At 59.1% G+C, this 57,671-nt stretch carries 49 protein-coding genes, 2 tRNA genes, 4 rRNA genes and 1 pseudogene (2 of these 56 only partly in view); 34 read left to right on the top strand and 22 right to left on the bottom strand.

Features of this window, described 5'->3' with window-relative positions; translation table 11 throughout:
* Together lapD and lapG are read right to left on the bottom strand one after the other, a co-directional pair.
* Positions 1-619, bottom strand: the 5' end (the start) of a protein-coding gene (lapD, locus tag OC605_RS24585; RefSeq protein ID WP_262140049.1) for a cyclic di-GMP receptor LapD. Its footprint begins 1,328 nt before the window's first position; 619 of the gene's 1,947 nt are visible here — the first part of the coding sequence; its start codon is at positions 617-619; its stop codon lies off the left edge, out of view.
* Positions 620-633: 14 nt separating this feature from the next.
* Entirely contained in the window at positions 634-1,326 is a 693-nt protein-coding gene (gene lapG, locus OC605_RS24580; protein ID WP_041479715.1) for a cysteine protease LapG, read from the bottom strand.
* 196 nt (positions 1,327-1,522) lie between these two features.
* On the opposite strand from lapG, the gene OC605_RS24575 reads away from it, so the two are divergent.
* The 5 genes from OC605_RS24575 to OC605_RS24555 all read left to right on the top strand — a co-directional run bounded on the left by OC605_RS24575 (position 1,523) and on the right by OC605_RS24555 (position 8,527).
* Entirely contained in the window at positions 1,523-2,233 is a 711-nt protein-coding gene (locus tag OC605_RS24575; RefSeq protein ID WP_262140046.1) for a GntR family transcriptional regulator, read from the top strand.
* 698 nt (positions 2,234-2,931) lie between these two features.
* Positions 2,932-3,708, top strand: coding sequence for a DUF3050 domain-containing protein (locus OC605_RS24570; protein ID WP_262140044.1), 777 nt, complete (start codon positions 2,932-2,934; stop codon positions 3,706-3,708).
* Positions 3,705-4,634: a diiron oxygenase gene (locus tag OC605_RS24565; RefSeq protein ID WP_262140043.1), complete on the top strand. Its 930-nt coding sequence runs from the start codon at positions 3,705-3,707 to the stop codon at positions 4,632-4,634. Before OC605_RS24570 ends, OC605_RS24565 begins: the two co-directional genes overlap by 4 nt.
* Before the next feature lie 10 nt (positions 4,635-4,644).
* Positions 4,645-8,037, top strand: coding sequence for a non-ribosomal peptide synthetase (locus OC605_RS24560; RefSeq protein ID WP_262140042.1), 3,393 nt, complete (start codon positions 4,645-4,647; stop codon positions 8,035-8,037).
* Between the two features lie 22 nt (positions 8,038-8,059).
* Positions 8,060-8,527, top strand: coding sequence for an SRPBCC family protein (locus OC605_RS24555; protein WP_125918747.1), 468 nt, complete (start codon positions 8,060-8,062; stop codon positions 8,525-8,527).
* A gap of 127 nt (positions 8,528-8,654) precedes the next feature.
* Here OC605_RS24555 and OC605_RS28285 read toward each other — a convergent pair whose 3' ends face one another.
* Both OC605_RS28285 and OC605_RS28280 read right to left on the bottom strand, forming a co-directional pair.
* On the bottom strand, positions 8,655-9,440 hold the full coding sequence (locus tag OC605_RS28285; protein ID WP_370593577.1) for a methyl-accepting chemotaxis protein: 786 nt from the start codon (positions 9,438-9,440) through the stop codon (positions 8,655-8,657).
* A gap of 69 nt (positions 9,441-9,509) precedes the next feature.
* Positions 9,510-10,535 (bottom strand): annotated as a pseudogene (locus tag OC605_RS28280) (cache domain-containing protein); the annotation flags it as partial.
* A gap of 312 nt (positions 10,536-10,847) precedes the next feature.
* Here OC605_RS28280 and OC605_RS24545 point away from each other — a divergent pair.
* The 4 genes from OC605_RS24545 to OC605_RS24530 all read left to right on the top strand — a co-directional run bounded on the left by OC605_RS24545 (position 10,848) and on the right by OC605_RS24530 (position 16,191).
* Positions 10,848-11,348 carry a sigma-70 family RNA polymerase sigma factor gene (locus OC605_RS24545; protein WP_038860824.1) on the top strand — a complete coding sequence of 167 codons (501 nt, stop codon included), beginning with the start codon at positions 10,848-10,850 and terminating at the stop codon, positions 11,346-11,348.
* Positions 11,348-12,349, top strand: coding sequence for a FecR domain-containing protein (locus tag OC605_RS24540; protein WP_262140037.1), 1,002 nt, complete (start codon positions 11,348-11,350; stop codon positions 12,347-12,349). Before OC605_RS24545 ends, OC605_RS24540 begins: the two co-directional genes overlap by 1 nt.
* An 86-nt stretch (positions 12,350-12,435) precedes the next feature.
* A complete protein-coding gene (locus OC605_RS24535) occupies positions 12,436-14,937 on the top strand; it encodes a TonB-dependent siderophore receptor (protein ID WP_262140035.1) in 2,502 nt (833 codons plus the stop codon).
* Between the two features lie 75 nt (positions 14,938-15,012).
* Positions 15,013-16,191, top strand: a complete 1,179-nt coding sequence (locus OC605_RS24530) for a PepSY-associated TM helix domain-containing protein (protein WP_262140033.1) — start codon at positions 15,013-15,015, stop codon at positions 16,189-16,191.
* A 66-nt stretch (positions 16,192-16,257) separates the two neighbouring features.
* Here OC605_RS24530 and rrf (OC605_RS24525) read toward each other — a convergent pair.
* The 8 genes from rrf (OC605_RS24525) to OC605_RS24490 form a co-directional block, all read right to left on the bottom strand.
* A 5S ribosomal RNA gene (gene rrf, locus OC605_RS24525) occupies positions 16,258-16,373 on the bottom strand.
* A 105-nt stretch (positions 16,374-16,478) separates the two neighbouring features.
* Positions 16,479-16,594 (bottom strand): 5S ribosomal RNA (gene rrf / locus OC605_RS24520).
* 153 nt (positions 16,595-16,747) lie between these two features.
* A 23S ribosomal RNA gene (locus tag OC605_RS24515) occupies positions 16,748-19,641 on the bottom strand.
* A 238-nt stretch (positions 19,642-19,879) separates the two neighbouring features.
* A tRNA-Ala gene (locus OC605_RS24510) sits at positions 19,880-19,955 on the bottom strand.
* A gap of 10 nt (positions 19,956-19,965) precedes the next feature.
* Positions 19,966-20,042 (bottom strand) — tRNA-Ile (locus tag OC605_RS24505).
* Between the two features lie 123 nt (positions 20,043-20,165).
* Positions 20,166-21,702 (bottom strand): 16S ribosomal RNA (locus OC605_RS24500).
* Together the 16S, 23S and 5S rRNA genes with 2 tRNA genes alongside form the textbook arrangement of a ribosomal RNA operon.
* A gap of 630 nt (positions 21,703-22,332) precedes the next feature.
* Positions 22,333-23,553 carry a CaiB/BaiF CoA transferase family protein gene (locus tag OC605_RS24495; protein ID WP_133335354.1) on the bottom strand — a complete coding sequence of 407 codons (1,221 nt, stop codon included), beginning with the start codon at positions 23,551-23,553 and terminating at the stop codon, positions 22,333-22,335.
* Positions 23,554-23,567: 14 nt separating this feature from the next.
* Entirely contained in the window at positions 23,568-24,749 is a 1,182-nt protein-coding gene (locus OC605_RS24490) for an acyl-CoA dehydrogenase (protein WP_024015035.1), read from the bottom strand.
* A gap of 157 nt (positions 24,750-24,906) precedes the next feature.
* Here OC605_RS24490 and OC605_RS24485 point away from each other — a divergent pair, with 157 nt between their 5' ends.
* The 10 genes from OC605_RS24485 (at position 24,907) to OC605_RS24440 (ending at position 34,762) form a co-directional block, all read left to right on the top strand.
* Positions 24,907-25,806, top strand: a complete 900-nt coding sequence (locus tag OC605_RS24485) for a LysR family transcriptional regulator (RefSeq protein ID WP_133335356.1) — start codon at positions 24,907-24,909, stop codon at positions 25,804-25,806.
* 434 nt (positions 25,807-26,240) lie between these two features.
* A complete protein-coding gene (locus OC605_RS24480; RefSeq protein WP_071173988.1) occupies positions 26,241-27,362 on the top strand; it encodes a Re/Si-specific NAD(P)(+) transhydrogenase subunit alpha in 1,122 nt (373 codons plus the stop codon).
* Positions 27,363-27,377: 15 nt separating this feature from the next.
* Positions 27,378-27,698, top strand: a complete 321-nt coding sequence (locus OC605_RS24475) for an NAD(P) transhydrogenase subunit alpha (RefSeq protein ID WP_003220416.1) — start codon at positions 27,378-27,380, stop codon at positions 27,696-27,698.
* Positions 27,698-29,131 carry an NAD(P)(+) transhydrogenase (Re/Si-specific) subunit beta gene (locus OC605_RS24470; protein WP_262140030.1) on the top strand — a complete coding sequence of 478 codons (1,434 nt, stop codon included), beginning with the start codon at positions 27,698-27,700 and terminating at the stop codon, positions 29,129-29,131. Before OC605_RS24475 ends, OC605_RS24470 begins: the two co-directional genes overlap by 1 nt.
* A 214-nt stretch (positions 29,132-29,345) precedes the next feature.
* The gene (locus OC605_RS24465) at positions 29,346-30,839 is read left to right on the top strand and encodes an acetyl-CoA hydrolase/transferase family protein (protein WP_262140029.1); all 1,494 of its coding nucleotides are present in this window, start codon (positions 29,346-29,348) and stop codon (positions 30,837-30,839) included.
* A gap of 323 nt (positions 30,840-31,162) precedes the next feature.
* The gene (locus OC605_RS24460; RefSeq protein ID WP_007911656.1) at positions 31,163-31,378 is read left to right on the top strand and encodes a DUF1127 domain-containing protein; all 216 of its coding nucleotides are present in this window, start codon (positions 31,163-31,165) and stop codon (positions 31,376-31,378) included.
* Between the two features lie 334 nt (positions 31,379-31,712).
* Positions 31,713-32,030, top strand: coding sequence for a DUF2388 domain-containing protein (locus OC605_RS24455; RefSeq protein WP_133335362.1), 318 nt, complete (start codon positions 31,713-31,715; stop codon positions 32,028-32,030).
* 108 nt (positions 32,031-32,138) lie between these two features.
* Positions 32,139-32,456, top strand: coding sequence for a DUF2388 domain-containing protein (locus tag OC605_RS24450; RefSeq protein ID WP_133335364.1), 318 nt, complete (start codon positions 32,139-32,141; stop codon positions 32,454-32,456).
* Between the two features lie 27 nt (positions 32,457-32,483).
* A complete protein-coding gene (locus OC605_RS24445) occupies positions 32,484-32,804 on the top strand; it encodes a DUF2388 domain-containing protein (protein WP_133335366.1) in 321 nt (106 codons plus the stop codon).
* Entirely contained in the window at positions 32,801-34,762 is a 1,962-nt protein-coding gene (locus OC605_RS24440) for a DUF4105 domain-containing protein (RefSeq protein ID WP_262140025.1), read from the top strand. The genes OC605_RS24445 and OC605_RS24440 overlap by 4 nt, the downstream gene beginning before the upstream one ends.
* Positions 34,763-34,819: 57 nt before the next feature.
* Here OC605_RS24440 and trpA read toward each other — a convergent pair whose 3' ends face one another.
* Together trpA and trpB are read right to left on the bottom strand one after the other, a co-directional pair.
* The gene (trpA, locus tag OC605_RS24435; protein ID WP_262140024.1) at positions 34,820-35,629 is read right to left on the bottom strand and encodes a tryptophan synthase subunit alpha; all 810 of its coding nucleotides are present in this window, start codon (positions 35,627-35,629) and stop codon (positions 34,820-34,822) included.
* Positions 35,629-36,861, bottom strand: coding sequence for a tryptophan synthase subunit beta (gene trpB / locus OC605_RS24430; protein WP_016772302.1), 1,233 nt, complete (start codon positions 36,859-36,861; stop codon positions 35,629-35,631). The genes trpA and trpB overlap by 1 nt, the downstream gene beginning before the upstream one ends.
* A gap of 113 nt (positions 36,862-36,974) precedes the next feature.
* Between trpB and OC605_RS24425 the strand changes: the two genes are divergently transcribed.
* Positions 36,975-37,892 (top strand): LysR family transcriptional regulator, encoded by a 918-nt coding sequence (locus OC605_RS24425; protein WP_122700371.1) that lies wholly within the window; start codon positions 36,975-36,977, stop codon positions 37,890-37,892.
* On the opposite strand, the gene OC605_RS24420 is transcribed toward OC605_RS24425, so the two are convergent.
* Positions 37,865-38,191: a YqjD family protein gene (locus tag OC605_RS24420; protein WP_039757078.1), complete on the bottom strand. Its 327-nt coding sequence runs from the start codon at positions 38,189-38,191 to the stop codon at positions 37,865-37,867. The genes OC605_RS24425 and OC605_RS24420 overlap by 28 nt on opposite strands.
* Before the next feature lie 166 nt (positions 38,192-38,357).
* Between OC605_RS24420 and OC605_RS24415 the strand changes: the two genes are divergently transcribed.
* Together OC605_RS24415 and OC605_RS24410 are read left to right on the top strand one after the other, a co-directional pair.
* On the top strand, positions 38,358-38,573 hold the full coding sequence (locus tag OC605_RS24415; protein ID WP_016772305.1) for a dodecin: 216 nt from the start codon (positions 38,358-38,360) through the stop codon (positions 38,571-38,573).
* A 129-nt stretch (positions 38,574-38,702) separates the two neighbouring features.
* A complete protein-coding gene (locus OC605_RS24410) occupies positions 38,703-38,927 on the top strand; it encodes a DUF1161 domain-containing protein (RefSeq protein WP_262140019.1) in 225 nt (74 codons plus the stop codon).
* A gap of 164 nt (positions 38,928-39,091) precedes the next feature.
* Here the strand turns inward: OC605_RS24410 and OC605_RS24405 are convergent, their stop codons facing one another.
* Positions 39,092-40,093 (bottom strand): LLM class flavin-dependent oxidoreductase, encoded by a 1,002-nt coding sequence (locus tag OC605_RS24405; protein ID WP_186569791.1) that lies wholly within the window; start codon positions 40,091-40,093, stop codon positions 39,092-39,094.
* 240 nt (positions 40,094-40,333) lie between these two features.
* Between OC605_RS24405 and OC605_RS24400 the strand changes: the two genes are divergently transcribed.
* Both OC605_RS24400 and OC605_RS24395 read left to right on the top strand, forming a co-directional pair.
* Positions 40,334-40,765: an OsmC family protein gene (locus OC605_RS24400; RefSeq protein WP_016772308.1), complete on the top strand. Its 432-nt coding sequence runs from the start codon at positions 40,334-40,336 to the stop codon at positions 40,763-40,765.
* 239 nt (positions 40,766-41,004) lie between these two features.
* Positions 41,005-41,244: a DUF1161 domain-containing protein gene (locus OC605_RS24395; protein ID WP_016772309.1), complete on the top strand. Its 240-nt coding sequence runs from the start codon at positions 41,005-41,007 to the stop codon at positions 41,242-41,244.
* A 7-nt stretch (positions 41,245-41,251) separates the two neighbouring features.
* On the opposite strand, the gene OC605_RS24390 is transcribed toward OC605_RS24395, so the two are convergent.
* Positions 41,252-41,671: a hypothetical protein gene (locus OC605_RS24390; protein ID WP_186569790.1), complete on the bottom strand. Its 420-nt coding sequence runs from the start codon at positions 41,669-41,671 to the stop codon at positions 41,252-41,254.
* A 39-nt stretch (positions 41,672-41,710) separates the two neighbouring features.
* Positions 41,711-42,133, bottom strand: a complete 423-nt coding sequence (locus OC605_RS24385) for a hypothetical protein (protein ID WP_262140016.1) — start codon at positions 42,131-42,133, stop codon at positions 41,711-41,713.
* Positions 42,134-42,191: 58 nt separating this feature from the next.
* Between OC605_RS24385 and OC605_RS24380 the strand changes: the two genes are divergently transcribed.
* Positions 42,192-43,268 (top strand): aminopeptidase, encoded by a 1,077-nt coding sequence (locus OC605_RS24380; protein ID WP_262140014.1) that lies wholly within the window; start codon positions 42,192-42,194, stop codon positions 43,266-43,268.
* 99 nt (positions 43,269-43,367) lie between these two features.
* Here the strand turns inward: OC605_RS24380 and OC605_RS24375 are convergent, their stop codons facing one another.
* Both OC605_RS24375 and OC605_RS24370 read right to left on the bottom strand, forming a co-directional pair.
* Positions 43,368-44,018: an HAD family hydrolase gene (locus OC605_RS24375; protein WP_024015022.1), complete on the bottom strand. Its 651-nt coding sequence runs from the start codon at positions 44,016-44,018 to the stop codon at positions 43,368-43,370.
* A 28-nt stretch (positions 44,019-44,046) separates the two neighbouring features.
* A complete protein-coding gene (locus OC605_RS24370; protein WP_076564866.1) occupies positions 44,047-44,592 on the bottom strand; it encodes a gamma carbonic anhydrase family protein in 546 nt (181 codons plus the stop codon).
* A gap of 89 nt (positions 44,593-44,681) precedes the next feature.
* Between OC605_RS24370 and prlC the strand changes: the two genes are divergently transcribed.
* From prlC to OC605_RS24355, 3 genes are all read left to right on the top strand, one after another.
* Positions 44,682-46,733 carry an oligopeptidase A gene (gene prlC, locus OC605_RS24365; RefSeq protein WP_262140010.1) on the top strand — a complete coding sequence of 684 codons (2,052 nt, stop codon included), beginning with the start codon at positions 44,682-44,684 and terminating at the stop codon, positions 46,731-46,733.
* A complete protein-coding gene (locus OC605_RS24360) occupies positions 46,730-47,020 on the top strand; it encodes a YheV family putative zinc ribbon protein (protein WP_262140008.1) in 291 nt (96 codons plus the stop codon). The genes prlC and OC605_RS24360 overlap by 4 nt, the downstream gene beginning before the upstream one ends.
* Positions 47,021-47,132: 112 nt before the next feature.
* Positions 47,133-49,157, top strand: coding sequence for a M3 family metallopeptidase (locus OC605_RS24355; protein ID WP_262140006.1), 2,025 nt, complete (start codon positions 47,133-47,135; stop codon positions 49,155-49,157).
* 5 nt (positions 49,158-49,162) lie between these two features.
* Here OC605_RS24355 and OC605_RS24350 read toward each other — a convergent pair whose 3' ends face one another.
* Complete coding sequence (locus OC605_RS24350; protein WP_262140004.1) at positions 49,163-49,810, bottom strand: tyrosine-protein phosphatase; 648 nt, start codon at positions 49,808-49,810, stop codon at positions 49,163-49,165.
* A gap of 280 nt (positions 49,811-50,090) precedes the next feature.
* Between OC605_RS24350 and OC605_RS24345 the strand changes: the two genes are divergently transcribed.
* The 3 genes from OC605_RS24345 to OC605_RS24335 are packed head-to-tail and all read left to right on the top strand — an operon-like array spanning position 50,091 to position 53,938.
* Positions 50,091-50,837, top strand: a complete 747-nt coding sequence (locus OC605_RS24345) for a gluconate 2-dehydrogenase subunit 3 family protein (protein WP_130899515.1) — start codon at positions 50,091-50,093, stop codon at positions 50,835-50,837.
* 2 nt (positions 50,838-50,839) lie between these two features.
* Positions 50,840-52,624 (top strand): GMC family oxidoreductase, encoded by a 1,785-nt coding sequence (locus OC605_RS24340; RefSeq protein WP_262140003.1) that lies wholly within the window; start codon positions 50,840-50,842, stop codon positions 52,622-52,624.
* Between the two features lie 12 nt (positions 52,625-52,636).
* Positions 52,637-53,938: a c-type cytochrome gene (locus OC605_RS24335; protein ID WP_186569783.1), complete on the top strand. Its 1,302-nt coding sequence runs from the start codon at positions 52,637-52,639 to the stop codon at positions 53,936-53,938.
* Positions 53,939-54,006: 68 nt separating this feature from the next.
* On the opposite strand, the gene OC605_RS24330 is transcribed toward OC605_RS24335, so the two are convergent.
* Entirely contained in the window at positions 54,007-54,309 is a 303-nt protein-coding gene (locus OC605_RS24330; RefSeq protein ID WP_133335394.1) for a hypothetical protein, read from the bottom strand.
* A 236-nt stretch (positions 54,310-54,545) separates the two neighbouring features.
* Between OC605_RS24330 and OC605_RS24325 the strand changes: the two genes are divergently transcribed.
* From OC605_RS24325 to OC605_RS24315, 3 genes are all read left to right on the top strand, one after another.
* Positions 54,546-55,604 carry a PA0069 family radical SAM protein gene (locus OC605_RS24325; RefSeq protein ID WP_186569782.1) on the top strand — a complete coding sequence of 353 codons (1,059 nt, stop codon included), beginning with the start codon at positions 54,546-54,548 and terminating at the stop codon, positions 55,602-55,604.
* 237 nt (positions 55,605-55,841) lie between these two features.
* Positions 55,842-56,570, top strand: a complete 729-nt coding sequence (locus tag OC605_RS24320; RefSeq protein ID WP_016772323.1) for a carbonic anhydrase — start codon at positions 55,842-55,844, stop codon at positions 56,568-56,570.
* A gap of 90 nt (positions 56,571-56,660) precedes the next feature.
* Positions 56,661-57,671: the 5' portion of a SulP family inorganic anion transporter gene (locus OC605_RS24315; RefSeq protein WP_071173969.1), read on the top strand. It continues 516 nt past the right edge of the window; the window shows 1,011 of its 1,527 coding nt (coding positions 1-1,011); it begins with the start codon at positions 56,661-56,663; its stop codon lies off the right edge, out of view.

Raw genomic sequence — 57,671 nt, 5'->3', positions numbered from 1 at the left:
CGCGACGCAATTCAGGCGTGCGCGGCAGATCCGGCAGGCTGAGAAACTCGCGGCGGGCAATCGCATGGGACTGCTGGACCATGTAATCGAGGGGCTTCAACTGCCGACGCAGCAACAGCGCGCCGAGCACCGCACTCAATGCGCCGCAGATCAGCAACCAGCCAAGGCTGCCCAGTGCGCTCTGCCATAACTTGGCCACGGCGAACATCGGGTGGCTGACCACCTCGACCCGCGCCGCCTGCTCCCAGCCACGGCTGACCAGCGCATCGCCACCGGCCGGTTCGAGGCCGATCAGTCTGACGAACCAGTCCGGCACGTTGCTCACCACCGGGGCACCGCTGCGCTCGACAATGGTCTGGTCGGTCTTCACGTCGACCACGCGGATGCTTGCGTAATAACCGCTGTCGAAAATCGAACTGACCAGCAGCTCGACCATCGCCGGGTCGTCGATATTCGGCGTCAGCGACAACGCCAGCGCCGTCGCCGCGTCCTGTGCGTGAGAGCGCAACTGATTGACGTACTGGGTGCGCGAGCTCTCCAGGCTGACCATGAAGCTGCCGGTGAAGGCCACGACCAGGAACAGACAGATAGCGATCAACAGCTGTTTGAACAAAGACATCTGAGCGCGTGCTCCTAGTTAGTCGTCTCGACCGGAAAACCTTCGGCCTGCATTTTTTTCAGCACATCCTGCCAGCGCGACAGGCGTTTGGTGTCGCCGACCTTTTTATTGCCCTTGGCGCCTGGCAGATACAGGCCTTCGGCATTGAAAGAGTAGACCGGCAGCAAATCGGTTCGCTGCGACGCCGGCTGGATCGGATCGATCAGGCTGTCGAGCACCAGCGGCATGGCATCGGGGGTCGCATAGTACGTCAACACCATGTGCGCGCGGTTCTGGCGCAACGCCTTGACGTAGGTAATGCGCAGCTTGTCACTGGAAACGCCGAGATGGCGCAGGCTGAAATACTTGGCAATGGCGTAGTCTTCACAGTCGCCGGCGCCCTTCCACAGCGCTTCGATAGGGGTTTCCCAATAATCCACTTCGCGCCACAGATCGATGTCTTCGACGTAACGCACCTGCTTGTTGAAAAACAGGTTCACCACTTTGAGCTTGTCCATCTCACTGGCCTGCTTTTGCGTCGCCAGCAGATTCTGCCAGGCATCGATGCGCTGCTGCCCGGCGCCCAGTGGCCCATAAAGAGCCGTGGCCTTGCGGCTGATCGCGGAAAAATCCCAATCGGCGTGCAGACCGCCCAGCATGACGCCGGCCAGCAGCAATGCGCAGCCAAGCCAGCGCAAGGTCCGAGGGATCGCGAAACGTACCGCCACTGCAGGTTTCCAGAAGGACAGAAAGGAAGCGTTTGATGGTGAAGCTTAGCCCGGCAAAAAACAATGGCACCGTGAGATCATCGAAGACACGCTAGACTTGAGATTGCCGCGCAACGTTTTACAAGGTTTGACAACCTGTAGAGCAATCACTAGTGTCATTTGGATCCAAATATTGCGACCTACAGGGTGTGTTGTCGTGACTCAGAAGCCCAAACCGCTGCACAGCATCAAAGTCCAAGGACCGATTCCTGCGCATCTGGCCCGGTCGGTGATCGAAGAAACTCTGCGCTCGGCCATTCTCGATGGACGCCTGCCCTGTGGCACTGCGCTGCGCCAGCAGGATCTGGCCGATCTGTTCGGGGTCAGCCGCATGCCGGTGCGTGAAGCCTTGCGCCAGCTCGAAGCGCAGGAGTTGCTCAGCGTCACCACGCACAAAGGCGCCGTGGTCGCCCCGCTGATCCAGGGCGATGCCGCTGAAACCTACGAGTTGCGCATTCTGCTCGAATCCGAGGCATTGCGGCAGTCCATTCCGCTGCTGACTGAGGCCGAGCATCAACTCGCCGCTGGCTACATCGACGAACTGGAAGCGCAGCACGACTACAACGAAATCGGCCGCCTCAACCGTCTCTTTCACATGGCCCTGTATAGCAGGGCGCCCAACCAGCGACTGCTGCGCCTGGTGGAGGACGGGCTGAACGAAGAAGAGCGTTTTCTGCGGTTCAATCTGGAAGCGATGGGCTTGGGCAAGCTGTCCCAGGATGACCACCGCGCCATGCTTCAGGCCGTGATAGAGCGGGACATACCGCGCTCGCTCGCAATGCTGGAGCAGCACCTCAACCGTGGCGTTGAGGTCATCACCCGCTACCTGGCGACTCCCGCCGCACAGAAGCGTCACACCGCACGCTGATATCTCGTACGTCGAATAATCCCCTTACAAATCTTCGCGACCGCTCTGCTGCCGGCTCTGGCAGCGGATCGGCGTGCCCGCTGGTGCCCGCCCCGGCCCTGCCGACGCATTTCTGCTGCCCGCCGATGACCAATCGGTAATAGCCGTGACGGCAATTTACCCGCACTCTTCCAGCGCCACCCCTACAGAACGGGGACGCGCCGCCCTGACGGCACAGTCCCCGCAACAGGAACCTACGGAAGGAGCCTTGTCACGGGAAACAGGAAGTCATGGCGCCGGTCCCGGCCAACTTTCGCCCCCTTTGAATTCATAAATTTCCCTTGTTTAAAAGTTGCTTCGAGTGAGGCATTCACTCTTGTTATCGATTTTGGCCGTTATTAGCCGAAAGGAGTAACTACGCCCTAATAAAACTTGATCTGAAAGTTTTATCGGTAACTCTTATATTCAAAAAACAGCCAACTTAAAATAATTGAAAATAAACTTGTTAAATGCATTTGCCCTGTATTAGTTTTTCTCTCGCCAGGTTTGAACGTCGCCGTTCAGCGCGGCATACCTCACGCACCAACCGCAGCACCCGTGGCGCCGCAACGGCGCCACAGCGCAATCAATATTTGCCCGACCAACTTGCTATCCAACTTGCTCGACCGCTTACAGCAACTGAAAAGAACCGTGCACTTCAATCAATGATAAAGGACATCATGATGCCCACTAAGCAGCAACTCGCCCTGAAGAAAGCCGAACTGAGTATTCACCCGATCTTTTCCGAGATTACTTCGTTATCGGTATTACGCCGTTTCATGGAAACCCATGTATTTGCCGTATGGGACTTCATGTCGCTGACCAAGCGCCTGCAACAGGAACTGACCTGCACGCGTTTACCCTGGTTGCCGCCGCGCGATCCCCACGCGGCTCGGTTGATCAACGAGATCGTGCTGGGCGAGGAATCGGACGATCGCCTCGATGCCGGCCACTACAGCCACTTCGAGTTGTACCTGGATGCGATGCGCGAAGTCGGCGCGAGCACCACGGCGGTGGAGCGTTTCGTCACGTTGCAGCAGGAAGGCGTGAGCTACGAAGTCGCGTTGCAGAGCATCGATGTCGATCCAGCGGCCGCGCAGTTCGTTCGCGATACCTTGCGCATTGCCCTGGAGGCGCCGGGACACAGCGTTGCCGCCGCGTTCCTGCATGGTCGCGAGAGCGTCATTCCGACGATGTTCCAGCGCATCCTCGATGACTGGGGCATCGGCATCGAACAGGCACCGACTTTCCGTTACTACCTGCAACGGCATATCGAAGTCGATTCCGAAGATCACGGCCCCGCCGCCGAGCAGTTGCTGGAGCGTCTGGTCGATGGCGATCCGCAGCGCGCAGCCGAGGTTTACGCCAGCGCCATCGCCGCCGTGGAAAGCCGCATCGCCTTGTGGGACGGGCTGCGCCTGAGCATTGGCGTGCAAGTTGCCGAGGTGGCCCAATGAACGCTGCCGACTATCAATCCTTCGCCGACGCCTGGGAAAGTCGCGCGCCCATCCGCACCCGTCCCCGGCGGTTGCTGGAAGACGATCAGCGCCTGATCTACCCGCTCAGCCGCCAGCCTCTGGTGCTCAGCGAAACCTTCCTGCGTGAATGCCCACAGCAACGTGATTTCGCCCTGGTGCAGACGTTGTACAAATTCATTAACGACGTAGTGATTTTCGAGACGGAAATCGTCGACAAGACCGCCCGCAGCATTGCCAAGAATCGCTTTGCCGTGGCGTTCCCGTTCGCCTGTCGCTACGACGCGATGACCGTGGTGGTCGATGAGGATTACCACGCGCTGGTGGCCATGGACTTCATGCAGCAAACGGTCGCGCTGACCGGTATCGAACCGATTCCGTTGCCCGACGAAATCGAGCTGAGCCGGGCAATTCCCGCCGCTGTTGCGCTGGCGCCGGACCACCTGCGCAGCGCGGTGGAATTGATCTGCGTAGCAATCGCCGAAAACACCGTGACCGGTGATGTCGCGGCGTTCGCCCGCGACGATTCGGTCAAGCCGTCGATCAAGGGCCTGATGGCTGACCACTTGCTCGACGAAGGTCGCCACTCGAGTTTCTGGGCGCGGATGGTGCGCATCTATTGGCACACCGCCAGCGACGCGGACCGCCAGACCATCGCGCAGATTCTGCCGGTGTTCATCGGCCATTACCTGACCAACGACATCCAGAAGTCCTTCGATTTGCGCCTGATCGATGCGCTGCCGGTCAGCGAAACCACCCGCCATTCACTGCGTGAAGAAATCGCCGGACTGGCCTTCCCGATCAATCGCCACCACCCGCTGGTAGGCAACATCGTCAGGTTTTTCCACAACAGCTCGCTGCTCGACACACCGTGCGTGCAGCACGCCCTGCGCGACCATCTGGTTTGAGGAGGCCGACATGAAACGTCTCGACATTTTGCTCACCGGCGCCAGCCAGGCCATGACCGATCTGGCCCGGGAGCTCGAACAGCATGGCCATGCTGTGACCCGCAGCGGCGTGGCTCAAACGGCGGTGGATCTGATCATCGACGATGGTTTTATCGCTGCCGGCGACTTCTGCGCCATCCCGCATCTGCACCTGCGCCTGGGTGTCGCCGCGCAAGAGCATGGCGGCCTGCCGACCCTCGACTTGCTGTGCTTTCTCGGCTCGTCGCTGATCAGCCGTGTGCCGATCGGCGATGAGCCGTCCGGCAACGGTCAGTCGCTACGCCAACGAGCGCTCGCCCATGTGGTCGACGAAGTGGCGTTGCTGGTCAGCCGCTTTTCCCGCGATGCCGATTATTTGAGGCATGCCCCGGCCCTCAAAGCGCCGGATTTCGAACGGCTGGAAGATCTGCTGTTTCTCGACAAACTGGCGTATGTCCACCGTCTCAACGACACGGCAAATCCGGCGCTGCTGCAACAAGCGCAGATCCCGCTGATCGAGCGCCTGCGACAAAGCCTGATCGAACATGCCGAACGACCGGCGCTGCACCTCGGCGGACAGTCCATCAGCTACCGCCAATTGCACGCCCACAGCCGGGCGATCCAGCAGCGGTTGCTACCCTTGCTCGAGCAACATCCGCAGCCGTGGGTGGTCGCTGTCTGCCAAGGCAAAAGCCCGGCACTGTTCGCCTCGATTCTGGCGATTCTCGGCAGCGGCGCGGTGTACTTGCCGCTGGAGCCGAGCCATCCTTTGCAGCGCCAGCAATACATCCTGGAAAACGCCGGCGCGGTGCTGTTGCTTCACGATGGACAGCAGGCGCTCAGCGAGTCGATAGCGGGGCTGGATGTCAGTGGCATCGAAGCGCCGAACGCCGATCTCGACCGGCCGCTGATGCAGCACCGCCCGGAACTTGATGCACCGTGCATGGCGCTCTACACCTCGGGCACCACCGGGCATCCGAAAGGCGTGCTGCTCAGCCAGGCCAATCTCGCCCACTTCACCGCGTGGTACGCCGACTACGTGCAGTTGCACGCCGGAAGCCGGGTGTTGCAGTTCTCTTCGCTAAGCTTCGATTCGTCACTGATCGACATCTTCCCCAGCCTGCTCGCAGGGGCGGAACTGATCGTGCCCGACGACACCCAGCGCCGCGATCCTTTGCAGCTGATTGCGCTGATTCGCCGGCGGCAACTGACCCACGCCTTCTTGCCGCCGGCGCTGTTGAGCATCCTGCCGCTGGAGCAACTGGAGGGCGTGCAGGTGATGACCGGCGGTGATGTCTGCGAGCCGTACGTCATCGAGCAACTGACCCGCCAAGGCACCCTGCACAACCTGTATGGCCCGACCGAAGCCACCGTGCTGATCACCGCGCGCCAGCTCAAACCGGGCGACAGCAACCGCACGCTGGGAGGGCCGATCGCCAACAGTCGGGTGCTGATTCTCGACGACGATCTGCAACCGGTGCCCGATCAATCCGTCGGTGAACTGTTCATCGTCGGCCCCGGTGTCTGCCTCGGTTACCTGAACAATCCGCAGCAGACCGCCGAGCGTTATCTGAGCCTGTCACTGCCCGGCGGCGAAACCCTGCGCGCCTACCGTAGCGGCGACATGGCCAAGTGGGGCGAGCACGGTATCGAGCTGTGCGGACGGCGCGACAATCAGGTGAAAATCCGTGGCTTTCGCGTCGAGCCGGAAGAGATCGAGCGCTGCCTGCGCGAGAGCGGCTTGTATCGGCAGATCGCCGTGGTCATCGACAGTCAGCGACGCATACTGGCGTTCCTCGCCCAGCCACAGACCGAGACTGCCCGGGACCAACTGAAAGCCCACGCCCGGCAGTTTCTGCCGGACTACATGCAACCGGGAGCGTGGACCGAACTGGCGCAGATGCCGTTTGCCAGTAACGGCAAAGTCGATCGCAAGGCGCTGCTGACATTGCCGGTGACGCTGCAGGACAGCGCTGCGAAATGCCTGCCGGCCAATGCTGACGAAGCGCTGCTGTTGGAGATCTGGGCCGAATTGCTGGAACTGCCGACCAGCGACATTTCCACTGACGAAAGCTTCTTCAATCTCGGCGGACATTCGATTCTGCTGTCGCGGATGTTGCTGCGCTTGCGTGAGGAATTCGGCCGAAGCATTTCGATCAATCGCTTCATCGAACTGCCCACGATCAGCAAACTGTCGACGCTGGTGCGCGGCACCGATGACAGCGCCGTGCTCAGCGCTCAGGCCATGGCCGACGCCGAGCGCGCGCTGGACATCGAACCGCTGCCGATCAGCCGCATGGGCGATGTGCACAAGGTCATCGTCACCGGTGCCAACAGTTTTGTCGGCGTGCACATCGTCGAAGCGCTGCTCGGTTGGGGCGCCAGCGAAGTGGCCTGTCTGGTGCGCGACGGCGCCGGGCAAACGGCGGCGCAACGCTTCGCTCAGGCACTGCGCGAAAACCGGCTGGAGCACCTTGACCTGAGCCGTGTGCGGGTTTACGCAGCTGATATCAGCCGTCCGCAACTGGGCCTGGGCGATGAGGACTATCAGCGCCTGGATCGCGAGTTCGGCGCGCTGGTGCACAACGCCGCCAACGTCAACCACGTGCTCGATTACGAGTCCCTGGCGGCGGACAACGTCGAACCGATATTTGCCCTGCTGAAGCTGTGCGAAGGGCAGCGCAAAAAGGTCTTCAACTTCGTCTCGACCCTGTCGGCATCCAGCACCGTGGACGACACCGGTCGAGTGCTGGAACTGCCCGCCGCCGCGACGCCGCCGATCTATATTCGCAACGGCTACAACCTGTCGAAGTGGGTCGGCGAACGCATCCTCGAACGGGCGCGCGAGCGCGGTGTACGGGTCAACCTTTATCGCCCTGGCAACATCAGTTTCAACAGCCTCAGCGGCGTTTGCCAGCCGCATAAAAACCGTTTGATGCTGATGCTCAAAGGCTCGATCCAGCTCGGACAGGTGCCGGCCTTCGCGCTGAATTTCGACCTGATGCCGGTGGACTTTCTCGCCCGCTTCATCGCCTTCCATGCCAGCCGTTATTCAGCGCAACGCTCAGTGTTCAATCTGCACAATCCCGAGCCGCTGAGCTGGGATGCCTACGTCGCTTCGTTCCGCGAAACCGGCAGCGAGTTTTCGCTGGTCAGCGTCGCCGACTGGCAGCAGCAACTGAGCCGAGTCGACGCCGACAACGCGCTGTTCGGCGTGCTCGGCTTCTACCTCAACGGCTTCGAAGAAGACATCGGCGACATCTCCCTTATCGGTCACGCCAACGCCGAGGCCGGCGTGCGGCAGATGGGCGCGCACTACCCACAGAAATCCCCGGCGCTGCTGCGTCGCGGCTGCGACTACCTGAAAGAAATCAACTTCATCTGACTCATCAACAAGGAGCAACACCATGAGCAATCTGCAACCCGACACCCTGATCAAAAACCCGCAAGGCTGCCACGTTGTGTCGTCGGTGGAAGTGCCGGCGGACGCGGCAAAAGTCTGGGCAGTGGTCGGCAATTTCGCCGGCTTCGATCGATTCATTCCAGCGCTGTCACACACCGAAATGACCGGCGAAGGCGTGTCCTCGCTGCGCAAAAAAATTTTCAAGGACGGCAACGTCGTGGTCGAACAACTCAACTCGCGCGATGAACAGGCGCGGCGCATGACCTGGACGACGATTTACAACACGTTGGGGGTGGCGAATCTGTGGGCGGCGATGCAAGTGGAATCGCTGAGCGCAGGGAAGTCGCGAGCGACCTGGACGATCATTGCCGAACCGGCTGCGGGTGGGGATGAAGCATTGCCGGGGTTCAGGGATTTCGTGCAGGGGTTTGCCGATGATGCGATGGGCAATGTGCTGAAGCTGTTCGTTTAAGGCATCGGTTTGGCGGTGATTGAACCGCCGCTTTCGCGAGCAGGCTCGCTCCCACATTTGGAATGCATTTCCCTGTGGGAGCGAGCCTGCTCGCGAAGAACGATAACGCGGTCTGCGATCTGAAAAATCAGATTTTGAAGCTGTCGACCAATTGCTTCAGGCGATTGGCCTGCTGCGACAACGCATCACAATCCTTCAACGTTTCATTGAGGTTGGCCACGCTCTGCTGGTTCAACAGGTTGATCTGGTTGACGTCGACGTTGAGGGTTTCCACCACCGCAGTCTGCTCTTCAGTCGCAGCGGCCACCGACTGGTTCATACCATCGATTTCGCCGATGCGCTGGGTCACGCTGACCAGACGCAGACCGGCCTGATTCGCCACTTCCACGCTTTGCTCGCTGGACGCCTGACTGGCGTTCATCGTGCTCACCGCTTCGCGCGAGCCGACCTGCAGCGAGGTGATCATCTTGTGGATCTCTTCCGCCGATTCCTGGGTGCGATGCGCAAGGTTGCGCACCTCATCGGCGACCACGGCAAAACCGCGCCCGGCTTCACCGGCACGCGCGGCCTCGATGGCAGCGTTGAGCGCCAGCAGGTTGGTCTGCTGCGAGATGCCTTTGATCACATCGAGAATGTGGCCAATGTTGTCGGTGCTCGCGTTCAGGGTTTCGATCTGCGTGCACGACAGGCTGATCTTCTGCGACAACTCGGTCATCGCCTGAATGGTCTGCTCGACCACCTGACGACCATCATCGGCCTGCTCGGAAGCGCCACTGGCGTGCTGCGAAGCATCCGCCGCGTTGCGCGCGATCTCCTGAGTGGCGGCGCCCAGCTGATTGATCGCCGCCGCGACGCTGTTGGTGCGCGCACTTTGCTCGTCGGAACCGACGATCGAAGCGTTGGACGAAGCCATCACCCGTTGCGACAGGTCATGTACGTGACGGGTCGCCGACGACACTTCGGAAATCGATGCGTGAATCCGTTCAACGAACTGGTTGAACGCGCTGCCCAGTTCACCGAACTCGTCTTTGCTCTCGACCACCAGACGCCGGGTCAGATCGCCCTCGCCCTGGGCGATATCTTTCATCGCGCGGCCCATCGTGGTCAGTGGACGCATCAGGACGTTGATCAACAGGCTCAGCAGCAGCGCAATCGCCGCGACCGCGACAAACATGGCGATCAGCGCCGAGGTGCGGAATTGGCTGAGTGCGGCGTAGGCCTTGTCGCGATCGATCGACAGACCGATGTACCACTGCGCATTCGGCAGATCGCTGACCGGGGTGAACGAGAGAATGCGTTCCTGGCCGTTGAGCACCACGTTCTGGTTGCCCTTCTCGATGCGCACGCTGGTGTTCGGGTAGATGTCCTTGAGGTTTTTCATTACCTGATCTTTGTCCGGGCTGACGATCACCTGACCGTCGGCACTGATCAGAAACGCATGGCCGAGGCCACCGAAATCCACCGAGTTGATGATCTTCACCAGGGTTTCCAGGCTCAGGTCACCGCCGACCACACCGAGCAATTCACCGTCCTTTTTCACCGGCATGGCGATGGTCACCACCAAGCCACCGACGGCCGCCATGTACGGCGGGGTCAGCATGGTTTTATCGGCGGCCACTGCCTGCTTGTACCAAGGGCGCTGACGCGGATCGTAACCGTCCGGCATCTTCGCATCGGGGCGCTGGGTGAAGACACCGTTGGCCTGGCCGACGTAAGTGAACTGAAAGTTCGACGTGAAGGCCGGTTGATCGACAAGGCCGGGGAGGTCGGCATTCCTGCCTTGATGGGCAACGTTCTGCGCGAGGTTTTCCAGCACCAGAATCCGTCCGCTCATCCAGTTCTGCACGCTGCTGGCGGTGAGGTCACCGGCCTGTTGCACGGAGGACTGCAGGTTCTGGCGAATGGTGTTTCGCTGCAGATAATCGTTGTAGAGCGTGAACAACGCGAACGCCAGGACCACGACGCCCGAAGCGGCCAGGAGGATTTTATGGCTGAACTTGAGATTCATTTCATGGGACTTCTTATGCCAAAAGTGGGGATGCGTTTCCGAATGCAACATTCCATGTACGGCGCAGGCAGCGTTCTTCTGGCTGCTCTACTTTGGTGCACGCATTTCTCACCAGTCTGTCGGCCAGCGGCGGAGAAATCTTAGGGGCGCGTGAGAAATGGGCGGGTTTTGGACAGGATTCCCGCCGAACGGCGTGCCAGAGCGGCTGCGAGGGAATTTTTCGTATCGACATGGACGCGACAGTTGCAAAATCTGTAACCCTTGATGACAATGCGATTAATTATCATTTGTGACGTTCGGGCTGGCGTGGTCATGTCTTCACCTGAGTTGGTCGTACAGGCGCTTTACGGTAGTCATCACGGCTGGCTCAATGCCTGGCTGCGCGCACGGTTGGGCAATGCAGCGGATGCCGCCGATCTGGCTCAGGACACTTTCCTGCGTCTGCTGCAACGTACCGAACGCCTCGAACTCAGAGCGCCCCGAGCTTTCCTGCGAACCATCGCGCGCGGTCTGGTGATCGATCATTGGCGCCGCGAGGAAATCGAGCGGGCCTATCTGGAGACCATTGCTCACTTGCCTGAAGGCGAAGTACCTGACGCCGAATCGCGCGCGTTGGTCCTGGAACTGCTGGAAAGCATTGCGCGCATGCTCGAAGGACTTAAGCCGAAAGTGCGTCAGGCGTTTCTCCTGGCGCAGTGCGAAGGTTTGACTCACAAACAGATCGCCGAGCAGTTGGGCGTATCGGTACGTTCTGTGGAACGCTACGTCGCCGATGCGCTGTATCACTGCTATGTGTTGCGGTATGAAAACTGATGCCTGTGGATAACCTCTCACTCGCTCGCCGCGTCGAACCGCGCCAACACGTGGTCAAGCAAGCGATTCACTGGCTACTGCGACTGCGCAACAACCACGGCAATTCGCGGCTGACTCGCCAATGCGAGCAGTGGCGCGCCGAGCATCACGAACATGAAATCGCCTGGCAGCGGGTGCAGTCGCTGCAAGCCGAATTGAGCTCCAGTCTGCGCGCCGTGCCGGGTGCGCAGGTCGCTTTCAACACCTTGGAAAACAGTGCGCAGGGGCTGGGCCGACGCCAGGCCTTGAAGTTGTTGTCGGGCGCGCTGTTGATGGGCTCCGCCGCGTGGCTGGCCAAGGACAGCGCCGCCTGGCAGCAATGGAGTGCCGACTACGCGACGGCGACCGGCGAACGGCGCGGTTTCCAGTTGCCCGACGGCACGCGCATCGAACTCAACACCGCCAGCGCCGTAGACCTGGATTACACCGCGCAGCAGCGCCTGATCAAACTGACCCGTGGCGAGATCATCGTTACCTGCGGCGGCGCTGACGAAGGCGCGGCGGCCGATCGACCGCTGCGCATACAGAATCGCCACGGCAGTTATGCGCCGGTCGATGCGCGTTTCATTTTGCGTCAGGAAGAACAGTGCACGCGGCTCAGCGTTACCCGTGGCCGAGTGTTGGTTCGCGCTGGCGGTCATTCCCTCGAAGCACTCGCCGGGCAGAGTTTTCTGGTCGATCAAAGCGGTTTGCGCGCAGCGCCGACGCCGGATATGGATGCGGGCGCCTGGCTCGACGGTTTGATTGTCACGCGCAATATGCGGCTGGGCGACTTCCTCGCTGAAGTCGGCCGTTATCGCCCGGGTTATCTCCATTGTTCGGCGGATATCGCAGACCTGCGCCTTTCTGGGGTGTTCCGTCTGGAGGACACCGACAGGCTGCTGGCGGTCCTGCCGCAGACGCTGCCGGTGCAATTGCGTTATCGCACCCGCTGGTGGGTGACCCTGGAACGTGCGGTGTGATTATTTTTGGCGGGTTTTTCCAGGCAGTCCGGCTTAGTCAGTAAGCACTTCAAATCAGCCCTCGCGACTGCCTACGGAAATCCACAATGACTGTCCGCGCCACTTGTAAGAATCCTCTGAATTTCACTGCAGAATCGACACTACTGCGCCATGCGGCTCGCGCGGCACTGCTGACCACCGCGCTGGGCGTCAGCGTATTACCGAGCCTGAGTCTGGCCGCCAACACCGGCACCGAGATCAGCCACCGCTACAACATTGCTGCCGGGCCATTGGGCGAGGCATTGAATCAGTTTGCCCGGCAGGCCGGTATCACCCTGGCGATGACGCCGCAACAGACTCAAGGTCAGCAATCTCCCGGCGTGCAGGGTGAATATTCGACCGACCAGGCCTTGAGCCATTTGCTCAGCGGCTCAGGACTGGAGGCCGTCAGCCAGGACGGCAGCAGCTACATTCTGCGCCCACTCGCCGAAAGCGAAGCACTGGCCTTGCCGACCACCGACATCAAAGGCTTCGCCCTCGGCAACGCGCTGGGCAGCATGGCCGGCTACAACGCCACGCACAGCCAGATCGCCACCAAGACCAGTACCGCCCTGCTGGAGACCTCGCAAAGCGTGTCCGTGGTCACACGCGAGCAAATGGATGACCAAGGCTCGCAGACCGTCTCGCAAGCAATGCGCTACACCCCGGGCGTGCTGACCAACCCGTATGGCGCCACCCATCGTTACGACTACGTGGCGATGCGCGGTTTCAACGACGGCTCGGTGGACAACATCTACCTCGACGGCCTCAAGTCGATGGGCGACAGCGGCACCTACAGCACCATGCAGGTCGATCCGTATTTCCTTGAACGCGTGGATATTCTCAAAGGCCCGTCATCGGTGCTGTACGGCCGTAGCTCGCCCGGCGGTCTGGTCGCGCTGACCAGCAAAAAGCCGTTGTATGAGGCCTACCATCAGGTGCAGGCGACAGTGGGGACGCAAGGCCAGCGTGGGGTTGGTTTTGACTTCAGCGGTCCGGTCGATGACGACAAGCGCATTGCCTATCGTCTGACCGGATTGAGCGATCAGTCCGACACGCAATTCGATCACAACAAGGAAAAACGCTTCGCCCTTGCGCCGACGCTGAGCATCGATTTCAGCGAAGACACCTCGTTGACCCTGCAGGCCTATCTGCAACACGATCCGGACGGTGGTTACCACGGCGGCGTTCCGGCGGACGGCACGATCCATCAGCGCAATGGCGAACGCATCTCGCCGCGCTTCTTCGAGGGCGAGCCGGGTATCGATGGTTACTCCCGTGACCAGCAATCGTTCGGCTACCAGTTCGAACATCGCTTCAACGATGTCTTCACCGCCCGGCAGAACTTCCGCTATCTCGATTCCAAAGTGAACATGGATCAGGTCTACGCCTATGGCTGGACCACCCCGACCAGCAATGAACTGAACCGCTATTACACCGGCGGTGATGAGCGCCTGCATGCGTTCATCGTCGACAACATGCTGCAGGCCGAATTCTTCACCGGCGCGACCAAGCACACAGTCCTGATGGGCGCGGACTATCAACGGCGCAAAACCGTGGTCGACTGGACCAGCGGTGGCCTCGCGCCGATCAATGCGTTCAATCCGGTGTACGGTAACTCGGCGATCGAGATGTACGGCGACACCAGCTATCTGCGGCGCCTCGAACAGACCGGTGTGTATCTGCAAGACCTGATCGAGATGGACAAGTGGCGCTTCTCGCTGGGCCTGCGTCAGGACTGGGTCGAGACATCCGATGAAAACCGCATCGCCGAAGCGGGGCGGCCGGTGGGTACAGAGATCAATGATCGGCGCACGAAACTCACTGGGCGTGCCGGCGCTTTATATCTGTTTGATAACGGTCTGGCGCCATACATCAGCTACTCCGAGTCGTTTAACCCGAACTCCTATGCTGACAGCGCCGGTAATCCACTCGCCCCTACCGATGGCACACAGTGGGAAGTCGGTTTGAAGTATCAGCCGCCGGGCACCGATAACCTGTTTACCGCCTCGCTGTTCCGCATCGACCAGGAAAACCTCGCAACCAAACTGCCGCAGGAAAACTTCTATCGCGCGGTCGGTGCCGTACGCTCGCAAGGTCTGGAGCTGGAAACGCACATGCAACTGACCGATAACTTGAAAGTGCTCGGCAGTTACACCTTCACTGATATCGAATATTCCAAATCGATGATCAGCACCTTGAGCACGCCGACCGATGTAATCGAGAACAAGGGCAACTCACCGACTCAGGCGCCGCGACACATGGCCTCGCTGTGGGCTGACTACAAGTTCGACAGCGCCGCACTTGATGGGCTGCGCCTGGGTGGTGGGGTGCGCTATGTCGGCTACAGCTGGGCCGATGCGGAGAACACGATGAAGGTGCCGTCTTACACGCTGTTCGATGCCTCGATTGGTTATGACCTGGGCAAGATTGGTTTGAAGGGTGTTGATGTTCGGCTCAACGCGAACAACCTGACCAATGAATCCTATGTCGCGTCCTGCGCCAGTCTGAACTTCTGCTACATGGGCGAAGAACGCAACGTAGCGGCGACCGTCAGCTATCAGTTTTAAAGCTATGTCCTGTGCATAAAAAAGCCAGCCCCTGCTATCAGGGGCTGGCTTTGTCGTATCTTCGGGGTGTTTTGTATGCGTGCGTTTCTGGTTTTGTTGCATCGGTACATTGGCTTGGCCAGTGCGGTGTTTTTATTGTTGGCCGGGCTTACCGGCAGTGTGCTGGCGTTTAATCACGAACTGGATGAGTGGCTGAATCCGCAGTTCTACGAGGCGACATCAGTGGGTGAGCGCTTGTCGCCGGGCGCGTTGGTAGATGCAGTGCAGACTGCACATCCGAAACTGCAAGTCTGGTACATGGAGTATCCGCAGGAGGCGGGGCATACGGCGCTACTGGCGGCCGTTCCTCGTAAAGATCCAGCAACGGGCCAGCCGTTCGATGAGCTCAATCAGGTGTTCTATCTGGACCCGGTCAGCGCGGAGCAAAAAGGCGCGCGCTACTGGGGTGAATGCTGTTTTCAGCGGGAGAACTTCATCCCGTTCATTCTGGAGTTTCACTACAACCTGACATTACCGGGTAACTGGGGATTGCTGTTAATGGGTGGGGTGGCCATCGCGTGGGTGATCGACTGCTTTATCGCATTGTGGCTGACCTTGCCGCGTGGCAAGCCCTTCTGGAAGAGGTGGGCGACTGCGTGGAAGGTGAAAGGCGGGCATGCCTACCGCTTGAACTTCGATCTGCATCGCGCCGGAGGATTGTGGTTATGGCTGCTGCTGTTACCGATCGCCGTCAGCAGCGTGGCAATGAACTTGCCGAGCCAAGTGTTCAAGCCTGCAGTTTCGTTGTTTTCGCCCATCGAGCCGAGCGTTTATGAAGCCAGAGGACGAATGCCCGCCAATCAACTAGGGACGACACAGTTGAGTTATCAACAGGCGTACGAAAGGGCATTGCAGGAAGGGAAACGATTAGGACTGACGGCGGCAATCGGCGAGTTGTATTACAGCTTTGAGTACAACTTCTACGGTGCAGGGTTTGGACAGCACGATACGGACGCACACGGTAAATCCTGGTTGTTCTTTCACGGTACCGATGGCCGATTATTGGGACAGGAGATCGCGGGACAGGGCACGCTTGGAGAGCAGTTCTATCGACTCCAGTTGCCCATACATGGGGGACGGATCATCGGGGTGACAGGGCAGGTAATGATCGCGGTACTGGGTGTGTTGATTGCGGTGTTATCAGGGACGGGACTTTATATCTGGTGGTGCAAGTGGCAGGCAAGACGCAAAACTAGGATCCGAAGAACAGCCTGATCTTTCGTACACGCTTAAATGACAAAACCCCTGTCTGCGTTAGCAGACAGGGGTTTCGGAATTCAATCTTGACGATGACCTACTCTCACATGGGGAAACCCCACACTACCATCGGCGATACATCGTTTCACTTCTGAGTTCGGGATGGGATCAGGTGGTTCCAATGTTCTATGGTCGTCAAGAAATTCTTTATCTGGCCCGTCAACACGGTAACAAGCCAGCAAAAACAGGAACTTCTACTAAAACAAAACCCCAACTGCTTTCGCAATTGGGGTTTCGGAATTTAATCTTGACGATGACCTACTCTCACATGGGGAAACCCCACACTACCATCGGCGATGCATCGTTTCACTGCTGAGTTCGGGATGGGATCAGGTGGTTCCAACGCTCTATGGTCGTCAAGAAATTCGGGTACTGACTCGTGACCAGATGGCCTCGCTTCAGCAAATTGGGTATGTGACAGCTGGTGTTTGTGCGTTTCGAACTTTCGGTTCGTTTCGTCTTCACACACCGCAATCTGGTGCCTTTTCAGGTCAGCAAATTGCTTGGGTGTTATATGGTCAAGCCTCACGGGCAATTAGTATTGGTTAGCTCAACGCCTCACAGCGCTTACACACCCAACCTATCAACGTCGTAGTCTTCGACGGCCCTTCAGGGAACTCAAGGTTCCAGTGAGATCTCATCTTGAGGCAAGTTTCCCGCTTAGATGCTTTCAGCGGTTATCTTTCCCGAACATAGCTACCCGGCAATGCCACTGGCGTGACAACCGGAACACCAGAGGTTCGTCCACTCCGGTCCTCTCGTACTAGGAGCAGCCCCTCTCAAATCTCACACGTCCACGGCAGATAGGGACCGAACTGTCTCACGACGTTCTAAACCCAGCTCGCGTACCACTTTAAATGGCGAACAGCCATACCCTTGGGACCGGCTTCAGCCCCAGGATGTGATGAGCCGACATCGAGGTGCCAAACACCGCCGTCGATATGAACTCTTGGGCGGTATCAGCCTGTTATCCCCGGAGTACCTTTTATCCGTTGAGCGATGGCCCTTCCATACAGAACCACCGGATCACTAAGACCTACTTTCGTACCTGCTCGACGTGTCTGTCTCGCAGTCAAGCGCGCTTTTGCCTTTATACTCTACGACCGATTTCCGACCGGTCTGAGCGCACCTTCGTACTCCTCCGTTACTCTTTAGGAGGAGACCGCCCCAGTCAAACTACCCACCATACACTGTCCTCGATCCGGATAACGGACCTGAGTTAGAACCTCAAAGTTGCCAGGGTGGTATTTCAAGGATGGCTCCACGCGAACTGGCGTCCACGCTTCAAAGCCTCCCACCTATCCTACACAAGCAAATTCAAAGTCCAGTGCAAAGCTATAGTAAAGGTTCACGGGGTCTTTCCGTCTAGCCGCGGATACACTGCATCTTCACAGCGATTTCAATTTCACTGAGTCTCGGGTGGAGACAGCGCCGCCATCGTTACGCCATTCGTGCAGGTCGGAACTTACCCGACAAGGAATTTCGCTACCTTAGGACCGTTATAGTTACGGCCGCCGTTTACCGGGGCTTCGATCAAGAGCTTCGCGTTAGCTAACCCCATCAATTAACCTTCCGGCACCGGGCAGGCGTCACACCCTATACGTCCACTTTCGTGTTTGCAGAGTGCTGTGTTTTTAATAAACAGTCGCAGCGGCCTGGTATCTTCGACCGGCATGAGCTTACGGAGCAAGTCCTTCACCCTCACCGGCGCACCTTCTCCCGAAGTTACGGTGCCATTTTGCCTAGTTCCTTCACCCGAGTTCTCTCAAGCGCCTTGGTATTCTCTACCCAACCACCTGTGTCGGTTTGGGGTACGGTTCCTGGTTACCTGAAGCTTAGAAGCTTTTCTTGGAAGCATGGCATCAACCACTTCGTCACCCAAAGGGTAACTCGTCATCAGCTCTCGGCCTTAAGATCCCGGATTTACCTAAGATCTCAGCCTACCACCTTAAACTTGGACAACCAACGCCAAGCTGGCCTAGCCTTCTCCGTCCCTCCATCGCAATAACCAGAAGTACAGGAATATTAACCTGTTTTCCATCGACTACGCTTTTCAGCCTCGCCTTAGGGACCGACTAACCCTGCGTCGATTAACGTTGCGCAGGAAACCTTGGTCTTTCGGCGTGGGTGTTTTTCACACCCATTGTCGTTACTCATGTCAGCATTCGCACTTCTGATACCTCCAGCAAGCTTCTCAACTCACCTTCACAGGCTTACAGAACGCTCCTCTACCGCATCACCCGAAGGTGATACCCGTAGCTTCGGTGTATGGTTTGAGCCCCGTTACATCTTCCGCGCAGGCCGACTCGACTAGTGAGCTATTACGCTTTCTTTAAAGGGTGGCTGCTTCTAAGCCAACCTCCTAGCTGTCTAAGCCTTCCCACATCGTTTCCCACTTAACCATAACTTTGGGACCTTAGCTGACGGTCTGGGTTGTTTCCCTTTTCACGACGGACGTTAGCACCCGCCGTGTGTCTCCCATGCTCGGCACTTGTAGGTATTCGGAGTTTGCATCGGTTTGGTAAGTCGGGATGACCCCCTAGCCGAAACAGTGCTCTACCCCCTACAGTGATACATGAGGCGCTACCTAAATAGCTTTCGAGGAGAACCAGCTATCTCCGAGCTTGATTAGCCTTTCACTCCGATCCACAGGTCATCCGCTAACTTTTCAACGGTAGTCGGTTCGGTCCTCCAGTCAGTGTTACCTAACCTTCAACCTGCCCATGGATAGATCGCCCGGTTTCGGGTCTATTCCCAGCGACTAGACGCCCTATTAAGACTCGCTTTCGCTACGCCTCCCCTATTCGGTTAAGCTCGCCACTGAAAATAAGTCGCTGACCCATTATACAAAAGGTACGCAGTCACAGAACAAAGTCTGCTCCCACTGCTTGTACGCATACGGTTTCAGGATCTATTTCACTCCCCTCTCCGGGGTTCTTTTCGCCTTTCCCTCACGGTACTAGTTCACTATCGGTCAGTCAGTAGTATTTAGCCTTGGAGGATGGTCCCCCCATATTCAGACAAAGTTTCTCGTGCTCCGTCCTACTCGATTTCATGACCAAGAGATTTTCGCGTACAGGGCTATCACCCACTATGGCCGCACTTTCCAGAGCGTTCCGCTAATCTCAAAGCCACTTAAGGGCTAGTCCCCGTTCGCTCGCCACTACTAAGGGAATCTCGGTTGATTTCTTTTCCTCAGGGTACTTAGATGTTTCAGTTCCCCTGGTTCGCCTCTTGCACCTATGTATTCAGTACAAGATAACCATCTTATGATGGCTGGGTTCCCCCATTCAGACATCTCCGGATCAAAGTCTGTTTGCCGACTCCCCGAAGCTTTTCGCAGGCTACCACGTCTTTCATCGCCTCTGACTGCCAAGGCATCCACCGTATGCGCTTCTTCACTTGACCATATAACCCCAAGCAATCTGGTTATACTGTGAAGACGACATTCGCCGAAAATTCGAATTTCTCAACTAAGAGAACTCACAAATTTTACCTTAGCCTGATCCGTTACCAGTGAAAGTAACGTTCAGTCTATCTTTCTATCACATACCCAAATTTTTAAAGAACGATCTAATCAAAAGACTAGAAATCAATATTCAGTGCGAATATTCATTTCTAAACTCTCAAACTTCGAAGCAGTTTATGGTGGAGCCAAGCGGGATCGAACCGCTGACCTCCTGCGTGCAAGGCAGGCGCTCTCCCAGCTGAGCTATGGCCCCATAACAAAATTGGTGGGTCTGGGCAGATTCGAACTGCCGACCTCACCCTTATCAGGGGTGCGCTCTAACCAACTGAGCTACAGACCCAATTTCGAGCTTGTAACTGTTAGCTCAGAGCTATCAGCTTGGAGCTTAAAGCTGCTTCTATCGTCTTCTTCAATGAATCAAGCAATTCGTGTGGGAGCTCATGCAGCAGCTGATGTCGTCGATTAAGGAGGTGATCCAGCCGCAGGTTCCCCTACGGCTACCTTGTTACGACTTCACCCCAGTCATGAATCACACCGTGGTAACCGTCCTCCCGAAGGTTAGACTAGCTACTTCTGGTGCAACCCACTCCCATGGTGTGACGGGCGGTGTGTACAAGGCCCGGGAACGTATTCACCGCGACATTCTGATTCGCGATTACTAGCGATTCCGACTTCACGCAGTCGAGTTGCAGACTGCGATCCGGACTACGATCGGTTTTATGGGATTAGCTCCACCTCGCGGCTTGGCAACCCTTTGTACCGACCATTGTAGCACGTGTGTAGCCCAGGCCGTAAGGGCCATGATGACTTGACGTCATCCCCACCTTCCTCCGGTTTGTCACCGGCAGTCTCCTTAGAGTGCCCACCATTACGTGCTGGTAACTAAGGACAAGGGTTGCGCTCGTTACGGGACTTAACCCAACATCTCACGACACGAGCTGACGACAGCCATGCAGCACCTGTCTCAATGTTCCCGAAGGCACCAATCCATCTCTGGAAAGTTCATTGGATGTCAAGGCCTGGTAAGGTTCTTCGCGTTGCTTCGAATTAAACCACATGCTCCACCGCTTGTGCGGGCCCCCGTCAATTCATTTGAGTTTTAACCTTGCGGCCGTACTCCCCAGGCGGTCAACTTAATGCGTTAGCTGCGCCACTAAGAGCTCAAGGCTCCCAACGGCTAGTTGACATCGTTTACGGCGTGGACTACCAGGGTATCTAATCCTGTTTGCTCCCCACGCTTTCGCACCTCAGTGTCAGTATCAGTCCAGGTGGTCGCCTTCGCCACTGGTGTTCCTTCCTATATCTACGCATTTCACCGCTACACAGGAAATTCCACCACCCTCTACCATACTCTAGCTTGCCAGTTTTGGATGCAGTTCCCAGGTTGAGCCCGGGGATTTCACATCCAACTTAACAAACCACCTACGCGCGCTTTACGCCCAGTAATTCCGATTAACGCTTGCACCCTCTGTATTACCGCGGCTGCTGGCACAGAGTTAGCCGGTGCTTATTCTGTCGGTAACGTCAAAATTGCAGAGTATTAATCTACAACCCTTCCTCCCAACTTAAAGTGCTTTACAATCCGAAGACCTTCTTCACACACGCGGCATGGCTGGATCAGGCTTTCGCCCATTGTCCAATATTCCCCACTGCTGCCTCCCGTAGGAGTCTGGACCGTGTCTCAGTTCCAGTGTGACTGATCATCCTCTCAGACCAGTTACGGATCGTCGCCTTGGTGAGCCATTACCTCACCAACTAGCTAATCCGACCTAGGCTCATCTGATAGCGCAAGGCCCGAAGGTCCCCTGCTTTCTCCCGTAGGACGTATGCGGTATTAGCGTTCCTTTCGAAACGTTGTCCCCCACTATCAGGCAGATTCCTAGGCATTACTCACCCGTCCGCCGCTGAATCCAGGAGCAAGCTCCTTTCATCCGCTCGACTTGCATGTGTTAGGCCTGCCGCCAGCGTTCAATCTGAGCCATGATCAAACTCTTCAGTTCAAACATCTTTGGGTTTTTAAGAAACCCTAAACTTGGCTCAGCAATCGTTGGTTACATCTTTGATTTCTCGCGGAGTAACTTGTGATGCTGATAATCTTGTTGACTATCAGTCTGACTGCACAAGCACCCACACGAATTGCTTGATTCAGTTGTTAAAGAGCGGTTGGTTAAGATCTTTCGTCTCAACCGAGGCGCGCATTCTACAGCAGCCTCATTTGCTGTCAAGTGATTATTTTCAGAAGTTTTCGAAGAATTCTTCAACAACTTCAACCACTTGCGCTTCCGATCTCTCGTTAGCGGGAGGCGAATTCTACAGCGTTAACCGCTGCTGTCAACACCTCTTTTTCTCCGCTTTCGACCGAGAAGATCGAACCGTTAAAAGAGCTACACATCACTGCCCTTTCAACTCCTTCCAGGCTTCGATGATCTGAAGCAAGCCGCTGTCGAAAACTGCGTAACTCTTTGAATCTCAAGGAGTTTTCCGTTTCGACTGCGCCGGAAGTGGGGCGAATTATAGACCTCTGGAATCTGCCGTCAACCGTTAATTTCGCTTTTCTTTCAATAACTTGCGTATTGGTTAAAAAACACCCAATCAGATGAGAAAAGAGCTTCTTCTATATAGAAGAAGACTTAAAGCACGCCTTCCTCCTTCAACATAGCCACCGCACCTGCCCCCAGACCCAGCACCCGCTGCAGAACCTCTAACGTGTGCTCACCTAATAAAGGAGGCGCATGACGATATTCAACGGGCGTCTCCGACAATCGAATCGGGCTGGCCACCTGGGGCACCATCCCCGCCAATGCATGAGGCAGTTCGATCGCCAGACCGCGCGCCTTCACTTGTGGATCCTCAAACACCTGCGACAGATCATTGATCGGCCCACAAGGCACACCCGCCAGCTCCAGTTGTGCAACCCACTCGGCTGTCGTTTTGAAAACCGTCGCCTGGCGAATCAAGGGAATCAGCACCGCGCGGTTCGCTACCCGTAGCTTGTTGGTCGCGAAGCGCGGATCATCCGCCCACTGCGGTTGCCCCGCGACTTCGGCAAACTTGCGGAACTGCCCGTCATTGCCCACGGTGAGGATGAAGTCGCCATCCGCCGTAGGAAAGTCCTGATAAGGCACGATGTTGGGATGGGCATTGCCCAGACGCTTTGGCGCATTGCCGGTGGTCAGGTAGTTCATCGCCTGGTTCGCCAGACATGCGACCTGAACATCCAGCAACGCCATATCAATGTGTTGCCCGCCACCGTCATGATCGCGATGAGCCAATGCCGCGAGGATCGCCACCGTCGAATACAGCCCGGTAAGAATATCCGTCAGCGCCACGCCCACCTTGACCGGACCGGCACCCTCGTCTCCTTCGGGTCGGCCAGTCAGACTCATCAAGCCTCCGAGCCCCTGGATCATGAAGTCATAGCCCGCGCGCTTGGCATAAGGCCCGGTCTGGCCGAAGCCGGTGATGGAGCAATAGATCAGATTCGGGTTGAGCGCCTTCAGCGACTCATAATCCAGACCATAGGCCGCCAGACCACCTACTTTGAAATTCTCAATCAGAATGTCCGACTTTGCCGCCAGGTCGCGCACCAGCTTCTGCCCTTCAGGTCGGGTGAAGTCGATGGTGACCGATTGCTTGTTGCGGTTTGCCGAAAGGTAATAAGCCGCTTCCGACGTGTTCTCGCCGTAAGCGTCTTTAAGGAAGGGCGGACCCCAGGCGCGGGTGTCATCACCATTTCCCGGGCGCTCGACCTTGATCACTTCGGCGCCAAGGTCGGCGAGGATCTGTCCGGCCCAAGGCCCGGCCAGCACTCGTGATAAATCCAGTACCCGTAGATGTGACAGCGCGCCCATGGTCCGCTCTCCTTTTAATAGAACGCTTGCAGACCAGTTTGCGCACGCCCGAGGATCAGCGCGTGAACGTCATGGGTACCTTCATAGGTATTCACCACTTCCAGGTTGACGAGGTGACGGGCCACGCCGAACTCATCGGAGATGCCGTTACCACCGAGCATGTCGCGCGCCATCCGCGCGATATCCAGCGACTTGCCGCAGGAGTTGCGCTTCATGATCGAAGTGATTTCAACGGCGGCGGTACCTTCGTCCTTCATCCGGCCCAAGCGCAGGCAGCCTTGCAGTGCCAGAGTGATTTCGGTCTGCATGTCGGCGAGTTTCTTCTGTACCAGCTGAGTTGCGGCCAACGGACGACCGAACTGCTGACGATCCAGAGTGTATTGGCGCGCAGTGTGCCAGCAGAATTCGGCAGCGCCCAGCGCGCCCCAGGAAATGCCATAGCGTGCGGAATTGAGGCAGGTGAAAGGACCTTTCAGGCCACGGACATCCGGAAAAATGTTCTCTTCCGGCACGAACACGTTGTCCATGACGATCTCACCGGTGATCGAAGCGCGCAGGCCGACCTTGCCGTGAATCGCCGGAGCGCTCAGACCTTTCCAGCCTTTCTCCAGAACGAAGCCACGGATATCGCCGGCATCGTCCTTGGCCCAGACCACGAAGACGTCAGCGATCGGGCTGTTGGTGATCCACATTTTCGCACCGGTCAGGCTGTAGCCGCCATCGACCTTACGCGCCCGACTAATCATCGCGCCCGGATCGGAACCGTGGTTCGGCTCGGTCAGACCAAAGCAACCGATCCATTCGCCGGAAGCCAGCTTCGGCAGATACTTCTGTTTCTGTGCCTCGGTACCGAATTCGTTGATCGGCACCATCACCAGCGAGGACTGCACACTCATCATCGAGCGATAGCCAGAGTCGACTCGCTCGACTTCACGCGCGATCAAGCCATAACTGACGTAATTCAGACCGCTGCCACCGTATTGTTCTGGAATGGTGGCGCCGAGCAGGCCGACTTCACCCATCTCGCGGAAGATTGCCGGATCGGTCTTCTCATGACGGAAAGCTTCGAGCACACGCGGCGCCAGACTCTGTTGAGCGAACTGGGCGGCGGTGTCGCGGATCATCCGCTCTTCTTCGGTGAGCTGTTGATCCAGCAGCAGGGGATCGATCCAGTTGAAACTAGCTTTACCGCCCATGAGTGAGCCCTCGCAATCGGGTGAATTAACGTGGCATTGATCCTAGGCGCGGTTCGCCATTGCGGCAAACGAGGATTTCGCATCCTGTTGTGCTAATTTCTCACTCCGAAACGTCGCGAATTGCCTTTTATGCGGCGCATTAGTGAGGTTGACGTACATGCGCAGGAAGATCCCCAGCACCGCCGCACTGATCAGCTTCGAAGCTGCCGCCCGCCATGAGAGCTTTACCCGAGCCGCTGAAGAGCTGTCGCTCACACAGGGTGCCATTTGCCGACAGATCGCCAGCCTTGAGGAGTTCCTCAGCGTGGAATTGTTCCGACGCTCGCGGCGTGGAGTGAAACTGACCGAGGCGGGTCTTTCCTACAGTCGTCGGGTTGCGACTCAGCTCGATGCGGTGGAGCGCGACACCCTCTCGGTGATGGGCCAGCAAGGCACCAACGTCATCGAGCTCGCCGTGGTGCCGACTTTCGGCACGCAATGGCTGCTGCCAAGGCTCAAGGATTTCCAGCTCCAGCACCCGGAAGTGACCGTCAACCTGACCAACCGCACTCGGCCATTCCTGTTTGCCGACACCGAATTCGATGCCGCGATTTACTTCGGCGACGCCGACTGGTCGGGTACCGAATCCCACAGGTTGATGGGCGAAAATCCGATGCCGGTGTGCAGCCCCGCCCTACTCGGCAATCGCAAACAGCTGACAGCCGCAGCCATCGCCGAACTACCGCTGCTGCAGCAGACCACCCGACCTTACGCCTGGCGCCAGTGGTTCAATTCGCAGCAGTTGAATATCCCTCGCGACATGACAGGTCCCCGCTACGAGCTATTCTCAATGCTTGCCCAGGCAGCCATGCACGATATGGGCGTCGCGCTGATTCCGCCGTTTCTGATTCAGCGCGAGCTGGCAGAGAAACGTCTGGTGGTTGCCAACCCTCAAGCGCTCTCCAGCATCAAGGCCTATTACCTGATGATTCCGGAGCGAAAGGTCGAATCGGCATCGCTTAAGGCATTTCGCGACTGGCTGGTAAATCAAGCGCAGAGCTACAGCCTAGAAGAATAAAGGCCTTGCGCAATACTTAACCACGTAGTCAGAAAAACCGAAGCCCTACAGATATAACTATTTGTCGCTTTTGCGCAGACTGTATCCGAAAGTCGTACAGACGTCCCACAAGCTGCCAAACACGTGGCTTTCAGCCTCTAATGGCGACTCATTGCTGCCTATTCACGCCACCGATGCGAATTTTTTTCAAATTCAGCCAGAATCCTTGCAGGGCGCGGCCTGCGAGGGTTTCAACTAGCCATCTGCGACATTCGGTCACGGCATGACTTGTAGTTAATTTTCCGTCACCCGTCATAATCCCTTGAAGGGCATAAAGTTCGCCTGCAAAATGCCGCGCCCCGCCCTGATTCGGCGGGATCGTGCTGATCGGCCGCCCCAGTCGCACCATCCGTAGTGCATGGGTTTACTCAATAAGATCACGCAGGAGATTTGACGTGCACATTGGTGTTCCTCTCGAAACCCAGACCGGTGAAACACGGGTTGCCGCAACCCCGGAAACCATCAAGAAGCTGATCAGCCAAGGCCATAAGGTCACTGTGCAAAGCGGCGCTGGCGTCAAAGCCAGTGTCGTCGACAGTGCCTATGAAGCGGCCGGCGCAAGCATTGGCAGCGCCAATGACGCGTTTGGCGCCGAGCTGATTCTCAAAGTGATCGCGCCAAGCGATGCCGAACTGACGCTGATCAAGCGCGGTGCGGTGCTGGTGGGCATGCTCAACCCATTCAACAACGAAACCATCGCGAAGATGGCCGAATGCGGCATTACCGCGTTCGCCCTCGAGGCGGCACCGCGCACCTCGCGGGCGCAGAGTCTTGATGTGTTGTCGTCGCAGGCGAATATCGCCGGCTACAAAGCGGTGTTGCTCGCGGCTCACTATTACCCACGCTTCATGCCGATGCTGATGACTGCTGCGGGGACCGTGAAAGCGGCGCGGGTGCTGATTCTTGGCGCAGGCGTGGCCGGATTGCAGGCGATTGCCACGGCGAAACGTCTGGGTGCGGTGATCGAAGCGTCCGACGTGCGCCCTGCGGTGAAGGAACAGATCGAATCCCTCGGCGCCAAGTTCGTCGACGTGCCTTACGAGACCGATGAAGAGCGCGAATGCGCCGTCGGTGTCGGCGGTTACGCGCGGCCGATGCCGGCGAGCTGGATGCAGCGTCAGGCGCAGGCTGTGCACGAGCGCGCCAAGCAGGCCGATATTGTCATCACCACCGCGCTGATTCCGGGCCGCAAGGCGCCGACGCTGCTCAGCGCCGAGACAGTGGCACAGATGAAACCGGGCTCGGTGGTCATCGACCTCGCCGCCGCCCAGGGTGGCAACTGCCCACTGACCGTCGCCGATCAGGTCGTTGTGGAAAACGGTGTGACCATCGTCGGACCGACCAACCTCGCCGGTGAAGTCGCTGCCGATGCTTCGGCGCTGTACGCACGCAACCTGCTGGACTTCCTCAAGCTGGTGTTCACCAAGGAAGGCCAGTTCGACGTCAACCTCGAAGACGACATCGTCGCCGCGTGCCTGATGTGCCGCGACGGCCAAGTCATCCGCAAAAACGCCTAAGCAGGGATTCAGACGATGGAAGAGCTTATCTCCCCCGGTATCTACAACCTGATCATCTTCGTGCTGGCGATTTATGTCGGTTACCACGTGGTCTGGAACGTTACGCCTGCGCTGCACACGCCGTTGATGGCGGTGACCAATGCCATTTCCGCGATCGTGATCGTCGGTGCCATGCTCGCCGCTGCGCTGACCGTCACGCCGCTGGGCAAGACCATGGGCACGCTGGCAGTGGCACTGGCGGCGGTCAATGTGTTTGGTGGCTTCCTGGTCACCCGCCGCATGCTTGAGATGTTCAAGAAGAAAGCCCCGAAAGCAAAAGAAGAGGCGCCGAAGTAATGAGCATGAATCTCGTCACGACGCTCTACCTGATCGCGTCGATCTGCTTTATCCAGGCCCTCAAAGGCCTGTCGCACCCGACCACTTCGCGGCGCGGCAACCTGTTCGGCATGCTTGGCATGGCGTTGGCCATCATCACCACGGTCGGCCTCATCTATAAATTGGGCGCTGAGCTGGCTACGGCTGGTATCGTTTATGTCATCGTTGGTCTGCTGGTCGGCGGCACCGCCGGTTCGATCATGGCCAAGCGCGTTGAAATGACCAAGATGCCGGAACTGGTAGCGTTCATGCACAGCATGATCGGCCTCGCGGCGGTGTTCATTGCCATTGCGGCGGTAGTTGAGCCGCAGTCGTTGGGTATCGTTAAACAGCTGGGCGATGCGATCCCGGCGGGCAACCGTCTGGAGCTGTTCCTCGGTGCTGCGATCGGTGCGATCACCTTCTCCGGTTCGGTGATCGCCTTCGGCAAGCTCTCGGGCAAATACAAGTTCCGCCTGTTCCAGGGCGCACCGGTACAGTTCGCCGGTCAGCACAAGCTCAATGCGGTTCTGGGTCTGGCTACGCTGGTTCTCGGCCTGACCTTCATGTTCACCGGCAACCTTACGGCGTTCGCACTGATGCTGGCGCTGGCGTTCGTGATGGGCGTGCTGATCATCATCCCGATCGGCGGCGCCGACATGCCGGTGGTGGTGTCGATGCTCAACAGCTATTCCGGCTGGGCGGCGGCGGGCATCGGTTTCTCGCTGAACAACTCGATGCTGATCATTGCCGGCTCGCTGGTGGGTTCGAGCGGTGCGATCCTCTCGTACATCATGTGCAAGGCGATGAATCGCTCCTTCTTTAATGTACTGCTCGGCGGTTTCGGCAATACGGCAGATGCAGGTCCTACCGGTGCGCAAGAAGCCCGTCCGGTGAAATCCGGCTCCGCTGATGACGCAACCTTCCTGCTGACCAACGCCGACACCGTGATCATCGTCCCGGGCTACGGTCTGGCAGTGGCCCGTGCACAACACGCACTGAAGGAACTGACCGAGAAGCTGACCCATCGCGGCGTGACCGTGAAGTACGCGATCCACCCGGTGGCCGGTCGCATGCCTGGGCACATGAACGTCCTGCTCGCCGAGGCCGAAGTGCCTTACGACCAGGTGTTCGAGATGGAAGACATCAACTCCGAGTTCGGTCAGGCCGACGTGGTGCTGGTGCTCGGCGCGAACGACGTGGTCAACCCGGCCGCGAAGAACGATCCGAAGTCGCCAATTGCCGGTATGCCGATTCTCGAAGCGTTCAAGGCCAAGACCATCATCGTCAACAAGCGCTCGATGGCCAGCGGCTATGCCGGTCTGGACAACGAACTGTTCTATCTGGACAAGACCATGATGGTTTTCGGCGATGCGAAAAAAGTCATCGAAGACATGGTCAAAGCGGTCGAGTAATTCACCGCTGCAATAGCGAACGCCCCGACTTGTCGGGGCGTTTTTGTTTGCACCAGACGCTGGACAATTTGCCGCGTTGTTGCGAATCCGGTAACGGTGTTTTACTGCAAACCCGCGAAATAGAGGCCTCGTTTGCGACCTTGGTAGCGGGACAGGCGCCGGCCAAATTCACTAGACTGCGCATCCTGCTACTCGTTGCCCGAGATAATAATCCATGTACCGTGACCGTATTCGCCTGCCTTCGTTGTTGGACAAAGTGATGAGCGCTGCCGACGCCGCTGCTCTGATTGAGGACGGCATGACCGTCGGCATGAGCGGTTTCACCCGCGCCGGCGAAGCCAAGGCCGTTCCCCACGCACTGGCCGAGCGCGCCAAGGTCACGCCGCTGAAGATCAGCCTGATGACCGGCGCCAGCCTTGGCAACGACCTCGACAAGCAACTGACCGAGGCCGGCGTGCTGTCGCGGCGCATGCCGTTTCAGGTCGACAGCACGTTGCGCAGGGCAATCAACGCCGGTGAAGTGATGTTCATTGACCAGCATCTCTCGGAAACCGTAGAGCAACTGCGCAACCAACAGTTGAAGCTGCCGGACATTGCCGTCATCGAGGCAGTCGCCATCACCGAACAAGGCCATATCGTGCCGACCACTTCGGTGGGCAACTCGGCCAGCTTCGCGATCTTCGCCAAACAAGTGATCGTCGAGATCAACCTGGCCCACAACGCCAACCTCGAAGGCCTGCACGACATTTATATCCCGACGTACCGCCCGACGCGGACGCCAATCCCGCTGGTGAAAGTCGACGATCGCATCGGCAGCACGGCAATTCCGATTCCGCCGGAGAAGATCGTTGCGATTGTCGTCACTCAACAATCGGACTCGCCGTCCACGGTGTCGGTACCGGACATCGACACCAACGCTATCGCCGAACACCTGATCACCTTCTTCAAGCAGGAAGTTGCGGCCGGGCGCATGACCAACAAGCTCGGCCCGCTGCAGGCTGGCATTGGCAACATCGCCAACGCGGTGATGTGCGGCTTGATCGACTCGCCGTTCGAAGACCTGACCATGTATTCGGAAGTGCTGCAGGACTCGACTTTCGACCTGATCGATGCCGGCAAGCTGAGCTTTGCCTCGGGCAGTTCGATCACCCTGTCCGAGCGGCGCAACAGCGACGTGTTCGGCAACCTGGAGAAGTACAAGGACAAACTGATTCTGCGGCCGCAGGAGATCTCCAATCACCCGGAGGTGGTGCGGCGTCTGGGCATCATCGGCATCAACACCGCGCTGGAGTTCGACATCTACGGCAACGTCAACTCCACCCATGTCTGCGGCACGCGGATGATGAACGGCATCGGCGGCTCCGGCGACTTCGCGCGCAATGCGCATCTGGCGGTATTCGTGACCAAGTCGATCGCCAAGGGCGGCGCGATTTCCAGCGTGGTGCCGATGGTCAGCCACGTCGACCATACCGAGCATGACGTCGACATCCTGGTGACCGAAGTCGGCCTCGCCGACCTGCGTGGCCTGGCGCCACGGGAGCGTGCACGAGTGATCATCGACAACTGCGTGCATCCGGACTTCCGCCAGGCACTGAATGATTACTTCAGCGCTGCTTGCGCAGTTGGCGGTCACACCCCGCATATTTTGCGCGAAGCCCTGAGCTGGCATATGAACCTGGAAGAAACCGGGCGCATGCTGGCGGTGTGATTCGCACAGATAAACCGCCGACGCAAACACAGTTTTGCGTCGGTGGATGCGCGCGAGAAGCAGGATCGCGAAAAAACTGTACTGCTGTACCGGTCATTTCCTACATCAAAGCCCTACTCAATCCCCTGATACGAGCCGAAATGCACCAATCAAGTGCAGATAGGTACAGTTTGCCCAATTTCGACCCGTACACCATGCATAAACAGTTAACTGCTCACTCACAATACAAATGAACTGTATCTACAGAGACTATCCAAACGAGAGGATCATGGGCACCAGTCAAACCACTACCTGATCCCGCCACAAGCGGAAGGATGTCAACCATGGAACGTACACTCAGTTCCGAACTGTTCTTCGAAGACAAAGCTGTAAACACCCAGGCTTCCCTGCCTCTGCGCGTTATTGCCAACCTGATGTTGTGGCAGCGCCGCATCTCCAGCCGCCACCAACTGGCCCGTCTGGATTCGCGTCTGCTGGCTGACGCCGGTATCAGCGAAGCACAACGCTACGAAGAGCTGAGCAAGCCGTTCTGGCGCTAAGCAGCGTCGCTGGCTCTGGTCGTCAGACCCACCGCCAGCAACCCGAATTGCACAAGCAGAACCCGTCGTGGGCAACCACGACGGGTTTTGTCGTTTCAGGGACCCTGAATGCTCTAAAACGCGTAAATGAACGAATACAGGTACAATTTACGAAAACCCCAACTAACAGCAGTACAGTTACCCAGAACCTTTGGAGTATCACTGGCCACCACTGGGCGAACCGCATCTGGCAGCCTAATATCCATGCAGAACGTGGCGAACGTTGCGCAACAGGCGTCTGACTCCTCAGATACCGAGCCACCTCTCACTACGGTTTATCCAAAGGAGTTACATCATGACCCGTCTTCGTCTGCTCAGTGCCGCCGCCCTGCTGGCCGTGGCTGCCAACGCCAGCGCTACCAGCTTCATCGTCACCACCGACTCGATCGTCGGCGCGCTGAAGGCCTCTTCTGACGCCACTTCCGATGTGACCTCCTCGTTCCGTGACGACAAGATCGTTCTTGCCGCCCGCGACGATGCCGCCAGCTTCGTGGCCAGCGAAGGTGATATCCGTGGGGTGAAACTCGAAAGCGCGCTCAATCACATCCGCCATCAGGCGCCACAACTCAATGCCACCGATGCCCAATTGGCTCAGGCCATTCTGACCCTCTGATCGTTTGCGGTATTGCGGGACACGCCAGCCGTGTCCCGATGTTTCAACGCTGGCTCTGGCCCAGGCATTTGCGCTAGCCTTCAGGCTCGTTAACAGTTGTCGAGTCCCATGCGCTTTCTTCCAAACCTGCTTATCTCTTCTACTTTATTCACGGCCTGCTGGGCGACGTCCGCCAACGCCTTCGATGCTTTCAATGCGTCGACCCAAGGCACGGTGGTCAGCGGTTACGCGACCAGCATGGTGTCTTCTGCGCCGTTCGACCGTAAACTGCTGCTCGCCGCCCATGATGATGCGGCCGCCTTTGTTGCCAGTGACGGTGAATGGCGAGGCGCACGGCTGGAATCCGCGCTGCATTACCTGCGCAAAACCCGGCCGAAACTTCATGCCAGCGACCTTGAACTGGCAGAGGCAATTCTCGTCCAATAGTTATCCTTGTCCTTCCGGAGTCGTTCCATGCGTAGCCCGCTGATTGCTGCCGCCCTTGGCCTGTTTGTGTTGGCCGATGTGGCCCAGGCGCACACCCTGGTAGCCACCAGTAACATCATCGTTCGTGCCTCCCAGCGCAGCATCGATTTCACTTCCGATACCACCACGTCGATTCGCGATTCGAAAATCATCCGCGAAGCCCACGACGACGCCGCCAGTTTCGTCGCCACCAACGGTGACATCCGTGGCGCGCACCTGGAAGCCGCCCTCGACACCTTGCGCACTCGCGTGCCGGAAGCGCGCGACGCCAGTGATCAGGTACTCGCCGAAGCCATCCTCGCACTGTGAGGTCCGTTGGCGCCTGGCTGCTGGCCGGGGCGTTGTTGCTGCTTGGCAACAGCGCCCACGCCGGCCTGCAATTGCGGCTCAAGACCGAGGGTCTGAGCCCGGCTCAACAACAGGCCAGTCAGGCGCTGATCGATGAGGCCATGGCGAAACTGCCGCCGAGCTTCATCGAGCGGCTGGATCGGCGCATCGACGTCGGCTGGACCGACGACATGCCTGCCAACGCTTACGGGCAGGCAATGCTGGTTGCCGAACTCGATCTGAATCGCAAGCTGCTCGCCGGCCTCACCGATGGCAGCGCGGCGAAAGAGAAAACCAATCGCCCCCACGGCACTGTGCGGCAGGAACTGCTGGCCACGGTGCTGCACGAAATCACGCATATCTACGACCGCGCGCGGTTATGGCCGAGCGCCGAGCGCACGTTGATCCAACGCTGCACCCGACGCTTCAACAGCGCCGGGCTGATCGGCATTCCCGATGAGTGTCGCGGGCAGAACGGTCGCCGCTTCACCATCAGCGACGACCCGCGCCTGCTCGATCTGGCCGGTTGGCAACAGTACGTCGGCCGCCGTGGCGAGCGTGAACAACACAACCGTCAGATCGCCCGCAGCCCGGATCTTTACGAGATCTCCAGTCCCAAGGAATTCGTCGCGGTCAACATGGAGTACTTCCTCCTCGACCCGAGCTACGCCTGCCGCCGCCCGGCGCTGTATCGCTACTACAAGGAACATTTCGGCTGGGCGCCGCCAGCGCAGGACACCTGCAGCAAGAGCTTCGCCTTTCTCAATGCGGGCAATGACTTCGCCAAGCAACCCTTGGGGCAGGTCGATCCGGAACGGGTCTACGCGGTCGATTACCTGCTGGCCGAGGCCAATCAGAACTGGGTCAGCCGCTGGGGCCACAGCATGTTGCGCCTGGTGATCTGCGCCCCCGGTCGTCCGCGCGGCCCGGATTGCCGCCTCGACCTCGATCAACACCTGGTGCTGTCCTATCGCGCCTTCGTTGGCGATGTGCAGCTGTCGAGCTGGGACGGACTGGTCGGCAAATACCCGTCACGGCTGTTCGTGTTGCCGCTGGCGCAAGTGATCGACGAATACACCAAGACCGAGCTGCGCAGCCTCGCTTCGGTGCCGCTGAACCTGTCTCGCGAGGAAATCGAAGGCGTGGTCGAACATGCCGCCGAGATGCACTGGAGTTACGACGGCAACTACTTCTTCCTGTCCAACAACTGCGCGGTAGAAGGCTTGAAACTGTTGCGCAGCGGCAGCAATAACAGCCAACTGGTCGGCCTCGACAGCATCATGCCCAACGGCTTGCTCGAAGTGCTCAAGGGCCGTGGTCTGGCCGACACCAGTGTGCTCGACGATCCGAAAGAAGCGCTGCGTCTGGGTTACCGCTTCGACTCGTTCCGCGATCGCTATCAAGCGATGTTCGATGTATTGAAGAAGCAGCTGCCGATCAAGCAGACCACTGTCGAAGACTGGCTGTCACTCAGCGCTGAGCAACGCCGCGAATGGTTCGACCGCGCCGACCTGCGCACCAGTGCCGCGCTGTTGCTGCTCGAGCAGGCCAGTTTCCGCCGGCAGTTGTTACTGGCGCAGGATGAGGTCAAGCAACGCTACCTCGGCGCCCGCGAGCTGGAAAACGGCGGCATGGACAAGGCCAACGCGACCTTGCAGCAGATCCTCGCCAACAGTGGCTTCCTCAGCCGCCCGGCGGAACTGCTCGACTCCAAAGGTTACGGACTACCGCAGCCGAGCGAGTTTGGCCGACTGGAAGCGGAAAGCAGCCAGCGGCAGAAGAAGCTGCTGGCGCTGTCCGGCGATCTCGATACTGAAGTGCGCAAGCTGCTCGAACCCAAGCGCGCCGCCGAGATTGCCGCCAGCGAGGCCAACGTCAAGCAGATTGGCGAGCATTTGCGCAAACTGCACAAGGCCTCGGGCGGACTGCAATTACCCTGAGCACAAAAAAGGCTTCAGAACGCCTGTTCTGAAGCCTTTTTGTTTTCCCCTGCGGCTTTAGACGCGAGCCTTGCGCACGCCTTGGGACAGCGCCGAACACAGACTCAACACGCCATCGATGGCCTGCTCAGGCGTATCGGCACTGGCGATGTGATCAATCAGCGCCGAGCCCACCACCACACCGTCAGCCAGACGCGCGATGGCCGCGGCCTGCTCCGGCGTACGGATACCGAAACCGATGCTGATCGGCAGGTCGGTATGCCGACGCAGACGTGCAACCGCCTCTTCCACGTGCTCCAGAGTCGCTGCACCGGCGCCGGTGACACCTGCGACCGACACGTAGTAGACAAAACCGGAACTGCCGTTGAGCACACGCGGCAGACGTGCGTCGTCGGTGGTCGGCGTGGTCAGGCGAATGAAATCCAGCCCGGCAGCCTGCGCCGGGTCGCACAGTTCTTCGTTGTGCTCTGGTGGCATATCCACCACGATCAGGCCGTCAACGCCAGCCTCTTTGGCTTCGGCGATGAAACGCTCGACGCCGAATTTGTGAATCGGGTTGAAGTAGCCCATCAACACCAGCGGTGTGTCGCTGTTGCCTTCACGGAATTCGCGAACCATTTGCAGGGTTTTCGCCAGATTCTGTTTGGCGCCCAGGGCGCGAATGTTGGCCAACTGGATTGACGGGCCATCGGCCATCGGATCGGTGAACGGCATGCCCAGCTCGATCACATCGGCACCTGCGGCGGGCAGGCCTTTGAGGATCGCCAGCGAAGTGTCGTAGTCAGGATCACCGGCAGTGACAAAGGTCACCAGCGCCGCGCGGTTCTGTTGCTTGAGGTCGGCAAAGCGGGTTTGCAGGCGGCTCATCAGTGTTTCTCCTGCTGCGACTGTTGCATATGGTGCATCACGGTTTGCATGTCCTTGTCGCCACGACCCGAGAGGTTGACCACCATCAGGTGATCCTTCGGCAGCTTCGGTGCGCGTTTGAACACTTCGGCCAGGGCGTGGGCGCTTTCCAGGGCAGGAATGATCCCTTCCAGACGGCAGCATTTGTGGAACGCTTCGAGCGCTTCGTCGTCGGTTACCGAGGTGTACTGGACGCGGCCGATGTCGTGCAACCAGGCGTGTTCAGGGCCGATGCCCGGGTAATCGAGGCCGGCGGAAATCGAGTGAGCGTCGATGATCTGCCCATCGTCGTCCTGCAGCAGGAAGGTGCGGTTACCGTGCAGCACGCCCGGCACCCCGCCGTTCAGGCTGGCCGCGTGCTTGCCGGTTTCGATGCCGTAACCGGCGGCTTCGACGCCGATGATCTCCACGCTCTTGTCGTCGAGGAACGGGTGGAACAGGCCCATGGCGTTGGAACCGCCACCGATGCACGCCACCAGACTGTCCGGCAGACGACCTTCCTGAGCCTGCAGCTGATCGCGGGTTTCCTTACCGATAACGGCCTGGAAGTCGCGGACCATTGCTGGATACGGGTGTGGGCCGGCTACGGTGCCGATCAGGTAGAAGGTGTTGTCGACGTTGGTCACCCAGTCACGCAGGGCTTCGTTCATCGCGTCTTTGAGGGTGCCGGTGCCAGCCACGACCGGGATGACTTCAGCGCCGAGCAGCTTCATGCGGAAGACGTTGGCCTGCTGACGTTCGATGTCAGTGGTGCCCATGTAGATCACGCAGTCCAGCCCGAAACGCGCAGCAACGGTGGCAGTAGCCACGCCGTGCATGCCGGCGCCGGTTTCGGCAATGATGCGCTTCTTGCCCATGCGCCGTGCCAGCAGAATCTGGCCGATGCAGTTGTTGATCTTGTGCGCGCCGGTGTGGTTCAGCTCTTCACGCTTGAGGTAGATCTTCGCGCCGCCGCAGAACTCGGTCAGGCGTTCGGCGAAATACAGCGGGCTCGGACGTCCGACATAATCACGCTGGAAGTAGGCCAATTCTTCCTTGAATGCCGGATCTTCCTTGGCCGCTTCGTATTCGCGAGCGAGGTCGAGGATCAACGGCATCAGGGTTTCCGCTACATAACGGCCACCGAACGCACCGAACAGGCCGTTGGCGTCAGGGCCGTTACGCAGATCAGAGGTGTTCGAAGTCTGGGTCATGGGTCGCTCCAGGTGAATTCGGTCAGAAGACAATGACGATCACTCTACCCCTGACTTTCCAGGCTGAAAACCGATAAGATCGCCGCAACCTGTCAGGAAAACTCACAGATACCATGAGCCATGACCTTCCCCCGCTGAATGCCTTGCGCGCCTTCGAGGCCACCGCTCGTCTGAACAGCGTTAGTCAGGCAGCCGAACAGCTGCACGTCACCCACGGCGCGGTCAGCCGCCAGCTCAAGGTGCTTGAAGAACATCTAGGGGTGAGCCTGTTCGTCAAGGACGGACGCGGCTTGAAACTCACAGATGCCGGAGCGCGTCTGCGCGATGCCAGCGCTGAGGCGTTCGATCGGTTGCGCAGTGTTTGCGCCGAACTGACGCAAAGCACAGCGGATGCGCCGTTCGTGCTGGGTTGTTCCGGGAGCCTGCTGGCGCGCTGGTTTATTCCGCGCCTGGGGCGGCTGAATGCCGATTTGCCGGATCTGCGTCTGCACCTGTCGGCCGGTGAAGGCGATCTCGATCCCCGCCGCCCGGGGCTGGACGCGCTGTTGCTGTTCGCCGAGCCACCGTGGCCGGCCGATATGCAGGTCTATGAACTGGCGGCGGAACGCATCGGCCCCGTAATGAGCCCGTTGTATAGCGGTTATCAGAAGCTGCACACCGCTGTGGCCGCAGATCTTTTTGATGAGCCCTTGTTGCACACCACCTCTCGCCCACAAGCCTGGCCCAGTTGGGCGCAGCAAAACCACCTCGATCCCAGGGCGTTGAAGCTCGGGCAAGGTTTTGAGCATTTGTATTATTTGCTGGAGGCGGCTGTTGCAGGTCTCGGCGTGGCAATCGCGCCGGAGCCGCTGGTAACCGAAGATCTGAAGGCGGGGCGCCTGGTTGCGCCGTGGGGCTTCTGCGAAACCCCGGCGCAACTGGCGTTGTGGCTACCCAAGCGCGCCGCAGATGGACGCGCCCGGCAACTGGCGCAATGGCTCAAGAACGAGCTGCGCCAGCCTGATCACTCACCGCGCTTGAACAAAAAGTAGGCGGCGAGCAGACCGATTGCACCGACAGCCACGCCGGCTGTGGTCCATGGGTGTTCCTGCGCGTAGTCACGAGTGGCAATGCCGGTCTCGCGGGTTTTCACTTTGACTTCTTCGTACGCGTCGCTGAGCAGATGACGGGAATGTTTCAGCGCACTTTCGGCGTTGCTTTTCAGCGCCTTGAGGGTCTTGCGCGACTCGTCCGAAGCATCGTCTTTCAAGCTTTCCAACGATTTGAGCAGACTCTCGATCTCGGCTTCCATGCTTTGCAACGAGGCTTTACGTAAAGAGGTGTTGGCCATGGTGGCTCTCCTGCATTGGTGATGAGTGGCGTGTGTTGGTTGGGACTTCAGCATGTCGAGAAAGTGCAGAAATTCTGAACTTCGGCAGCGCAGCGGCGCCGAAATCATCAGTGCAATTGCCTGCTAGGCTCAATTTCACACGCCATTCCAACCCAAGGAGAACGCCATGAGTGACCATCACACCTACAAGAAAGTCGAGCTGGTCGGCTCGTCCACTACCAGCATCGAAGACGCCATCAACAATGCATTGGCCGAGGCGAACAAGACCCTGCGCAATCTGGAATGGTTTGAAGTGACCGAAACCCGTGGCCACATCGAAAACGGCCAGGTAGCGCACTTTCAGGTCACGCTGAAAGTCGGCTTCAAGATTGCCGCCAGCTGAGTTTGAGCTAGTCTTCTGAACTTGCGCGCTGGCCGAGTGCCATAGGGAATGGCAAAGCGCTACAAGGTGAGCGCATCGGGTGGATGACTCGATGCCCGCCTCTTTCAATCCGACCAGGGAGTGCGACCGATGAAGAAGTTCATGTTGGCAGTAGGGTTGTTGAGCCTTGCCGGTGGTGCGTTTGCAGCCGGCAAGCCATGTGAAGAGCTGAAAAGCGAAATCGCAGCGAAGCTCGACGACAAAGGCGTATCCGGTTATTCGCTGGAAGTTGTCGACAAGGGTGCGGCGGCTGATGGCGACGTCGTCGGCAGTTGCGAAGGCGGCAGCAAGGACATCGTCTACAAGCGCGGTTGATTGCGCCTGAAATACAAAAGCCGACGTGGATGCGTCGGCTTTTTTGTGGACGATGATTTTCCGGGAAGGAGCTGCGGAACGTTGCGATCTTTTGTTCTTGATTTCAAATCGCAATCAAAAGATCGCAGCCTCGTTGCACTCGACAGCTCCTACAGGGGTTCGCTTTATCCCTTCATGACTTGGGCCAGCAGCTCGTAGGAATGCACGCGATCGGCATGCTCGTACAGGTCCGAGGTGAAAATCAGCTCGTCCGCCTGGGTCTGCTCGATCAACACCTCAAGCTTGGCGCGGATCTTCTGCGGGCCGCCGACCATGGCGAGGCCGAGAAAATCGCCCACCGCCTCACGTTCATGGGGCAGCCACAGACCGTCCATGGTTTTCACCGGCGGACGCTGCACCAGACTCTGGCCACGCATCAACGCAAGAATGCGCTGGTACACCGACGTCGCCAGGTAATCGGCTTGCTCATCGGTATCCGCTGCCACCAGCGGCACGCCGAGCATCACGTACGGCTTGTCGAGCACCGCCGACGGTTTGAAGTGATTGCGGTAGATGCGGATCGCCTCGTGCATGAAGCGCGGCGCGAAGTGCGAGGCGAAGGCGTAAGGCAAGCCGCGCTCACCCGCCAATTGCGCGCTGAACAGACTTGAGCCGAGCAGCCAGATCGGCACGTTGGTGCCGGTGCCGGGCATGGCGATCACCCGTTGCTCTGGGCTGCGCGGGCCGAGGTAGCGCATCAGTTCGGCAACGTCTTCAGGGAAGTCGTCAGCGCTGCCCGAGCGCTCACGGCGCAAGGCGCGGGCGGTCATCTGGTCAGAGCCGGGCGCGCGGCCCAGACCCAGGTCGATCCGTCCCGGGTACAGGCTCTCGAGGGTGCCGAACTGCTCGGCGATCACCAGCGGCGCATGGTTGGGCAGCATCACCCCGCCGGAACCGACGCGGATCGTCGACGTGCCTCCGGCCAGATAGCCGAGCAACACCGAAGTGGCCGAACTGGCGATGCCGTCCATGTTGTGGTGCTCGGCGACCCAGAAGCGCGTGTAGCCGAATTTCTCGGCATGCTGCGCCAGGTCCAGCGAATTGCGCAGCGATTGCGCCGCGCTGCCGTTTTCGCGCACCGGCACCAGGTCGAGAGTGGAAAATTTAACGTCGGACAGTTTTTTCATGAACCTGCATCTCCGGGTGGGGAGGCAGGTTTTTCTTGCGAACGAAAACCTGCCAAATCCATAAGCGTGTTTTATGGAATGAGGGCATATACCCGAGATTCAATAGCAGCGACGAAATTTCCTACTAAAAAAGTCAACGATTCAGCCAGGCTGAACTTTGTTCCGCCGTCTATCCTCAGAAGCCTTGCTAGTAAAAACCGCGACGGCGCGGCGTTCCGCGCCATATTTGAGGAGGCAGACATGGCTATCGTGAAAAAGGCATCGGCGCATTGGGAAGGCGATCTGAAAACCGGTCTCGGCTCGATCTCCACCGAAACCGGCGTACTACGTGAAGCGCCGTACGGCTTCAAGGCGCGCTTCGAAGGCGGCAAAGGCACCAACCCTGAAGAGCTGATCGGCGCGGCCCACGCCGGCTGCTTCTCCATGGCGTTTTCGATGATTCTCGGCGATGCCGGCCTGAAAGCAGACAGCATCGACACCAACGCCGAAGTCACCCTCGATCAGGTTGACGGCGGCTTCGCGATCACTGCGGTGAAGCTGATTCTCAAGGCGAAAATCCCGGGCGCAACTCAGCAGCAGTTTGAAGAGCTGAGCAACAAGGCCAAGGAAGGGTGCCCGGTTTCCAAGGTGCTGAATGCGAAGATCACCCTTGAGGCTTCGCTGGTCAGCTGATTCGGCGTTTGCCGGCCTGACGCCTTCGCGAGCAGGCTCGCTCCCACAGGGGGATTTGTGCACGTCGCAGATCCAGTTTGTGCGAGCTTGCTCGCGAAGGCAGTCTCGAAACCTGCTCAGCGGCCGGCAATTAATACAAGGTGTGAGCAAAGTCAGAACCCGCTCTGCAGAATTGTGGTCGAATAATCGACAGCAGCTTCAGCGCACACCCGTGCGCGCTGCCTCAAGGAGCTTCATCGATGAAACGTATTGGCTTGGCGATCCTTTGCAGTGCACTGGCCACGTCCGCTTTCGCAGCCCCCAAGGACTGCGAAGAGCTCAGAAAGGAAATCGAGATCAAGATTCAGGCGAAGGCCATTCCCTCGTACACCCTGGAAATCATCACGGCGGAAGAGGCGAAGCAGCACGACTCGGCCATGATCGTCGGTTCTTGCGAGAACGGTACCAAGCGGATCATCTATCAGAGAAACGATAGCTGATTGCCTTTCACGGCACGCAATTGATCTGCCGCTCGTTGGCAACGATCTGCCCCTGACGATTGATCAAGCGTGCACTTGGCGTGAAGGCCAGCGATCGGGCCTCAAGGCGGTAACGCTGCCCGGCCTCGAAGTGTTCATAGGGCACGGTCATGTAACACAGCCGCTCTTGCGGATCGGAATCCATGCCCTGACCACCCCCGAATACTTCGAAGTCAAAGCGCACGGTGAGCTCATGACTACCGGGCGTCACTTGAAAAAAGCGTCCGTCGCGCAAGCGCTGTTTATCCAGGCGCTCGGCCATCAGCACTTTGCCGCCGGGGGTAGGCATGGCGAAGTCGACCCAGGCTTTGTCTGGATCGGCCGCCGGCAACGGGCTCTGACAACCGGCGAGCACACTGGCGGCCAGCAATGTCGTCAACTTGCGCATGATCGATATCCTTTGACGGGATTTGCAGCATAGCGCCGATCAACTGCTCTGACAGCCCGCCGGTGTACCCTGGCCGACAACCTTGCGCTGTTCGTCATAAAGCTTGGCCCAAGGCCGGAAGCCGATGCTGCCCGCCTGCAGCTGATAGCGGTGGCCGGCGTTGAAATCCTTGAATTTCACGCTCAACTGGCAATCGCGCCACAGCGGTTCGGCAGTCGGGCCGATGTTGGTGGCTTCGACCGGGAATTGGTAGCGCACCTTCAGCTCATGGCTGCCGGGCTGCACTTCGAAATAACGTTTGTCGACAGCCTGTGTGGCGTCGACTTGTACGGCTTGCAGCGCCGTGTCGTGTTGGTGGGCGTCGAGATCGATCCAGGCTTGCGTGGGGTCGGGGTCGGGCATTCCGAATCCGGCACAACCGGCCAGCGTCAGCAGGCCTCCTGTCAGCATCAACATGCGCATAGCGGTGCTCCTTGAGGCGGGATAGTCTTGGGGCAGACTTTCCGGGGAATTTCTTATTTTGATCAGGCCGTTTTCCAGCCTTGGGTTACTTGATCGCGTTTTTCCGATTTTGTTTCCGGGTGTGTTGTTTTTGTTGCTCAACGGTTGCGCCAGCGTCAGCTACTACAGCCAGCTGGCCAGCGGACAATTGCAATTGCTGCGTGCGCGGGAGCCGGTCGAGCAAGTCATTGCCGACCCAAGCCGCGATGCCAAATTGCGCGCTCATCTGGTCCAATCGCAAAAAGCCCGCCTGTTCGCCACCGAGCATCTGCATCTGCCGGACAACCAGAGCTATCGTCTGTACGCCGACATCGGTCGGCCGTTCGTGGTGTGGAACGTGTTCGCCACCGCAGAGTTTTCCCTCACCCCGCTGAATCACTGCTTTCCGATTGCCGGCTGCGTGGCCTATCGCGGCTACTACAGCCAGAGCGCCGCCCGTGGCGAGGCGGCGCTTCAGCGCTTGCAGGGCATGGACGTGTCGATCGGCGGGGTCGAGGCGTACTCGACGCTCGGCTGGTTCAATGACCCGATCCTCAATTCGATGATGGGCTGGGGCGACGAACGACTGGCCACGCTGATCTTTCATGAACTGGCGCACCAGAAGTTCTATTTGAAGGACGACACCGAGTTCAACGAGTCATTCGCCACCTTCGTCGAGCAGGAAGGCACGCGGCAATGGCGCGCGTTTCGCGGGCTGCCGGCGGAGTCGGATGCCAGGCTCAAGCAGCGTGACCAGTTCATCGCTCTGGTACTCGTCACGCGCTCACGACTGGAGACGCTGTATGCGCAGCCGCTGTCGGTTGAGCAGATGCGTGAGCGCAAAGCAGCTGAATTCGAGCGCTTGCGCCGTGAGTATCGGGTCATGCGCGACAGTCAGTGGGCCGGGGACAATCGCTATGACGCCTGGGTCAATGCGCCGCTGAACAACGCGCGACTGTTGCCGTTCGGGCTGTATGACCAGTGGGTGCCGGCGTTTGCGGCGGTGTTCCGCCAAGTAGATGGGGATTGGATGAGGTTTTATGCCGAGGTTGAGCGGTTGGGACGGTTGCCGGTTGATGAGCGTAAGGCGAAGCTGAAAGCGCTGGCCCAGTCCTAAGGAACTCGGGGGCATAACGGCCCTTTCGCGAGCAGGCTCGCTCCCACATTGGATCGCGGTGCCTCTGTGGGAGCGAGCCTGCTCGCGAAGGCTATTTCATCAGCGCTGCAAAAACGCCTGATGCAACTCGTCCAAGGTTTCAAAGTGATAAGCCGGCGCCTCGGCATTCAACTCCTCGAAACTGCCAAACCCATAGCCCACCGCCGCTGCATCCAGGCCATTGCTGCGCGCGCCGATCAGGTCGTGCTTGCGATCGCCGATCATCAGGGTCTGCGCGGGGTCCAGGCGTTCTTCCTCGAGCAGATGCGCAATCAGCTCAACCTTGTTGGTTCGCGTGCCATCCAGCTCGCTGCCGTAGATCACCTTGAAGTGGCGGGCGAAGTCGAAGTGCCGGGCGATCTCGCGGGCGAACACCCACGGTTTGGAGGTGGCGATGTACAACTGCCGCCCCTGCCCGCTCAAGGTCTCCAGCAACGGCGTCACCCCGTCGAACACTCGATTTTCGTAGAGGCCGGTGACCTTGAAGCGCTCGCGATAGAAATTCACCGCTTCCCAGGCCTTGGCCTCGTCGAAGTCGTAGAACTGCATGAACGCTTGCAGCAGCGGCGGGCCGATGAAGTGTTCCAGTTTGCTCAGGTCCGGCTCGTCGATGCCGAGATTGGCCAAGGCAAATTGAATTGAGCGGGTGATGCCCTCACGCGGGTCGGTCAGGGTGCCATCGAGGTCGAACAGTACAGTCTGGTAATGCATGGAAATTCCCGAGCAGGTGTAGGGCAATTCAGAACTGGTCGTAGCCTTCGGCCAGATGCAGGTCCTTGAGCTTGACGTAATTCGCCGCGCTGTACGTGAAGAAGGCGTTTTCCTTGTCGGTCAGCGGGCGCACTTGCTTGACCGGGCTGCCGACATACAGAAAGCCGCTTTGCAGGCGTTTGCCCGGCGGCACCAGACTGCCAGCGCCGATGATCACGTCGTCCTCGACCACGGCGCCGTCCATGACGATGCTGCCCATGCCGATCAATACGCGGCTGCCAACGGTGCAGCCGTGCAGCATGACCTTGTGGGCGATGGTCACGTCATCGCCGATCAGCAAGGGAAAGCCGTCCGGGTTGAATGGGCCGGCGTGGGTGATGTGCAGCACGCAGCCGTCCTGCACGCTGGTGCGCGCACCGATGCGGATGCGGTGCATGTCGCCACGGATCACCGTCAGCGGCCAGACCGAGCTGTCTGCGCCAATTTCGACGTCGCCGATCACCACCGCCGAACCGTCGACGAATGCGCCGTTGCTCAGGCGGGGGGTGTGATTCTGGTATTTGCGAAGGGACACGATTAGTTCTCTCTCTGTCGCCGATAGCTGCGGTGAGTGTCGATTGTAATTAAGATGGGCGCATGTTTCTTCCAGCCAAGGTGCCAACCGTGAGCGTGAACAACCCTCTTTTGCAGTCCTACGACCTGCCGCCGTTCTCCACGATCCGTGCCGAACACGTCCTGCCCGCCATCGAAACCATCCTCGCGGACAACCGCGCCGCCATCGCCGAAATTCTCAAGACCCAGGGCAAGAACCCGACCTGGGCCGGTCTGGTGCTGGCGATGGACGAACTCAACGATCGTCTCGGTGCGGCATGGAGCCCGGTCAGCCATCTTAACGCCGTGTGCAACAGCGCCGAACTGCGTGAAGCCTACGAGTCGTGCCTGCCGGCCCTGAGCGCCTACTCCACCGAGATGGGCCAGAACCGCGAACTGTTCCAGGCGTATGAAGCGTTGGCCAACAGTCCGGAAGCTGCCAGTTTCGACGTCGCGCAAAAGACCATTCTGGAACACGCCCTGCGCGATTTCCGTCTGTCGGGTATCGATCTGCCGGAAGCCGAGCAGAAACGTTACGCCGAAGTGCAGAGCAAACTGTCAGAGCTCGGCAGCCGCTTCTCCAACCAGTTGCTCGACGCCACCCAAGCGTGGACCAAGCACATCACCGACGAAGCCGCCCTTGCCGGCCTGACCGATTCGGCCAAGGCGCAAATGGCTGCCGCCGCGCACGCCAAAGGCCTCGACGGCTGGCTGATCACCCTGGAATTCCCCAGCTATTACGCGGTGATGACCTACGCGCAAGACCGTGCGCTGCGCGAAGAAGTCTACGCCGCGTACTGCACCCGCGCCTCGGACCAAGGCCCGAATGCCGGCCAGAACGACAACGGCCCGGTGATGGAAGAGATCCTCGACCTGCGTCAGGAACTGGCCCGACTGCTGGGCTTCGCCAGTTTCGCCGAACTGAGTCTGGCGACGAAAATGGCCGAATCCAGCGATCAGGTGCTGAGCTTCCTGCGCGATCTGGCCCAACGCAGCAAGCCGTTCGCCGCTCAGGATCTGCAACAGCTGCGCGCTTACGCCGCCGAACAGGGCTGCGCCGATCTGCAAAGCTGGGACAGCGGTTTCTACGGTGAAAAACTTCGCGAGCAGCGTTACAGCGTCGCCCAGGAAACCCTGCGAGCCTACTTCCCGATCGACAAAGTCCTCAGCGGCCTGTTCGCCATCGTCCAGCGTTTGTACGGCATCGAGATCGCCGAGCAGAAAGGCTTCGACACCTGGCACCCGGACGTCCGCCTGTTCGAGATCAAGGAAAACGGCCAGCACGTCGGCCGCTTCTTCTTCGACCTGTATGCCCGCGCCAACAAGCGTGGCGGCGCGTGGATGGATGGCGCCCGCGACCGTCGTCGCACCGTCGACGGAGTGCTGCAAAGCCCGGTGGCCAATCTGGTGTGCAACTTCACCCCGGCCGACAGCGGCAAGCCTGCGCTGCTGACCCACGATGAAGTGACCACTTTGTTCCACGAGTTCGGCCATGGCCTGCACCACCTGCTGACCCGCGTCGAGCACGCTGGCGTGTCCGGCATCAATGGCGTGGCCTGGGACGCGGTCGAGCTGCCAAGCCAGTTCATGGAAAACTGGTGCTGGGAGCCGGAAGGCCTGGCGCTGATTTCCGGCCACTACGAGACCGGCGAGCCACTGCCGCAGGACCTGCTGGAAAAAATGCTCGCGGCGAAGAACTTCCAGTCCGGCCTGATGATGGTGCGTCAGCTGGAGTTTTCGCTGTTCGACTTCGAACTGCATGCCACCCATGGCGATGGCCGCAGCGTGGCGCAAGTGCTCGAGGGCGTGCGTGACGAGGTGTCGGTGATGCGTCCACCGGCTTACAACCGCTTCCCCAACAGCTTTGCGCACATTTTCGCTGGTGGTTACGCGGCGGGTTACTACAGCTACAAGTGGGCTGAAGTGCTGTCCGCCGACGCCTTCTCGAAATTCGAGGAAGACGGCGTGCTTAACGCTGAAACCGGTCGGGCGTTCCGCGAGGCGATTCTGGCGCGCGGCGGCTCGCAGGCACCGATGGTGCTGTTCGTCGACTTCCGTGGCCGTGAGCCGTCGATCGACGCGCTGTTGCGCCACAGCGGCCTGAGTGAGGACGCGGCAGCATGAGCGACGGCCCTGTGATCACCAAGAAGCGCTTTATCGCCGGGGCGGTCTGCCCGGCGTGCAGCGAGCCGGACAAGTTGATGATGTGGAGCGAAGATGGCGTGCCGCACCGCGAATGCGTGGCTTGCGGTTACTCCGACACCCTCAACGAGCAGGGGCTGTCGGTACCCAAAGAACTGGGCACGCGGGTCAATACCAGTGCGCTGAAGCCTGCCGCCGACAAAAAGGTCCAGGCCGTGCAGTTCTTCCCCAACCCGAAGTTGAAGAAAAAGCCCGACGAGCAACAGTGACAACTACCGCCACCTGCCGATGATCGTCGGCAAGTGGCGGTATCTATCCACCACCTTGCCCTGCGCTTCCTGATTAGGCTGGCCGATCCAGCCCTCTCTCACGGAAGACGCCATGCCTGACACCAACCCACTCCTGCAACAATGGCAGTTGCCGCCCTGGTCGGCGATACGCGCCGAACATCTGCTGCCGGCAGTCGAGCGCATCGTTGCCGACAATCTGCTGATCATCGAAAACGTCATCGCCACTCAGGTTGAGCATCCCAACTGGGACGACGTGGTCATTGCCATTGATGAAGCCGATGCACGCCTGAATGAAACCATGGCGATTATCGAATTCCTCTCGGTCAGGCATGCCGATGATCCCGAGTGGTTGGCGCAGGAAGCGCTCAGCACCCACGCTGCGCAGCATTACAAGGCTGCGAAGGCCGGCAATCGACAGTTGCTCCAGGTTTATCAACGATTGGCACAGAGCTCCATAGCCGCCAGCTTCAGTGATGCACGCAAAGCCTCGCTGGCGAAAATCCTGCGCAGGTTTCACTTGGCCGGCAGCGAATTGTCGAGTGCGCAGCGCAAGGATCTGACGCGATTGAACGGCGAAATCGATCTGCTGGAAAAGCGCTTCATGAGCAATCTCAGATCGGTCAACGCTGCATGGAGCAAGGACATCGACGATGCAGCGCTGTTGGCAGGACTGCCGGCCGAAACGCAGGCGCATCTGGCCGCCAATGCCAAAAATGCCGGCCTGTCCGGGTGGCGGCTGACCCTCGATCAGAACACTTACGATCAGGTCATGAAGCGGGCGCGGCACCGCGGTTTACGTGAAGAGTGTTTCAAAGCCTGGTGCACCCGCGCTTCGGATCAGGGGCCATACGCCGGCCGCTTCGACAACGGACCGGTGCTGCACAAGCTGCTGGCTGCGCGTCATGCCAAAGCCCGGCTGTTGGGTTTCGACAATTTCGCTCAACTGCGACTGCTCGACCGCATGGCCGTGGATACTGACCAGGTCCGCCGTTTTCTGCAGCAGCAGATCGCCCTCAATGCAGCGGCGCTTGCGCGCGAAACCGATGACCTGCAAGCCTCTGCACGCCAGTACGGTATTGATCAGATAGAAGCGTGGGATCACGACTTCCTCGCCGAGCAATTGCGCTTGAAACAGTTGGGCGGCGAGGAGCAGGACCTGCGCCTGTTTTTTCCGCTGGACGCCATACTGCAGAGCCTGTGCCGCTTCAGTGAGCACATGTTCGGCATCAGGATCAGCGAAAACATTCGCCTGGAGACTTTCAACGAAAACGTGCGCCTGTTCGAAGTCAGCGAGCATGAGCAAGCGGTCGGCTTCATCTACATCGACCCGTTCCACCGCGCCGCTGGCGCCGACTACGCCTGGACAGGTGTACTGCGCAACCGACGGATCAATGCGGAAGGCCGGCCATCACTGCCGATAGCCTCGCTTCAATGCAATTACACGGCCGCCGCCGACGGGCTGAATCTGCTGGCACATCAGGATCTGCGCGTGCTGCTGCACGAATTCGGCCATTGCCTGCATCACGTGCTGACACGTTCGCCGCACTACAACCTGTCCGGCATTTCGCATCTGAGCCGCGACGCTGCCGAGTTTGTCGGGCAGCTGTTCGAGAAATGGGCGCTATCCGGGCAATTCCTGCGCTGGCTGGGTACGCATCATCAGAGCGGTGAGCGCCTGTCGGAAACACAGGCGGACGCCGCGTTTTCCACCACCGACATCCAGCGCAGCCGAGAGACGGCGATGCTGCTGCTGAGCGCGCTGTTCGACTTCGAACTGCATTGCAGTCACGGCGACGGTCGCACTGTTCAACAAGTGATGGCGGATGTGCAAAGCGCATTCCCGGGCCTGCATATTCCAGCCTACTGCCGCTTCGCCAACAGCTGCGATTATCTGGTCACCGGTTACGAGGCTTCGCTTTACGCCTACAAATGGTCGGGTGTGCTGGCGAGCGAGGCATTCAAACGCTTCGAACGTGAAGGTCTGTTCAATGAACAGACGGGCCGGGACCTGCGCAAGCACCTGCTGTCGGGAGACAGACAGTCACTCCCCGCCGCGCTGCAAGCGTTCTTGGGTAAACCGATCGACAGCGCGCTGTTTCCTGCACCAGCCGATTGAGCTGATCAACGCTGGACGTGCGCCGAGTCGAACCAGCTCTTCATCGAACACATGGCGAATGCACTGGTGCTGCATTCGCCATTGATCAGGGCTTCGTGCAACCGATCGACATCAGCCTGCATCACGTAGCGCACGCTGTCGTGGAAATGCTGACTGTCACCAAAACCGCCCTCGGTCATTTCCTTGAGCGCCTGCTCTTTGCTCCAGCCCTGCACCACCACGCGGTACATCGCCGCCATCAGACCGGTGCGGTCAGAACCGTGCTTGCAGTGCATGAGCACCGGGCCGTCGGCTTCGGCGGACTGAATCGCGCGCAGAGCCTTGAGCACATCGCTGTCGTCGACGTGGTTGGTGCGATACGGCAGCTGCACTTGCTTGATGCCCGGCGCGGAGAGCCAGTCGCTATCAGCGTCAGGCAGGAAGTTGATTACGGTGACGACATGCAGATCGTTCAACAGCGGCACCGCACTGCGGCTGGGCAAGGCGCTGCGATACAGCGTCGGTGACATGCGGAACAGGTTGAACTGCGCCTCAACCGGCTGTGCCCACTCGGCCGGGCGAGATGCCGTGGGGTCGGCCGCCCGGGCGGCAATGCCATGCAACAGGGCAACAAGCGAAAAACATAACGCGGGGAAAAAGCGCACTCGAGACATGCTGGGCTGACCGTTTCGGCAATCTTCATTGAAGGAATTGCAGCTTCGCTTTTGAGCGGTCAATACGCCGTGAGCCGGTCGTCAAAGAAACGTGAATCGTCGCTTCGCCGGGCTTTTTTCCAGGAAAACGGTTTTTCTTGATGCTTAGCCTGCTACCATTTGTCACATGATGTTGCAGACGTGGCGCCCTTTTTCGGGACAGACCCTCGTCATCGCGACGCAAAATTCCTCGAGCTGCTCGCAGAAGCGGCTGACTTCTATGCCTGATGAGGTGCCCCCCATGTCTGATCAAGATCGAGACAACCCGCGGCGTGAGTTCTTGCGCAAATCCCTGACCCTGATTCCGGTGGTCACACTTGCCGGTACCGGCCTGGGCAGCAGCGTGCTGCAAGCCGCACCTGAAAGCACACCGGCGCCTGCCGCAGCAAAACCGGCCGCGGCTGGCGCCGGTGAGTATCAGCCGAGCTTTTTCACCGCCGAAGAATGGGCGTTCATCAACGCTGCCGTCGCCCAGTTGATCCCCAACGATGCGCAGGGCCCGGGCGCGCTTGAAGCCGGCGTGCCGGAATACATCGACCGGCAGATGAACACGCCGTACGCCGCCGGTGCCCTGTGGTACATGCAAGGCCCATTCAATGCCGACGCTGCGCCGGAGATGGGCTGGCAGAGCAAACTGGTACCCAAAGACATCTATCGTCTCGGCATCGCCGCCACGGATCAGTGGGTAAAAGGTCTCAGCGGTAAAACATTTGCCGAGCAAGACAGCGCTACCCGAGACGATTTGCTCAAGCAACTCGAAGCCGGCAAGCCGCAGTTCGATGCGGTGCCGGCGAAGATTTTCTTCAATCTGCTGCTGCAAAACACCAAGGAAGGTTTCTTCTGCGACCCGATCCACGGTGGCAATAAAGGCATGGTCGGCTGGACCATGATCGGTTTCCCCGGCGCCCGCGCCGATTTCATGGATTGGGTGGAACGCAACGAGCAATACCCCTTCCCGGCAGTGTCGATTCGCGGCGAGAGGGCGTAAGCATGGCAACGGTATTGAAGAAGGTTGATGCAGTCATCGTCGGTTTCGGCTGGACGGGCGCCATCATGGCCAAAGAGCTGACCGAAGCGGGTCTGAACGTGCTGGCGCTGGAGCGCGGGCCGATGCAGGACACCTACCCCGACGGCAACTATCCGCAGGTGATCGACGAACTCACCTACAGCGTGCGGAAAAAGCTCTTTCAGGACATCTCCAAAGAGACCGTCACAATTCGCCACAGCGTCAACGACATCGCCCTGCCCAACCGCCAGTTGGGCGCGTTCCTGCCGGGGAATGGCGTCGGCGGCGCCGGTCTGCACTGGTCGGGCGTGCACTTTCGCGTCGACCCGATCGAATTGCGCATGCGCAGCCACTACGAAGAACGCTACGGCAAAAGCTTCATCCCCAAAGACATGACCATTCAGGATTTCGGCGTCAGCTATGAAGAGCTGGAACCGTTTTTCGACTTCGCGGAAAAAGTCTTCGGCACCTCCGGCCAGGCCTGGACGGTGAAAGGCCAACTGGTCGGTCAGGGCAAGGGCGGCAATCCTTACGCGGCGGATCGCTCCAACCCGTTCCCGCTTGAAGCGCAGAAGAACACCGTATCCGCACAGCTGTTCGGCAAAGCGGCCACAGAAGCCGGTTACAAACCCTACAACCTGCCTTCGGCAAATACCTCTGGGCCGTACACCAATCCCTACGGCGCACAGATGGGGCCGTGCAATTTCTGCGGTTTCTGCAGCGGCTACGTCTGCTACATGTATTCCAAGGCCTCGCCGAACGTGAACATTCTGCCGGCGCTCAAGCCCCTGCCGAATTTCGAACTGCGGCCCAACTCCCATGTGCTGCGTGTCAATCTCGACAGCAGTAAGTCGAAAGCCACCGGCGTCACCTACATCGACGGCCAGGGCCGCGAGATCGAGCAGCCGGCGGATCTGGTGATCCTCGGCGCGTTCCAGCTGCACAACGTGCGTCTGATGCTGCTCTCCGGGATCGGCAAACCCTACGACCCGATCAGCGGCGAAGGCGTGGTCGGGCGTAACTTCGCCTACCAGAATATGGCGACCATCAAGGCGTTCTTCGACAAGGACACCCACACCAACAACTTCATCGGCGCTGGCGGCAACGGCGTGGCGGTGGACGATTTCAACGCCGACAACTTCGATCATGGCCCGCACGGCTTCGTCGGCGGCTCGCCGATGTGGGTCAACCAGGCTGGCAGCCGACCGATTGCCGGCACCTCGAACCCGCCGGGCACACCGGCGTGGGGCAGTGCGTGGAAACGCGCCACCGCCGATTACTACACCCACCAGGTGTCGATGGACGCCCACGGCGCGCATCAGTCCTACCGTGGCAACTACCTTGATCTCGATCCGGTGTACCGCGACGCTTACGGTCTGCCGCTGCTGCGCATGACTTTCGACTGGCAGGAAAACGACATCAAGATGAACCGCTTCATGGTCGAAAAAATGGGCAAGATCGCCGAAGCGATGGGCCCTAAAGCCATCGCGGTGATCGGCAAGCAAGTCGGCGACCACTTCAACACCGCCTCGTACCAGACCACCCACCTCAACGGTGGCGCGATCATGGGCACCGATCCGAAGACCAGCGCGCTGAACCGCTATTTGCAGAGCTGGGACGTGCACAACGTGTTCGTCCCGGGCGCCTCGGCGTTCCCGCAGGGCCTGGGCTACAACCCGACCGGACTGGTGGCGGCGCTGACCTACTGGTCGGCGAAAGCGATCCGCGAGCAATACCTGAAAAACCCCGGCCCGCTGGTGCAGGCTTAAGGAGCGATGACCATGAAAACTTTCGTTATCGCCACCCTCGCCCTGCTCGGCAGCACTGCAATTTATGCGGCCGATGTTGATCAAAATCTGATCAAGCAAGGTGAATACCTCGCCCGCGCCGGTGACTGCGTGGCCTGTCACACCGCCAAGGGCGGCAAGCCGTTCGCCGGCGGGCTGCCGATGGAGACGCCGATCGGCACGATCTACTCGACCAACATCACCCCGGATAAAACCGGCCTCGGAGATTACAGCTTCGAAGACTTCGATCAGGCCGTGCGCCATGGCGTTGCCAAAAACGGCAGCACGTTGTACCCGGCGATGCCTTATCCGTCCTACGCGCGGGTCAACCAGGCCGACATGCAAGCGCTGTACGCCTACTTCATGCACGGCGTCGAACCGGTGGCGCAGGAGAACAAGGCCAGCGACATTCCGTGGCCGTTGAGCATGCGCTGGCCGCTGATGGGCTGGCGCTGGCTGTTCGCACCGAAGGTCGAGGATTACCAGTCCACGTCGGCCGATCCGGTGATCGATCGCGGCGCGTACCTGGTTGAAGGCCTCGGCCACTGCGGCGCCTGTCACACCCCGCGCGCACTGACCATGCAGGAAAAATCCCTGAGCGCGGCGGACGGCAGCGAATTCCTCGCCGGCAGTGCTCCGCTTGAAGGCTGGATCGCCAAGAGCCTGCGCGGCGATCACAAGGATGGCCTCGGCAGCTGGAGCGAAGAACAACTGGTGCAGTTCCTCAAGACCGGGCGCAGTGATCGCAGCGCAGTGTTCGGCGGCATGAGCGATGTGGTCACCCACAGCATGCAGTACATGAGCGACGCCGACCTCACCGCGATTGCCCGCTATCTCAAATCACTGCCGGCCAATGACCCGGCGGATCAGCCGCATCAGTACGACGAGAAAGTAGCCAAAGCGCTGTGGAACGGTGACGACAGCCAACGCGGCGCGTCGGTGTACATCGACAACTGCGCGGCCTGCCACCGTACCGATGGCCATGGCTACACCCGGGTGTTCCCGGCGCTGGCGGGCAATCCGGTGCTGCAGACGGAGGATCCGACGTCGCTGATTCACATCGTGCTCAAAGGCGCAACCTTGCCGGCGACGCACGCAGCGCCATCGGCCTTCACTATGCCAGGTTTCGCCTGGCGCCTGACGGATCAGGAAGTCGCGGACGTGGTGAGTTTCATCCGTGGCAGCTGGGGTAACAAGGGCGCGCCAGTCAGTGCCAAAGAGGTTGCGCATCTGCGCAGCGAGGATATGCAAAACACTTCCGGCGATGATCTCGGCCAAGTCACCCAACATAACTAGAAATAGACCCCCTGCATGATGTATTCATGCAGGGGGTTTCAGTTATGAAGTTGTGCGATTACTTCTGCTTACGGATTAATGATGGCCACATAAGCTTTGGCCAAGGCGATCAACTTCGCCTTGTCATCACTATCAATATCGCCGTCACCGTCGACATCTTTCTTGTCAGTGCGAATGGTGAACGTTTTGCCCTTGTCAGCCGATACCGCCACGACGTAGACAGAATCGACCAGGGTCTCGGTCGACAGCTCTTGCTCCGCGTTCCAGCCCAGCTCCTTGCGCGCCAGTTGCAGCGAAACAATAGTGTTGGAATCGGTGATACTCGGCTGCATCATTTGCAGGAAAACACCGCGTTGATTCAAGTAAGACATTCAATCAAATCCTTTTAATTAGTTTGGCCGGAGTCTGTTGCCGGGGGTTCCAGAGCCTATATAGCGGACCTGAGTTCAGCAATTAGGCATCTGTGTCCTGACTTGTCGCGACCTGATGACAATTGCTCAGTCAAACTCTGTGCGGTATCACTATTGGTAAAGCATCGCTGAACGGTACTGGATCGCAGCGCACCCCCTCGGATACTGTATGCATATACAGAGCAGAGGTTCGTTCGATGAACATCCCAGTTCCGCCCCGCGGTCGCGGCACCGCAACCAACCCGCACAACCGCTTTGCGCCCAGTCGTTCGGTGGCCGAGGACGACGGCTGGTATCAGGAAGTGCCAGAGACGCAAAACACCGAAGTGATCATCGAAAAGGCCAAATCGATCATCAGCCGGAACACCTCGCCGGATCTGCCCTTCGACCGTTCGCTCAATCCCTATCGCGGCTGCGAACACGGCTGCATCTATTGCTACGCACGGCCCAGCCACGCCTATTGGGACATGTCGCCGGGCCTGGATTTCGAAACCCGGCTGATTGCCAAGACCAATGCCGCCCAGGTCCTCGAAGAACAGCTGAGCAAACCCGGCTATCAATGCGCGCCGATCAATCTTGGCTCCAATACCGACCCGTATCAGCCCATCGAGCGCGAACACAAAATCACCCGGCAGACCCTGGAAGTGCTGCTGCGCTATCGCCACCCGGTGACCATCGTCACCAAAGGTTCGCTGATTCTGCGCGATCTCGATTTGCTCACGGAGTTGGCGCAGCAACGGCTGGTGGCGGTGATGATCAGCCTGACCACGCTTGATGATGAACTCAAACGCATCCTCGAACCGCGCGCCGCTGCGCCCAAGGCACGCCTGCGCGCGATCCGGGTGATGCGCGAAGCAGGCGTTCCGGTCGGCGTGCTGTGTTCGCCGATGATTCCGATGATCAATGACAGCGAAATCGAAAGCCTGCTGACCGAGGCCCACGCTGCCGGCGCGCAAAGCGCTGCCTACATGATGCTGCGCCTGCCGCTGGAAGTCGCGCCGCTGTTCGAGGAGTGGTTGCAGGCGCACTATCCGCAACGTGCCGCCCATGTGCTGAGCCTGATCCGCCAGAGCCGCGGCGGCGAACTCTACGACAGCCGATTCGGCGCGCGGATGCGCGGTGAAGGGCCGTTTGCCGACCTGCTCGCACAAAGATTTGCCAAGGCCATCAAAAAGCTTGGCCTGAACAAACGCGAGGGCTATAACCTCGACTGCTCGGCCTTCTGTCCGCCGGGTCGCCAGATGTCGTTGATTTAGCGACAATTGGCTTTGGGTTGACGGGTTGGAATCCTTCCGCCGAAACACGCCGGTCACGTTTTTTGTGACCTGGAACACACGTTCTAGAGCGTTTGATTCAGTTTCAGTTAAGTTTCGGCGGCTACCTTGTTCATCGAGTGACTGACGGGTCGGGATGACCCGGATGGTTTAAACAGCCACTGGCTTCATACCGGAATACCGGGGAAGACTCCCTGAATCCGCACAAGAGGATGAATCATGAGTGACAAGGATAAACAGTCGTTGGCTGCCTCGGCGCAAAGCCCTGAAGCACAATCCGCCGATGCAGCACTGCGACAGATCGTTGATGGCTTTTTACGCTTTCACCATGACGTTTTTCCGCAGCAGGAAGAACTGTTCAAGAAGCTCGCTACCGCTCAGGCGCCCAAGGCGATGTTCATCACCTGCGCCGACTCGCGCATCGTTCCCGAGCTGATCACCCAGAGCTCGCCGGGCGATCTGTTCGTTACCCGTAACGTCGGCAACGTGGTGCCGCCTTACGGTCAGATGAACGGCGGCGTCTCTACCGCGATCGAATACGCGGTACTGGCGCTGGGCGTGCAGCACATCATCATTTGCGGCCACTCCGATTGCGGCGCCATGCGCGCGGTACTCAACCCCGACAGCCTGGAAAAAATGCCGACGGTCAAAGCCTGGCTGCGCCATGCTGAAGTCGCGAAAACCATGGTGCACGACAACTGCAACTGCACCGACGAAAAAGACAGCATGCCGATCCTCACCGAGGAAAACGTCATCGCCCAACTGCAGCACTTGCGTACCCATCCTTCGGTAGCCTCGCGCATGGCGAACGGTCATCTGTTCATCCATGGCTGGGTCTACAACATCGAAACCAGCGAAATCAAAGCTTACGACGCGGACCAGGGTCGTTTCCTGCCTCTCGACGGCAGCCATCCGATTCCTGTGGCGACGCCCAAAGCGCGCTTCTAAATCTTCCCAACAATCTGTGTGGTATGACGCCGGCCGCTGATTCAGCGGTCCGGCCTCGCCACGCCTGAAGAAAACTTCGGGAGAATCGCCATGCGTGCGGCTCAATTGAAAGCTGTGTTGCCACGGGAGCTGCTCGCCTCCGTGGTTGTGTTTCTGGTCGCCCTGCCGCTGTGCATGGGCATCGCGATTGCCTCGGGGCTGCCGCCGGCCAAGGGTCTGATCACCGGCATCATTGGCGGTCTGGTGGTCGGTTGGCTGGCGGGGTCGCCGTTGCAGGTCAGTGGTCCGGCGGCGGGTCTGGCGGTGCTGGTTTTCGAGCTGGTGCGCCAGCATGGCGTCGAGATGCTCGGGCCGATCCTGCTGCTCGCCGGATTTCTGCAACTGGTCGCCGGGCGCCTGAAGCTTGGCTGCTGGTTTCGGGTCACGGCGCCAGCGGTGGTCTACGGCATGCTCGCGGGCATTGGCGTGTTGATTGTGCTCTCGCAAATCCATGTGATGCTCGATGCCAAGCCGCAGCCTTCCGGGCTCGACAACCTCACGGCGTTCCCGGCGGCCGTGGCGCAGGCCTTGCCATCGTTTGGCTGGCAGGCGGGTCTGCTCGGTCTGTCGACGATTGCGGTGATGTGGCTGTGGGAAAAATTCCGCCCGCATTCGCTGCGCTTCATTCCCGGCGCATTGCTCGGTGTGGGTCTGGCGACGGTGGCGAGCCTGATGCTGGCGTTGCAGGTCAAGCGCGTCGAGGTACCGGCGAATCTGGCCGAGGCGATCGATTGGCTCAAGCCGGCCGACCTGATGAGCCTGGCCGACCCGACGCTGCTGATCGCCGCGTTCGCCGTGGCGTTTATCGCCAGTGCCGAAACCCTGCTGTCCGCTGCGGCGGTGGATCGCATGCACAGCGGCGTGCGTTCGGACTTCGACCGTGAACTGTCGGCGCAAGGTGTCGGCAACATGCTCTGCGGTCTGGTCGGCGCGCTGCCGATGACCGGGGTGATCGTGCGCAGTTCGGCCAACGTTCAGGCTGGTGCGACCACACGCTACTCGACGATTTTCCATGGCCTGTGGCTGCTGGCATTCGTGCTGTTGCTGTCGAGCGTGCTGCAA

It is taken from the genome of Pseudomonas sp. Marseille-Q5117 (assembly GCF_946901175.1).
In the GTDB taxonomy this organism is placed as follows: Bacteria; Pseudomonadota; Gammaproteobacteria; order Pseudomonadales; family Pseudomonadaceae; genus Aquipseudomonas; species Aquipseudomonas iranensis.
The sequence above is the reverse complement of the archived record's forward strand: the minus strand, read 5'-3'. Positions and strand labels throughout refer to the sequence as shown.

Coding starts and splice junctions, on each gene's coding strand:
- OC605_RS24570 (WP_262140044.1), top strand. CDS start 2,932: ATGATGCCCACTAAGCAGCAACTCGCCCTGAAGAAAGCCGAACTGAGT.
- OC605_RS24565 (WP_262140043.1), top strand. CDS start 3,705: ATGAACGCTGCCGACTATCAATCCTTCGCCGACGCCTGGGAAAGTCGC.
- OC605_RS24560 (WP_262140042.1), top strand. CDS start 4,645: ATGAAACGTCTCGACATTTTGCTCACCGGCGCCAGCCAGGCCATGACC.
- OC605_RS24555 (WP_125918747.1), top strand. CDS start 8,060: ATGAGCAATCTGCAACCCGACACCCTGATCAAAAACCCGCAAGGCTGC.
- OC605_RS28285 (WP_370593577.1), bottom strand. CDS start 9,440: ATGGCTTCGTCCAACGCTTCGATCGTCGGTTCCGACGAGCAAAGTGCG.
- OC605_RS24545 (WP_038860824.1), top strand. CDS start 10,848: ATGTCTTCACCTGAGTTGGTCGTACAGGCGCTTTACGGTAGTCATCAC.
- OC605_RS24540 (WP_262140037.1), top strand. CDS start 11,348: ATGCCTGTGGATAACCTCTCACTCGCTCGCCGCGTCGAACCGCGCCAA.
- OC605_RS24535 (WP_262140035.1), top strand. CDS start 12,436: ATGACTGTCCGCGCCACTTGTAAGAATCCTCTGAATTTCACTGCAGAA.
- OC605_RS24530 (WP_262140033.1), top strand. CDS start 15,013: ATGCGTGCGTTTCTGGTTTTGTTGCATCGGTACATTGGCTTGGCCAGT.
- OC605_RS24495 (WP_133335354.1), bottom strand. CDS start 23,553: ATGGGCGCGCTGTCACATCTACGGGTACTGGATTTATCACGAGTGCTG.
- OC605_RS24490 (WP_024015035.1), bottom strand. CDS start 24,749: ATGGGCGGTAAAGCTAGTTTCAACTGGATCGATCCCCTGCTGCTGGAT.
- OC605_RS24485 (WP_133335356.1), top strand. CDS start 24,907: ATGCGCAGGAAGATCCCCAGCACCGCCGCACTGATCAGCTTCGAAGCT.
- OC605_RS24475 (WP_003220416.1), top strand. CDS start 27,378: ATGGAAGAGCTTATCTCCCCCGGTATCTACAACCTGATCATCTTCGTG.
- OC605_RS24470 (WP_262140030.1), top strand. CDS start 27,698: ATGAGCATGAATCTCGTCACGACGCTCTACCTGATCGCGTCGATCTGC.
- OC605_RS24465 (WP_262140029.1), top strand. CDS start 29,346: ATGTACCGTGACCGTATTCGCCTGCCTTCGTTGTTGGACAAAGTGATG.
- OC605_RS24460 (WP_007911656.1), top strand. CDS start 31,163: ATGGAACGTACACTCAGTTCCGAACTGTTCTTCGAAGACAAAGCTGTA.
- OC605_RS24455 (WP_133335362.1), top strand. CDS start 31,713: ATGACCCGTCTTCGTCTGCTCAGTGCCGCCGCCCTGCTGGCCGTGGCT.
- OC605_RS24450 (WP_133335364.1), top strand. CDS start 32,139: ATGCGCTTTCTTCCAAACCTGCTTATCTCTTCTACTTTATTCACGGCC.
- OC605_RS24445 (WP_133335366.1), top strand. CDS start 32,484: ATGCGTAGCCCGCTGATTGCTGCCGCCCTTGGCCTGTTTGTGTTGGCC.
- trpA (WP_262140024.1), bottom strand. CDS start 35,629: ATGAGCCGCCTGCAAACCCGCTTTGCCGACCTCAAGCAACAGAACCGC.
- trpB (WP_016772302.1), bottom strand. CDS start 36,861: ATGACCCAGACTTCGAACACCTCTGATCTGCGTAACGGCCCTGACGCC.
- OC605_RS24425 (WP_122700371.1), top strand. CDS start 36,975: ATGAGCCATGACCTTCCCCCGCTGAATGCCTTGCGCGCCTTCGAGGCC.
- OC605_RS24420 (WP_039757078.1), bottom strand. CDS start 38,191: ATGGCCAACACCTCTTTACGTAAAGCCTCGTTGCAAAGCATGGAAGCC.
- OC605_RS24415 (WP_016772305.1), top strand. CDS start 38,358: ATGAGTGACCATCACACCTACAAGAAAGTCGAGCTGGTCGGCTCGTCC.
- OC605_RS24410 (WP_262140019.1), top strand. CDS start 38,703: ATGAAGAAGTTCATGTTGGCAGTAGGGTTGTTGAGCCTTGCCGGTGGT.
- OC605_RS24405 (WP_186569791.1), bottom strand. CDS start 40,093: ATGAAAAAACTGTCCGACGTTAAATTTTCCACTCTCGACCTGGTGCCG.
- OC605_RS24400 (WP_016772308.1), top strand. CDS start 40,334: ATGGCTATCGTGAAAAAGGCATCGGCGCATTGGGAAGGCGATCTGAAA.
- OC605_RS24395 (WP_016772309.1), top strand. CDS start 41,005: ATGAAACGTATTGGCTTGGCGATCCTTTGCAGTGCACTGGCCACGTCC.
- OC605_RS24390 (WP_186569790.1), bottom strand. CDS start 41,671: ATGCGCAAGTTGACGACATTGCTGGCCGCCAGTGTGCTCGCCGGTTGT.
- OC605_RS24385 (WP_262140016.1), bottom strand. CDS start 42,133: ATGCGCATGTTGATGCTGACAGGAGGCCTGCTGACGCTGGCCGGTTGT.
- OC605_RS24375 (WP_024015022.1), bottom strand. CDS start 44,018: ATGCATTACCAGACTGTACTGTTCGACCTCGATGGCACCCTGACCGAC.
- OC605_RS24360 (WP_262140008.1), top strand. CDS start 46,730: ATGAGCGACGGCCCTGTGATCACCAAGAAGCGCTTTATCGCCGGGGCG.
- OC605_RS24355 (WP_262140006.1), top strand. CDS start 47,133: ATGCCTGACACCAACCCACTCCTGCAACAATGGCAGTTGCCGCCCTGG.
- OC605_RS24350 (WP_262140004.1), bottom strand. CDS start 49,810: ATGTCTCGAGTGCGCTTTTTCCCCGCGTTATGTTTTTCGCTTGTTGCC.
- OC605_RS24345 (WP_130899515.1), top strand. CDS start 50,091: ATGTCTGATCAAGATCGAGACAACCCGCGGCGTGAGTTCTTGCGCAAA.
- OC605_RS24340 (WP_262140003.1), top strand. CDS start 50,840: ATGGCAACGGTATTGAAGAAGGTTGATGCAGTCATCGTCGGTTTCGGC.
- OC605_RS24335 (WP_186569783.1), top strand. CDS start 52,637: ATGAAAACTTTCGTTATCGCCACCCTCGCCCTGCTCGGCAGCACTGCA.
- OC605_RS24330 (WP_133335394.1), bottom strand. CDS start 54,309: ATGTCTTACTTGAATCAACGCGGTGTTTTCCTGCAAATGATGCAGCCG.
- OC605_RS24325 (WP_186569782.1), top strand. CDS start 54,546: ATGAACATCCCAGTTCCGCCCCGCGGTCGCGGCACCGCAACCAACCCG.
- OC605_RS24320 (WP_016772323.1), top strand. CDS start 55,842: ATGAGTGACAAGGATAAACAGTCGTTGGCTGCCTCGGCGCAAAGCCCT.